This is a genomic window from Acinetobacter sp. YH12134, from assembly GCF_013418555.1.
GTDB lineage: Bacteria > Pseudomonadota > Gammaproteobacteria > Pseudomonadales > Moraxellaceae > Acinetobacter > Acinetobacter indicus.
In genome coordinates this window covers 1-41,036 of sequence record NZ_VPBT01000025.1, presented here as the reverse complement: position 1 = coordinate 41,036, position 41,036 = coordinate 1, and the positions used below count along the sequence as shown (strand labels likewise).

Below are 41,036 nucleotides of genomic sequence, written 5' to 3'. Positions count from 1 at the left end.
TTGTTCCATTTTAGAGATTTGTTTAAGATAAGATATAACTCATTGAGATGTGTCATAGTATTCGTCGTTAGAAAACAATTATTGTGACATTATTTCAATGAGTTATCTATTTTTGTCGTGTACAGAGATTTAATCGAGTATTTTTTACCCAAAAAAAATCCCTGATGGGATCAGGGATTGAAAACGTTTAAACGTTTGAATATGGTGGCGAGACCCAGGATCGAACTGGGGACACACGGATTTTCAATCCGTTGCTCTACCAACTGAGCTATCACGCCGATGACGCGTATTAAACAATCTCCGCCCGGTGCCGTCAAGCAGCTTTTGCATAAATTCAAGTATTTGTTTACTTTTACAGCATTTTGTACGCTGTCTGCTTATTTTTTAAGTGAAACGCCCGCGATTCCAGCCATTTGCAGGCCAGCAGATAAAAAAAGAGAGGCGATTAGCCTCTCTTGAATTTCATTTTAACTCGCTTAGAGCTTGTCCAGATGTGCCAGACAACGGTGAATTGCGCCACAGCCCGGTTCAAACTGATTCACGCCTTTGGCTTCTTCCATGCGGCAGACTTCACTGACCAGACGCTCGGCCACACCACGACCACGATTGGCCGGATGCACCACAATATATTCCAGGGTCCTGCTTTCGCCCTGCCCGGTACACCAAATTGCACCAATTAATTTTGTATTAAATTCTGCGGTATAAAGTAGGGTATACTGGTTCAGATGTTGCTCGAGTTGCTCTACCGCATCCTGGCCATCACCAAACTCCGGACTGGTGTCATACAGTCGCTCAAGCTGGCTGCGCACTTCATCATTTTCCAGTGAAGTATAAGCATGTACGGTAATAGGCATTGATTAACCCTCCTGAGCAATCTAATATGCTGGGACTTCGTCGCAGCGAAACATTTTTACATCCATCATTTTTAACGTTTTTTGAGGAACGTGTCCATGACAGAGCGTATCAGTGAAGTGGTAAGAAACACTAACGAAACCAAAATTCGAGTTCGTTTAAACCTCGACGGTACCGGTCAAGGCACACTCAACACTGGTATTCCATTTTTAGACCATATGATTGATCAAATCAAGCGACACGGTTTGTTTGACATTGATATTCATTGTGATGGCGATCTGGAAATTGATGACCACCATACCGTAGAAGACTGTGGTATTACCCTGGGTCAGGCCTTTGCACAGGCACTGGGCGATAAAAAAGGCTTAAAGCGTTATGGTCACTTCTATGCCCCACTCGATGAATCTTTAAGCCGTGCCGTGGTCGATTTATCTGGTCGCCCGGGCCTGTTTATGGATGTGCCATTTACCCGCGCCACCATTGGCCGTTTTGATGTCGATTTATTCTCTGAATTCTTCCAGGGCTTTGTGAACCACTCGCTAATGACCGTACACATCGACAACCTGAAAGGCAAAAACAGCCACCACCAGATTGAAAGCGTGTTTAAAGCATTTGCGCGCGCACTGCGTATGGCCTGTGAAATTGATCCACGTGCTGCCAATACTGTGGCATCGACCAAAGGTACCCTGTAATGACCCGGATTGCCCTTCTTGATTATGGCATGGGGAATTTGCACTCTGCCGCCAAAGCTTTGGAACACGTCGGTGCTACGGTGGATGTCACCAATGACCCGAAACTGATTGCCCAGGCCGATAAAATCGTGTTTCCGGGTGTCGGCGCCATGCGCGACTGTATGCAAGGCATGCATGAAGCCGGGATTGATGACGTGGTGCGTCAGGCGGTGTTTAATAAACCGGTACTGGCCATTTGTGTGGGTATGCAGGCGCTGATGCAACATTCCGAAGAAAATGGCGGTGCCGATGCACTGGGTATTTTTGAAGGGGTGGTAAAACGCTTCCCGGAGGTTGAAGGTCTAAAAGTGCCACACATGGGCTGGAACCAGGTGCATCAGGTTGACCCGAGCCATCCAATGTGGAACAACATTGAACAGGATGCACGTTTCTATTTCGTGCACAGCTTCTATGTCGAGCCGAAAGACAGCACAATTGTGGCAGCGACCTGTGACTATGGGCTGCAATTCTGTACCGCCCTGCACAAAGACAACCTGTTCGCGACCCAGTTCCACCCGGAAAAAAGCCATACTGCTGGTCTGCAACTGTTAAAGAACTTTGTCGACTGGAAGATTTAACACCCTTCCTCTGTTGCGCAAGATGTATAAAGCCGGGTTCGTCCCGGCTTTGTTTTCACCTATTTTTTATTTCTTTCTTTTTTAAGCAATTTTTAGTAATATTTGACTTCTTTTTATACAACTCAATAAAAATAAAACAGGTAATTCAAAAATGCATAGCACCACTCATACCCAACACATCACGACACAAGATTCGGCACTCAGCGCGGCGGGGCGTTTTGGACGTTTCTCCTATCTGGCCTGGAACTGCCTGATTGCACTGTTAATGATTCCAGTTTTTCTGGTTTTGACCCTACTCTTTCCCGGGCTGATGAATATTGACCCTGCTGGCGGTATTCCGCTCACCCCACTGGTGCTGGGCGCACTGATTTATCTGGGGGTGTTATATCTGATGTTTATTTTCACCATCCGCCGTCTGCATGACCGTAACCATACCGGCTGGCTATCGTTACTGATGCTGGTTCCAGTGGCCAACCTGTTGCTGATGCTGTATCTGTTTTTCGCCCCGGGTGATCAACGTGTTAACAGCTATGGTCCACCACGTGCTACGGCTGGCTGGGAAGCGGCGCTGGCCTGGATTTATATTATTCTGTTGGTACTGCTATTTGCTTTTGCCATTTTTGGTGCAGTACTGGCCTAAAAGGTCCCGCTTGCTTAAAATAAGGCCTGACAATTCAGGCCTTATTTTTATCGCCAGCCCAAGGAAAAGATGGCATGAGCTTATCTTCAACATCACCCCATATGCCCTCTTCCAGCCAGCTGGAACAGCTGCCGCGCTTTCAAAGTCTGCCACCCTCTAAAATTCATCTGATTCAAACGCTGGCCGAATGTCAGCACTATGCGCATGAACTGAATATTGCAGCGGTACTCGGCTTTGATTCGGAATCCAAACCGATTTTTAAAAGTGGCGAAGTGTCGGATGGCCCGCACCTGATTCAGCTGGCCACACTAGATCGGGCCTATCTATTTCAGATGAATGAGGAAATCTGGAACTTTCTTAAGCCAATCTTCGCCAACCGTGACCAGATTAAAGTCGGCTTTGGCCTGAAAAATGATGCCCATCTGTTTCGCAAAAAAGGCGTAGAACTGAACAGTGTGCTGGAACTGTCCAAATGCTTTCACAGCTTTGGCTTTAAAAACCCGGTCGGATTAAAACATGCCATGGCGCTGCTGTTTCAGGTCTATTTTCCCAAAAGCAAACGGCTCAGCACCTCGAACTGGGCCAATCCGGTATTAAGCACAGCACAAATGGAATATGCCGCCGCCGATGCTTATGCCCCGGTACTGGTTTTTGAAGAATTGTTGCGTTTGGGCCTGTTGCCGAAACAGATTCCCAATACCTCGCTCAAACTCAGAATCCGGCCATCTAAAACCCCGCCCTAAACCGCTTTGAAGATCAAGCTGCACAGACAGCCGGATTTTCTTCATCGAACCTTTGTTGACCGCCTGACACAGCACAGGCTGTTTTTATTTTTGCATGCAAATATAGCATTTAGAAAATTTTCGTTTATTGCTAAGATGGGCGGCAAGAAATTTAACCGATGAAGCAAGGAGCGAAAGCATGCTGATCATCCCTGCAATTGACCTGAAAGATGGAAAATGTGTCCGTTTAAAACAAGGTCGTATGGAAGACGATACCGTATTTTCTGATGATCCGGTGGCCACTGCACAGCATTGGGTCAATGAAGGTGCGCGTCGCTTGCATCTGGTCGACTTAAATGGCGCTTTTGCAGGTACCCCAATCCATAAACCGGTGGTCGAGGCCATTGCCAAGGCACAGCCAGACCTGCCGATTCAGATTGGTGGCGGTATTCGCTCGTTTGAAACCATTGAACATTACCTCGATGCAGGCGTGTCTTTTGTGATTATTGGCACCAAAGCCGTTCAAGAGCCAGAATTTGTCGAAGAAGCCTGCAAAAAATTCGCCGGTCATATCATTGTGGGCATTGATGCCATGAACGGCATGGTCGCGACCGATGGCTGGGCCAACGTGACTGAAGTAAAAGCCACCGATCTGGCCAAACGTTTTGCCGATGCCGGTGTTTCCAGCATTGTGTATACCGACATTGCCCGTGACGGCATGATGCAAGGCGTAAACGTCGAGCAGACTGTGAATCTGGCGCAATATTCCAGTTTACCAGTGATTGCTTCTGGTGGCGTGACCAATCTGGATGATGTCCGTAACTTAAAAGGCCAGCCAGGCATTTTAGGCGCGATTACCGGTCGTGCCATTTATGAAGGCAGCCTGAATTTGCGTGAAGCGCAATTGCTGCTGGATGAGCAAGCCCTCTAAGTGCTGCTGTCAGAAAGAGGTCTTCGGGCCTCTTTTTTTATGCCCTCACCGGGTTGATGTCTTTTTTGAATACTCGCTGATCTGCCATGTCTGATGCCCCTGTGAACCTTAAAACCACACTTAACAGCAAAGCGCCGCAACTGGCCCTGATCATGATTACCATGCTATGGGGCGGTACTTTTGTGGCAGTCAAGCTGGCGCTGAATTATGCCAGCCCGATGTTTTTTGTCGGCTGCCGCTTTGCCGCCGCTGCACTGGCGGTCGCGCTGATTTCACTGCCGCATTTACGCGGTATGCAAGTTGAAGAGCTGTGGGCTGGCGCATTGATTGGGGTCAGCCTGACTGTCGGTTATGGTACGCAAACCGTGGGGCTGCAGACCATCAGCAGTAGCGAATCAGCATTTTTAACCGCGTTATATGTGCCGCTGGTGCCGATCTTGCTGTGGCTGCTGTTCCGGAAACGGCTGCACATCATGATCTGGCTGGGCGCAAGCTGTGCCTTTATCGGGCTGGTTTTACTGACCGGCAATGGTTTGGGGCAGCTACAGCTGAGTTTTGGTCAGCTGATTACCCTGCTCGGCGCCATTGCGATTGCACTGGAAATTATCCTGATCAGCCATTTTGCCGGACGGGTTAATCTGCAACGGGTCACGGTGATTCAACTGCTGTTCGCCTCCCTGTTTGCCTTTCTTGCCATGCCACTGGTCGGTGAGCAGCAACTGCCGCAATTTTCCTGGATGTTGCTACTCTTGGCTGGCGGTTTGGGGCTGGCCAGTGCCTTGGTTCAGCTGGTGATGAACTGGGCGCAGCGCGCAGTCAGCCCGGCACAGGCGGCAATTATTTATGCCGGAGAACCCGTATGGGCTTCGCTGTTTGGCCGTCTGGCCGGCGAGCGCTTGCCATTTATGGCTTTGGTCGGTGGTTTTCTGGTGGTGCTGGGCGTGATTATCAGTGAATGGAAACCGAAATTTCTGCGTCAGAAACAGCAGCACACCCCATCAGCGAGCGATCTTCCGGACTAAATTTTGTGAAGATCGATCTGAGGATTCAGATATTTAAGAGTACATCGGCTCATTGTCATTCAGGCGCATAATGCCGCGAATGGCCCGATAGACAATCCACAGCCAGGACAGGCCAATCACTGCCAGACAGAAGGCTGAAGCACCAAAAATGACCTGGGCAAAGCGGGTCGGGTCTTCATCAATAAAGAAAATAAAAAAGAACGGCGCAAAGGCCACAATATTCCAGAACAGATACCACCAGAAGCTGCGAATTTGCCAAGTAAAGTGGCTTTCAAAAATCGAACCGCGTACCGCACCGCGTTTTACATAATTGATGATTAGCGCGACGATTGCCAGCAAGCCGGCACTAAAAATCGCCACGATATACAGAAGGTACAGAATAAAAGTCAGACTACGATTCGGGTCACGGTCAATGGAAGTATTCATATTGTTGTCCTGCACTCCCCGCCCCGCTATGCTCAGAGCGTCAACAGATTAAAAGGAGAAATAAACCATAAAATCAAAAGAATATTTAAGCCAATTGTACAAAAATAAATTTTACGAAAAGGTTGTTTTTGTGTTTTATGTCGCATTTTTTCCTGTGCCAGCCAGGCCGCCGGCCAGCCCCCCAGAGCCGAAACCAGATGCAGGCTCTGTTCCGGAATCCGGCGGTGACCGAGTTGGGCCGCTTCCTTGTCTTGTGCATACAGCCAATAGCTGAGTGCATTCATCAGGCTGATCAATAACAGCAGCAGGCCGTGCAATAAACCGGTCAGGGTCAGTACCGCCAGCACGAGAATATAGGCCACACACAGGATTTGCATGGCCGGACGTTTGGCCGCAGGACGCTGCCGCGGCTTGCTCACCACATCAGCACGCGGCTTGACCTGCGAGGCTTTTAAATACACCACCTGCTGGGCCCGATAGCGGCCGCGTTCATCTAAAATGACCTGATAATCCAGTGCACAACCGACAATCGGGCGCGGCCCCGGACGGGCAAAATCATTGATATGCAAAAATACGCGGTCTTTGTCCGGATCATTGGGCTGAATAAAGCCATAGCCCTTGTCATCAAACCATTCAATTAACCGGCCCTGATCGCGCATTTCCCTACCCTTTATGTTTAAGCTGTGACGAACTTTAAGCGTTCAATCAACATATTACGCATCTCGAGCGGATTTTTCTGCAAAATTGCGTCACCGCTGCGTCCTTGCAAAGCATTTTTTTGTGCCACCTGTAAACGCATCATCCAGAAACGGCCAGCAGCCATTGCCAGATACAGCTCCAGACAGGCTTTTTCATCTTCGGTTAAAGGACGAATGCGGTCATAGGCTTTTAAAAAGGCCATGGCTTTGTCTTCATTCAGGCTGACCTGCGGATACTCGGTACAGAAGTCATTTAAGGTAATGGCAATATCAAACAGCCATTCATCCTGATTCAGCTCATAAAAATCCAGAATGCCCTGCAGCTGATCGCCTTCAAACAGGGTATTGTCGCGGAATAAATCGGAATGGATAAACCCTTTTGGACGGTCCGGATAAATCGCGGTAAGCGCTTCATACAGCCCCAGCAATTTGCTGAGCAGGACTTTATCGGCCTCGCTCAAGCTGGGTTTAATTTCCTGGGATACCGCCAGCCAGTACGCATGATCGCGGACAAAAGCGCGTTTTAAAGGAAAATCTTTTAAGGCCACATGCATTTTGGCCTGTGCCACGGCAATGGCTTCCACCTGAGCGATGCTGGCTGGCATTGGATGCTCGCCGATTAAACGCGGCGCAATCTGGGCCGGTTTCTGTTTAATCGAGTGGATGGCCTTGCCAGCATAACTGAGCGGCACCGCCACAGCTAAACCTGCCTCACCCAAATGTTCCAGTACCGGCACCAGTTCACCGGCTGCCTGTTCATCCATGTCTTCAAACACGGTCAACACATAGTGTGTACCGTCCTGAGCCACCAAAAAGTAATTGGTATTTTGAATACCGCCTTGAATCGGAATCAGATCGACCACCTCAAGTCCATAAGGGGCTGCAAAATCCTGAACTTCCTTTAAAGTCAAAGGCGTATAAACCGACATAGAAAACCTGCGAAAAATCTTACATAAGTTTGATAGAATAGCGTGTCCATCTGCCAAGGTGTAGCGCTTGTGTGGGTGAGTTTCATAATCAGCTGAAATGACTGGAAAAAATTATGCTTGCTAAACGTATTATTCCTTGCCTAGACGTAGATAACGGCCGCGTGGTGAAAGGTGTGCAATTTCTGGATATTCGTGATGCAGGTGATCCGGTTGAAGTGGCGCGTCGTTATAACGAACAGGGCGCTGATGAAATCACCTTTTTAGATATTACCGCTACCCATCATGGCCGTGACACCACCTACCGTACCGTTGAGCGTATGGCAGAAACCGTGTTTGTTCCACTGACTGTGGGCGGCGGCGTGCGTAAGGTCGAAGATATCCGTTTATTACTGAATGCCGGTGCCGACAAGGTCAGCATTAACTCGGCTGCGGTGTTTAATCCGGAATTTGTGCAGGAAGCCTCACAACGTTTTGGCGCACAATGTATTGTGGTGGCGATTGATGCCAAAAAAACCGGCGACAACAAATGGGAAATTTTCACCCACGGTGGCCGCAAACCGACCGGGATTGATGCAATTGAATGGGCCGTGAAAATGGCTGATTACGGCGCGGGTGAACTGCTAATTACCTCTATGGATGCCGATGGTACCAAAGCCGGTTATGACCTGGCACTAATGCGAACCATTAATGACCACGTCAATATTCCAACCATTGCTTCTGGCGGTGTTGGCAATTTACAGCATCTGGCAGACGGAATTTTACAAGGCGGCGCCGATGCAGTTCTGGCGGCCTCAATTTTCCACTTTGGTCAGCACACCATTCCGGAAGCCAAGCAATACTTGGCGGCACAAGGTATTGAAATGCGCCTTTAAGCCCGCTGGCTCAAAAATTTCAGAACTGAAAAAGAGTGTAGTCATACACTCTTTTTTTATGCGGCAAAGCAAAACAAATAAAAAATGAAGATAAAAAAAAGGAGTCCTGAAGACTCCCTATAAACCAAGAATTGCTACAGCGCTTGGCATTAAAACGTACATATTTCAACAGAATCACCTTCGATGTAGGCAGAAGTTCTGCCGCTATCTTCAGCTTCTTTACTATAGAAAACTTCCCTGAACAGATATTGACCATCAACGCCAATTTTATTGACAATTCACGACAACAGCTTACAAAGCAGTTGTTTTCAATCAGTTTTATTTGATCTCTATCACATAATTGATCCAGTATTATTGTTCCGCGAATATACTGACTTTGGGCCAATCAACGATGAATTTGCTCAGCAGATAAACAACCCTCTCATTAACTGGCTTTAGGTAGTGGCTCAAGATCTGGGGATGGCTTTTCATTCCGGTCGACCCATTTGGCCGGGAAGAATTTTTCCGCGCCGCGGTTTAACAGTGCTGACAGCGGCTGTGGCAAGGCAATCCCGAGCGGATTCTGCTCCTGCAAATCGGGTGAAGATATAACCCGGGTGCCCAGAATATAGTCAAACCAGGGCTTGGTCACACACCAATTGGCATCCTGATTGCTGTTCATATGGTGGTCATAGTGCCAGGGAATTTTTGTTCTGGCCCACTCTGGCTCCAAATGGGCACGGCGGTGAATATAGTAATAATTCAGGGCGCTATACATGCTGCCGGCCATCATGCCTTTGGAAATCGGGAAAAAGACCAGCCCAAACACACCCACGGCGGCGGCCAGCGAAATAATCTCGTTTTTATTGCGCCAGTGCGACCAGCCAATCACATAGCTTTCATCATTAAACTGATTTTTCCGCACCTCACGATGATGCTCCCAATGCGAACGCATACTGCGTGGCACCGGACTGTGACGCGGCTGCCCCGGCCGATGGGTACCATGTAATACATATTTATGTGCCACCCATTCAAAGGCATTGGCCACCAATAAACCTGCTATAAATCCTTTTAACATGCTCCAGTCCTCCTGTGCTTTTCCTTCACTATAAGCGTCGGCACAGGCTAGATATTGACGGAAAAATTGAATATGATTGACAAATCACGACAAGAATAAAATGACAAGCTATGCAACGGATAAAGGATTATACCGGCTCGATTTATGGCGGCTTGGCCCAGTTGCTGTACGACTTTTATCAAGCACAACAGCTGCCGGTTCCAGAAAAATTACAGCAGGTTCAACATCAGGAACGTTTTGATTATATTCTCTGGCGCGACTTGCTGACCGAACTGGAACAGCAGCTACAGCGTCCGGCGTTGGGACTAGAAATTGCCGCGCTGGTGCAGCCCAAACATCTGGGCATTATTGCCTATATTGCCCTGTCCTGTGACAATCTGGGTGAAGCGTTGCAACGCTATCATGACTTTCACCGGCTGGTGTATGACGGCAGTCCGTTACAGGTGGAAGTGCAAGGCAATTATCTCTCCATTCGCTGGGCTGACCTGCCGCCGACCATGACCACGCAACTGACCAATGAAATTGCCATTGCGCTGATGGTGGAATTCCTGAAACATTTTATGGAATTTCAGGATATTTGCCTGCATGAGGTGCATTTCCAGAATCCGGCGCCACGACATGTGGCACTGTATGAGCAGTATTTTCATTGCAAGGTACGTTTTTCCCAGGAAAAAACCCAGGTGCTAATGCCGTTGCAGGAGCTGTCCAAACCCTTTTATCAGGGGGATCAGACCTTACAGCATTTATTGCTCCAACAGGCCAAGGCTCTGCTGGAAAAACTGCCAAATTCCACCCAGATTGACCACCGTTTACAGCAGGCGATTCTGACCGGTTTACAACGCAATATGTACCAGATTGAACATATTGCCCAGCAGCTGAATTTGTCAGTACGGCAGTTACAACGGCATTTACAGCAGCAAGGCACCACCTATCAACAACGGATTCAGGAAGTACGCTGCTTACTGGCCGAACAATATTTAAAAGATCCACATTTAAGCCTACAGGAAATTGCCCTGCTGCTCGGCTATTCGGAACAGAGTGCCTTTCAGCGTGCCTTTAAACAATGGACCCAACACACTCCACAGCAATGGCGTCAGAACAACTTAATCAATCTTTCATCTTTTTAGTTTAATTTGAAGCGTTTGACATCCTCTCCGACCTAAAGGACGGAGATTCCTCCTGCGAGACGCCCATGTCCGAGCGCAAGAATATTCAGTGCTGAGTTTATATCTCTATCGTGGAATGTACCGCACTCCACACACTGCCATTCTCTTATTCCAAGTCCTGCTCTACCTTTCAGACTACTGGAGCGTGAGCCGCAGCACGAGCAAGTTTGGGTGGTATAGGCTTCATTGACTTCTTCATACCATACCCCTGCGTTCTCGCATTTATACTTGAGCATGGTTCTTAAGGTCGTCCAACCTGCATCGAGTACAGACTTAGCTAATTTTGTCTGTGCCAATGCTTTGGCATTCACATTACCAACGAAGATGGCTGCATGTTCATTCACCAGTTTATGACTGAATTGATGCAGCATATTTTGACGTAGATTTTTGATCTTGGCATGAATCGCTTTGACACGTTTTTTATTTCTTGCTCTTTGAGCAATACCAAGTTTTTGTTCATATTGACGATAGATTTTAGGGGCTTTGAACTTTACACCATCTGAGCAAGTCGCAAGGTCTTTGAGTCCTAGATCAATGCCAATTGAGGTTTTAGCGGTGGTTTTCTCTGTTTTAATTGAATCAACCACAAGACATACATACCAACGCCCTCGGCTATCCTCGACAAACGAGCCTGTTTTAACATTGTATTTACTTAGTCCGTAACTGTCCCATAGCTTGAATTGATGCTTGCCGTATTGGACATACCCATCGGCATATTTCACCGCCACTTTTTTAAATGGAATCCAACCGAGAGAACGTCTAGCATTTTTTTTGTTACTGACACGCCATTTTAGCTTGGCTTTTTTAAATTGCTTTCTTCGAGTAACTAATTCTTCCGCAACTGCCTGTATGGTTTGGCTGTGCAAATTGCACTCTTTTGATGTACCTTTCGTGTATTTAGCAATATCGTAAGCTGAAAAGAATTGTTGTTTTCTTTGCAAGTGTTTAAAACACAAATCATTGACATAGTTCCAGACAAAATTAACTTCAGATGCCAATTGGTCTAGCACCTTGCAATGTTTGTCTTTTATGCGTAATTTAAGTGTCTTCATCACTAAAATATATTTGGTCTATGGATAATAGTCAAGAGATTAGAACAGGTCGTCACTGTGTTTTTAATATGCACGTTCATTTAGTCTTTGTGGCTAAATATCGTAGAGATGTTTTTACCAAAGCTATGCTCGAAACTATGAATGAAGTATTCAAGCGCATTTGCTTAGACTTTGAAGCTAAGTTGGTAGAATTTGAGGGTGAGCATGATCATGTTCATTTACTTGTGAACTATCCACCAAAAGTAGCTATTTCTAGCTTGGTTAACAGCCTAAAAGGTGCATCTAGTCGTATTTTAAGAACTAAACACCCTGAAATTAAAAACAAATTATGGGGGAATGCTTTGTGGTCGCCTAGTTATTTCGCTGCATCGTGTGGAGGTGCTCCCATTGGGATTATTAAACAATATATCCAACAACAGCAAACACCGCATTAGCAATCCTAGCTAATCCCCACAAGGGGGACTAGCGGATTGCAGCCTTATATCCCCGCCCTGAAGGGCGAGGTTTTACGGCTAAAGGGAATAAAGTGGTTGGCAAGAAAGACTAATCTTGCTGCACGCCCGACAAGCTCACTTCGGTGGGCTTTTTTATATTTTAAATGAACAGTTTATTAGTTAGAGCGTAAAAACCCTGTCCTCTAAGACAGGAAGAATGTCAAAGAAAAGGATTTTCGATTTCCCGTACTTCGGTACGCTGGACTTTTTCAGGCAGATTTGGCTCTTTTTCCAGAGCCGCAACCACCTCATTCAGCAGTGCCTGCAAGGCTTTAGCCGCAGCCAGACCCGCCTGGTCCTTGGTGAGCTGTAAATTGCCATAGACATTCACGCAGTCCAGATCATTCTCGACAGTCAGATCATGAATGGCATGAGATTCTGTCCCATGTTGAAACGGTTTAAACATACCCACCTCGGCCGTAATGCTGGTTGTTGTGGCAGGATCAATTGCTCATCCTGCCGTTTATATGTGCTGATCAGCTTTTATTCATTAACTGTAAGATATAGTGCAACAAGGCCTCAATCAACTGCTTAATGATGGCATCCTGGGTTTCGGCATCCAAGGTTGTACCACTGGCAGTGGCCGTGCTACCGCCAGATTTAAACTGACGCTGTAAGGCCTGTAGCTGCTCCGGGACAACATCTTCAGCACACTGACTTTCTGCATCCCAATGCGAATATTCCAGTGGTTTATTGGCTTTTACTGCGTTGGCGGTCAGCGGCAATTTATAGGTATTGCGTTTTTGCTCTTCGGTCAGCTGCGGAAACAGGTTAATGCCTAACTGTTCTTCTAAATAACAGACGCTGACCACCTTGACCTGCAGGGAGTTGTCATTCGGTGCGTAGTAGGCGCCAATTGCGCCGGTTTTAGGTAAGTAAATGGCTTTATACACCGAGGTTGGAACAATCACCCCATTACCAATCGCTTTCAGTTTTTTGCCACTAAAAGTCGGCCCGGTGATGACATACACATCCTGTTTATGCTTGGTCACCAGCGCACGGGTGGCTTCTTCCAGTTCACGCCAGACCTGCTGATTATTCTTCGGCGCTTGCGGCACCATATTGGCCAGCGAGAAACTGTCGTATTGCGCCGCTTTATTGGACATATCCGCATTTGGGGCCATATGTCCGCGGTCATAACCTGAACCACGATAATCCGCCAAGGTCGCGCGGTGCTGCTCTTTCACCCGCTCTTCTTCATGGAAACTGTCTTCACGGGGAATTTTCTGGCTTAAACGCGCCGGGGTCAGACTTTCAGCCACCCACAGCGGGGTTTTGGACACGCCGGAATACATCACATTAAAACCATTAAAGCACAGCGGATAACTGTCTTTGCGCAGGCTGTCTTTAATTAAATACGGCGGCACATCACGGTAAAATTGTTCCAGACAGGCACTATTCGAAGTGCTTGGTGTCAAGGACATCCACTGGCTGATTTTTTCCTGTCCAAAGGCAATCGCGAAACTGCCAGCGGCCACCACACCTAAAACAACTTTTAAACTTCCTTGATGAAAAAAGGGAAAGAGAGGCGGATTTGTACTGCGCTTTTTTCTGGCCATTACACTGCTAAAAACTATAAGAATCACATATTGGCCGAGCTTAACAAGGGGTCTGCAGCTTGTATATGTTCTGGCTGTTGTTCGCTTAACAATTAGACAATAAACCGCTGTACAGGCGGTGACTGTGTAACAGTCTGTCAGAGTTTTAACACAGTTTATGATAAGTCTGGATGGCTTTCAGTGTGCTGCGTTGCGTCAGGCCAGTGTTATATGCCAAGGTAGTTCACGAAAAAATCGTGTGATAAAAATTTGATGGAGGAATCTATGTATTCCAAATTACTGGGTGCCGGCCTGATTACCGGTTTAATGAGTGCAACTGCCTTTGCCGAACCTCCCATTCAACCGGGTGATACCCTGGAAAGCTTGTCGAAAGCCAAAGTGGTAACCACGGTCAATGGTCAGCCGGGTTCATTGCAGGATATCGTGGCCAGCGGTCAGGTGCGCATTGTCTCTGAAGCCAATCCGCAAGTGGTTCAGCCGATGCCGACCAATCCGCAGCTGGATGTGATTCCGGCAGATGCACCCGCCCAGGCGCCAGGCCATGATGCCCCGGCACAAGCGGTTGCACCCAATGCATCAGCGCTGACCTCACAACCGGTACCGGCCGGCCAGTCAACTGATCCGCTGGCACAGGGCGCGCAGCCTATTACTGAACCACCCGTAGCAGAGTTAACTGCACCTACCGCGGAAGCCGCCCAGAATGCAGCGCCCATGATGGACTCCTCAGCTGAAGCGCCGGTGAATGGTATAGAAGCCGAAACCGATGTTACCCAGGAAGCCTTAGCCGCTGCACCAGAAGCAGCACCAATGGCAGACCCTGCTATTCAGGCCGCACCTGAAGCTGGCGCCGAGCAAATGCAAGCGCCTGTTCAAGCCTTACCTGAACCCCCAAGCCTGAATGAAGCCAATTAAAGACCTGTTTTAGGCTTTTATCCTCCAAAAAAACCAGAGCTATGCTCTGGTTTTTTTATTGCAGTTGCGTTGAGACCACGCCGTTGCATCAGATCTGGATTTGACTGCCCAGCTCCACAACCCGGTTGGTCGGAATCTGGTAGAAGTCACTGACCGGACTGGTATTGCGCTGCATCGAAATAAACAGCTTTTCCCGCCACGGTGCCATGCCTTCGCCGACTGTGCTGATAATGCGTTCACGTGAAATAAAGAAGCTCATTTGCATCATGTCGAATTCAAAGCCCAATTCATCATAGGCCTGCTTTAACGCGCGCGGAATATTCGGCTGATCTTTAAAACCATAATAGATAAAAATCCGGTAAAAACGTTCATCTAGCCGTTCAATCTGCACCCGCTCTTCTTGCGGCACATACGGAATATCGCGCGTCACCACCGTCACCATAATATTGCGCTCATGCAACACCTTATTGTGCTTGATGTTATGCAGCATCGCATGTGGCACGATATTCGGCGTACCAGTCAAGAATACCGCTTCGCCCGGCACAAATTTGGTGTCATTGCCCATGCTGATACTTTTAATAAACAGCTCAATCGGCAAGGCATCTTTTTCCAGATGATGAATCAGCAAGGCACGGCCATCTTTCCAGGTCATCAGGAGGGTAAATACAATGGCACCAATTAAAATTGGTACCCAGCCACCGGCGACAATTTTCAGTGAGGTTGAACCGACAAAAATCAGATCCAGAATTAAAAAAGGCAGTGCAAACAGCAGCACTTTCCACACCGGCCAGCGCCAGAAACCATAGGCCAGAATGGAAATTAAAATGGTGCCGCAGAGCATGGTCATGGTCACCGCTACGCCATAGGCACTGGCCAGATTGGCACTGTTTTCAAACAGCAGAATCAGAATCACCACCGATACAAACAGTACCCAGTTAATGAACGGCAGATAAATCTGGCCCTGTTCCACTTCTGAGGTATGTTTGACCGATAAACGCGGCAAATAACGCAGCTGAATAGCCTGATTGACCATCGAAAATACGCCAGTAATCACCGCCTGTGAGGCAATCACCGCCGCAGCCGTGGCCAGCGCAATCATCGGATACAGACCCCAGTCCGGCACCAGCAGATAGAAAGGATTGGTAATCGCGTCCGGATCACGCAGCAACAAGGCGCCCTGTCCGGCGTAATTCAATAACAGACATGGCAGCACAATCACAAACCAGGCCATCCGGATCGGCAAGCGGCCAAAATGCCCCATATCGGCATAAATCGCTTCACCACCGGTCATAGTCAAAATGACTGCGCCCATGGTTAAAAAGGCCACATAAGGCTGTTCCAGCACAAAGTTAATGGCCCAGTGCGGACTAACCATCGCCAGCACATACGGCGTCTGGATAATACTCCACAGCCCCACCCCACCAATCGACAGGAACCAGAGCAGGGTCAACGGCCCAAAGAAGGTGCCCATGATACCGGTACCATGACGCTGCACCAGAAACAGTCCGGCTAGAATCCCGATAGATAAGGGAATCAGCCACTGGTTAAACATCGGGGTGGCAATACTCAGACCCTCAATCGCGGATAGCACCGAAATGGCCGGGGTAATAATCCCATCACCAAAAAACAGCGATGCACCAATAAAGCCCAGTGCAATCAGGTAGATTTTCTTCTGTTCGGAAATACGGGTGGTACGCAGGTTTAAGGCCAGCAGCGACATAATCCCGCCTTCGCCGTTGTTGTCTGCGCGCATGATGATGGTGACGTATTTAAAGCTGATGGTCAGCATCATGCACCAGAAGATCAGCGATAAAATCCCCAGAACACTGCCTTCAGAAATGGCCAGATGTGCGGTCAGGAAACATTGACGCAAGGCATAGAGTGGACTCGTTCCAATGTCACCAAAAACTACGCCCAGTGCCGCGAGGGTAATCACAGGCAGGGCGGCTTTTTTTGCAGTACTTTGCATAGAATGTCTTCATGGATAGACCGTATTTTTGCGCATAATAGCACCAGCCCAAAAGTTTTTCCGCAAATCAATTGTTTCAGCTTGGCAGAGTGACTTTTTTTGGGTATTATCCACGGCCTATGGTGAGGTGTCCGAGTGGCTGAAGGAGCACGCCTGGAAAGTGTGTATACGTTGACGCGTATCGAGGGTTCGAATCCCTCTCTCACCGCCAGAATGTTTAAAAAGACTCAAATTGTAAAATTTGGGTCTTTTTTTATGCTTCGACTTTTCTGCTTTTTCAAAATTATTCAGTTCCAGACAGTGAAATTATCTGATTGTTTCTGGATTAGATTTTAAAATAACAACAGTACTTTTATTTTTTTGAATTTAAAAACTTGAGCCTGAATACATCCGCTAAGTTTTAAATTCATCGGCTTTTGAATTTAAATTTACAATTGAAAAAGCAGAGCATCTATCGCATCTGCTTCCCTAAAATTTAAATGGATGGTCAAGTTTTTAACACAGATAAAATAGGAAACCTGAGATAGACTTTTTCTATCAAATTCAAAACTATATTGATAAATTCATTAACTTGAAGCGCTTATTTTTCCAGCACCATCTCGAGCTTTGCTGAAAATAGCATCAATTTTTCTGACTCCCCGTTCATCTCTTGGGTTGTTAAGCATGATCTTCGGGTTATGCCATCCTGCCCGCATATATGTGAAAGTTACAGCCTGCCACAGTTCCAACCTGTTTTTAAACCACAGATGTCAACAAAAAGTCATCATCTCATGCTACAACAATAAAAAGTGGCATAGAATTCGCAAGCTTTACAGCAGCAAGCATTGTGCTATGTTAAACACAGACCTAAACAGAACAAGGAGAACAATAGGCAAAATAAACAACTGTTTAAAACTATTAACTTAAAAAATATTCTTCATTTAATCGTGCCAAAAAAGATGTTTAAAGCCAATCAGTCAAAAAACTGCTATTCGGGAGCGAGCATGAATAACAGCGCAAATTATGTCAAACAAATTAAAAATGCCAAACGTGGTGGTTATACCCCCACCATCGCCAAAGACCTCAATCGACATAAAATTCAAAAAGCCCTTAAACTTATTGAGCAGTGGAGATCTCTCGCCAACGAACTCAAACCACAAATGCAACTCGATATGGCTTTTACCCTTGAAGAATGTGCACAAGATTTAGACCGTATTTTAAGGAGCAAGTAGCACGCCTCTGCGGCACTTAACCCCCCTTTATTTTAAATTCAAAACAATAGCTCGCCCTGAACGTGAGCTATTGTTGTCTTGAGCAGAAACTTGCCTCTTCCACGATGTTTAAGCGCGAAAACAAGAGCTGGATAAAAATAAAACAGCGCCTGTCGCCTACTTTTAATTGCTTATTTTTTCGCTTGCGCCCGAATTAAAAATCTGTAAAATGCAACTCCACAATGCCGGCATAGCTCAGTTGGTAGAGCAACTGACTTGTAATCAGTAGGTCCACAGTTCGAATCCGTGTGCCGGCACCATTTTCTTAGGCTCGCTATTTTAGTGGGCCTTTGTTGTTTTTATGGCGCTATTTTTTCTGCTTTATTGCGTGTGTGCGGTCACTTGCACATATCTCACCAAGCCATCTTTATATAAACGTCGGCACAGCTTTGCGGTCATGGCAATCTTGATCCGGTCCAGACCTGGACTGTGCTGCGGCCAGTGCAGCTGCTGGATATATTCGGCAAATCTGTTTAACACTGGTGCAGATAAATCTTCAATCTGAATCTGGGTAAAACCGCGTTCCTGTAAACACTGCTCCAGTTGTACTGCGGTTTTCAGTTCCGGCAACGACACATCCGCCGCCTTTAATAAAGCGCGATAAGAATGCTGTTGTAATGTATTTGATTTTAAAAACTGCGGTGATAATATCAGGGTGTGAAAACCCAGACGGCCTTTTGAATTTAAAACCGGTTGCACGGCATCCAGAAATGAATTCAAAGCATGATGATAGGCCGCATCAATACACAGCACCACATCAAATGGCGCCAGAGGTATGAGATTTTTTAAATTTAAAAAAGACTGCGCATAGATGGGCAGCTCTGGCCAGCGCGCTTGAATCTGCTCGACACAGGTCGTTTGCAGTTCAACGGCGGTAATATTTGAGAGTTGATAATGCTGTTGCCAGTGCAACAGGCTGGCGCCCTGTCCACAGCCTAAATCGAGCAGCCGATCTGTGGATTGCAACTGAACGGCTTCGGCCAAATGATCGGCCAGCTGCTGGCACGCCGCCGGATAGTCCTGTGCAGATGAGTGCCAGTAGCCCAGATTGCTCCAGGGCAACTCGGCAGGATCTCCCAAAAGCGCTGCATTGATTGCATATTTATGGGAAGGAGCCTGTCGAAAAATTGCCTGAAGCCAGCGCATAGATTAATAGCCGAGTTGGGGAGCAACCTCTACTTTAGGTTTTAAGCCCACAAACGGCAACGGTGCACCAAAAATTTCTGCAATATGCATGGCTGAAGTCACGGCTGATTCTAAAATTGGCAAGCCGTCACATGACCATGAACCACAGAAGAACACCTTGCGATCAGCGACTTTATGACGCTGTTGCAATTCTTTGTTCAGTGCCACGGTTTTTGAATCCACCACCGCACGGGTCAGGGTGACAGAAGAAATGACTTTCTTCGGATCAATAGGCGTGACCGGACGCCAGGTCTGGAACACCGGCGTTTTACCGACCAGCGATGGCTCAATCGAGTTTAGCCAGACAGTAAATTGCTGACGGGTAAACTTGCGGTCCATCATATAGCTCAGTACCGACCAGTCTTTGCGTTTTGGCGGCATCACTGTGCTATCGGTATGAATCACCAGTTCGCCCTGTTCAAACTTGAACTGCTTTAACAAGGCAATATCTTCGGCAAACTGTTCACGATCGAGGAAGTTCTCGATATTGGTAGTTGGGGTGGCCACCACCACACGGTCAAATACCGCAGTTTCGCCTTCGGCATTTTTGACATAGACCTGATCATCTTGCTGGCTAATATGGGTGATGGGTGAACCACTCTTGATATGAATACCTTCAATCAGCTTATTCACCAGCGCCGGAGTGCCACCCTGAATACGCAACAGCGCATCACCATCGGTCAATTGACGCAAGAAGGTCAACAGCGGCTTCGCTGGCCATTCGCCAATGGTTTTCGGGTTACAGGTACAGATGGTGTACAACACCGGCATTACCGCGCCATGCCAGAACACTTCTTCAATTTCATTCTGGTTGATGAACTCAGCCAGGGTAATGTCCTGATTCTTCGACCGGAAGAATTTGGCAATTGCCGTTTTTAACTGCAACATGCCTTTAACCAGACGCCAGCCGTATTGCTGCAAGCCTTTACGGTTATTGATAATCGGGAAATTCCCGATACGCGTACGCGAGGTGGTTAACCAGGTTTCGGTCCGGTCTTCAAATAACCAGCTACAGGCCATATAGGTCCGTACCGGGAAGGTCGGAATACCCAGATAGGTGGCTAAACTGAGCGTGTTTTTCCACAAATGCGGATTCATGACCCGCAGCGGTGCGTCAATTAAACCGCCTTCAAACTCAGTACTGTGGCTGTCCATTCCACGTCCAGGCAGAGCTTCAAAAATTGTAATGTTATGCCCTGCATCTTTAAGAATTCTTGCGGTAGCTAGCCCAGCCATGCCACTACCGATGACTGCAATATCCAAAACGTCTTATCCGTTAATGAAAACATTGACCGAAATTATGAACCATGCCTTGCCAAAATGAGCTATTAAAAACTACCAGATTCACCCTTTTTACAAAGTGTAATAAAGTTCTAAAATGCCACTTCTGTTACATTTTTTAACGTATTTTCAAGCCCCGTGTAAATACAAGAAATACCTGAAATTTTATTTATTAATTTTTAAAAATCATTTAAAAACAATAGGTATAAATTAACCAGTTTTAGAATAGTTGTTTTACAAAGTGCGTGCTTTCCGCTAGTATACGCTCCACACAAGAATGACAACCACATCACATAAAATCATTACAGATAATGATACAAATGAGATAAAACAAGAAACTTAACAGCGCAATAACAAGAAAGCCTCTGATTTTTATCAGAGGCTTTTTTCTTTTAGCAGCAGAATCACGGAATCCTTAGCTTTGCAGCGGAATTTGGCCAAACTTACCAGAATGAAAGTCCTCAAAGGCCTGAATAATTTCCTGTTTGCTGTTCATCACAAAAGGACCATAGCCTTGAATTGGCTCATTTAATGGTTCACCGGTCAGAATTAAAAACTGTGTTTCCTGCTGCGCCTGCAACTGAATGGTCGGCTCGGCATCGCGGGCAAACATAACGATGGAACTGTCCTGCACCTGTTGAGTGCCATTCACCAGCAGCTCACCTTTTAGCACCACCAGCAGGACATTGTGAGTCACCGGGACATGCACAAAGGTTTGCGCATCTTTGTGCAAGCTACCATCCCAGACATTGACCGGGCTAAAGGTCTGTGCCGGTCCGGTGTGACCTAAATAGTTCCCGGCAATCACCCGGAGGTGCCCGGCGGCATCGTCCAGTTCAATTCGGGGAATACCGGCAGCGGCAATGGCCTGATAACGCGGCGCAGTCATTTTGTCTTTGGCCGGCAAATTGACCCAGAGCTGGACCATTTCAAACAGCCCACCCGCTTCGGCAAAATCGGCAGAATGAAACTCTTCATGTACCACGCCGGCACCGGCTGTCATCCACTGCACATCACCAGTCTGAATAGTGCCCCCGCCACCGGCCGAATCTTGATGGGTGACGGCACCCTGATAGGCCAGAGTCACAGTTTCAAAGCCACGATGCGGATGTGAACCCACACCACGCTGTGCTGCCGTTGCCTCAAACGGATAAGGCGCAGCATAGTCGAGCATTAAAAACGGGCTAATGGCCTGACCTAAACGGTCATAAGCAAACAGGTTCTGCACCGGAAAACCATCACCGACCCAGTGCATATTTTTGTTTCGATATAAACCAATTATTTTTTTCATACTGACCTGCGCCTGCAAGGAGAATTGATCGTTTCATGTTAAGCCTTTGCGGTGCAGCTACCTAGTGCAAATCTGGCATACTGCATTGCAAGAATAGAATCATCCGGGCGTATCCGGATTCTGCTGCTTTCTCTTTCAACAGACATAAAAAAATCCAGAACCGGAGTTCTGGATTTTCATCAGAAGATAAATGCAACTGGATTAGATTTTACCGACCAGGTCGATTGACGGTGCAAGCGTTGCTTCCCCTTCTTTCCATTTTGCCGGGCAAACTTCACCTGGGTGTGCATGGACATATTGCGCTGCTTTGACTTTACGTAGCAGTTCCTGGGCATCACGGCCGATACCGCCAGCGTTAATTTCAACGATCTGGATGGTACCTTCCGGATCAATCACGAAAGTACCACGGTCAGCCAGACCTTCAGCTTCAATTAACACCTCAAAGTTTTTTGCCAGAGTCCAGGTTGGATCGCCGATCAGTGGATACTGGATTTTGCCAATCACGTCTGAAGTATCGTGCCAAGCTTTATGGGTGAAGTGGGTATCGGTTGATACGCCGTAAATTTCAACGCCCATTTTCTGGAATTCAGCATAATGATCAGCCAGATCGCCTAATTCGGTTGGACAGACAAAGGTAAAGTCTGCAGGATAGAAAAATACCACCGACCATTTACCGATCATGTCCTGCTCAGACACTTCAATGAACTGACCATTCTGGTAAGCAGTAGCGTTAAAGGCTTTCACTTGGGTATTGATTAAACTCATTCTGTATTCCTCAGTGCGTTGTGGAGATTGCTTATCTTGTGAAGGTAGAATACAAAACTGAGATAAATCGGTAAAACAGTACTTTTTTATAAAAATAATCGGAAATATAGATTTAAATATTCTATCTCAATTGAAGTTTTTATCGTTTTCTTCAATTGATCGATCCTACTTTTCTAACCGGCAATAAAAAACCCTTTGCTAAAACAAAGGGTTTTTATCAATTATTGTACAATTTAAAACGGATATACACATCAAATTATAATTAACATATATATTTCAAAAACTTAATATACTATGTATTGTATTTTGTAAAAATACAATGAAAAAATACTTAAAAATTTACACTTTTTTATTACACTGAAATTTAGTGTTAATTCGCAAGCTATGAAAAAACAAATATACTAAACTGGAACATAAGCCTGAGCTAAACGCTTTTCTGTGGAAGCCTGTGTTGTGTAGAAACGCTCTTGGATGGCATATACAAAATTCTTCAAGGACTCTTCGTCTGTAATCGTGTATTTACCATTTGCATCTGTAGGTAAGCCCAAGGTTTGAATATAGCTATGTAAGCTATTTTGAACTTGAGGGCTATATGAATTGTAAGTATCTAATGCTTTAGCGATATTCTTACGATTTGGAATGGCTTTGTTGCACAAAGATTTGAAATGCAAAGCGCCCCTAATTGAGCCAAATTTAAGGCGTAACTTGGGTAAGTGGGCGACCTAATTCCGTAAATCTGTTAAGGACTGCTACACGTGCATGGATCTCATTCACTTGGCTATCAAAACTCCTTGCACTGAGTTTATCTCCTAATAATTTGATGCAATGCATCTTAGTTTCAACCAAACTTCGCCGATGATAGCCTGACCATTTTTTCCATAGTGTCCTGCCTAAACGTTTAATTGCTCGAAGTAATTCATTTCGCTCTAGCGAGCTACTCTTTGTATCTTTCCATGGTTTCGCATTTTTTCTAGGTGGAATCACCGCATGCGCTTGCCGATCTGCAATGACCTGACGGCATTGCTTGGTGTCATAAGCTCCATCGGTATAAACAGAGTTAATCTGCTCATCTTGTGGAATCTGATTAAGTAAATCACCAAGCACCTGTGAATCACTGACATTATTGGTTGTAAGCTGAACTGCTCGTATTTGTAGGGTTTTAGCATCTATACCAATATGAAGTTTACGCCATTGGTGACGATATTCAGGTCCATGTTTCTTGCGTTTCCATTCGCCCTCACCTAGAAACTTCATGCCTGTAGAGTCCATGAGTAGATGCAGCCCATCGCTACTTTTTTGGTAGCTGATTACAATATCAATATGCTTTTGTCTTCTACAAAGCGTGGTGTAATCTGGAGCTATCCAATTTAATCCGCAAAGTTTAATCAGACTTTGCACAAAGCCTGTGACCATACGTAAAGACAGACGGAATAAGGATTTAATCATTAAGCAGCATTGGATAGCTGCGTCGGAGTAGGTTTGATTTCGCCCTTGTTTGCCTTTTGATGGAGCATACCATTGCGTAGCAGGATCAAACCAAATGGCAGTATTTCCGCGACTCATGAGTGCTCGGTTATATGCGGGCCAATTGGTTGTGCGGTAGATTTTGTGTGCAGGCTTCTTCATTTGAAAATTATATGGCTGAAGAAGCCCTTAAGAATAGCTTTGTGCAACAAAGCCATTTGGAATATAAATAAGATTTAGTTAAAATTAACATTATTCATATAAATTAACATTATGTATTACATTTACTAATAATTTAAAATAATTAGTAGAAAAAAATTATGTTTTAATTATTTCTTTGATTATATAAATTGAGAGTAAAAAATGATTAATACGGAATTTTCAGAGTGTATTTCTGCATGTACAAACTGTTCACTTATTTGTACTGAATGTGCAACTTCTTGTTTAAAAGAAAAAGATTTAGAGATGATGCGTGAATGTATTCAACGTTGTCTAGAATGTGCAGATATTTGTCAGTTATGTGTGCGTATGCAACAACATAACTCACCTTTCCTCAAAGAGATTTGTGAGCTTTGTGCTAAGATCTGTGAATATTGTGCGGAAGAGTGTGAAAAACATTCACATGATCATTGTAAAAAATGTGCTGAGGCTTGCCGTCAGTGTGCAGAAGAATGTCGAAAAATTGCCATGTAAAATACTTCAATAATGTTAATTATATGGCTCTGGACTAACATAATCATTCTGCTAGTCTAGAGCCTTTCCTAAAATTAACATAATACACGTTATACGAAGGCAAAAATGGGAGCTATAAGCTCCCATTTTTAGTCTTTAATTCGCTTTTTCGCTTCGTCATAAACTATGCTATCAGCTCGTTTTCCGACGGTAATGAGCAGGATAACTACCTGATCATCTTTAACTTGATAGAAAAGTCGGACACCAGCTTTTAATAATTTGATTTTATAGCAACCTGCAAGATCGCCTCTAAGCATATTCTTTGGAATATGTGGCTGCTCTATGACTTTGGCTAGTTTCTTTTTAAATTGATCTCGTATAGCAACAGGGAGTTTTTCCCATTCTGCTGTAAAGTCCTTGTGACGTAAAAGCTTATAAGTCATCTAATGTGACTTCCTCAAACATCTCTTTAGGATCATTAATGCGCTTACGGACAAGAGCTACTAATTCTTCATCTTCTTCTGAAAGCAAAGCTTTTTTGACGGGTAGTTTCCCAGTCGTAGCAACATACTCAAGAATACTAGTGAAGAAATCCGTAGGTGCAATACCTTGCTCTTTAAGGATTGAATAAGATTTTTCTTTAAGGGCTTCATCGATCCTGAAGTTAACAGTAGCCATCATATTTCCCAAGTATTTAATGTACTAGGAATAGTGTAATGCAAATTGCATTACAAGTCGACTTCGCATAACAGCCATTATGTTAAATGGGAGGGAGGAGATTAAGCTAAAATTAGGGTTTTAATTTAGAGAAAGTAATGTCTCAGATAAAAATTTATGCTTTAGATGAAACTATAGAATTACATCGTGATAATTTAAGTAAAGCTATCCATCAGGCTTTAGTTAAAGAATTAAAGTATCCTGAAGAAAAAAGGTTTCAACGTTTTATTCCACTAGAATCCAAAAATTTTATATATCCAGCAGACCGCAGTACATCTTATATAATTATTGAAATTTCCATGTTCGATGGACGAACAAAAGAGACTAAAAAAGCATTTATTAAGACTCTATTCGAAAATATAAACAATCTATGCGGTATTGATTCAAATGATGTTGAGATAACTATATTTGAAACTCCTAAAGAAAACTGGGGCATTAGAGGGGAAAATGCGGATGAACTACAGTTAAATTATAAGGTAAATGTTTAAATTTCCTAAAATTAACATAATACACGTTATACGAATTCCCAAGGCATGGCTTTTAGTCATGCTTTTTTTATCAAAAGAGTATAGTTGAATGATAACGAGCCTAATAGCATTCAATATCTATCATTAGACTTACTTTAATAATCAAAGGATAGTATTATCATTGATCTAATTAAATTAAGACTAAATGATAGTAATGAACACACGTATTTATCTACGAGCTTCAACTAAAGATCAAGATGCAAAAAGGGCTTTGCAGATTCTGCAGGATCTAAACCAAAACCTGAATTTGGGCGAAACCATTGTGTACATAGAAAACTATAGTGGTACGAAGTTAGACCGACCTGAATTGAATAAGCTACTGTCAGAAGCAAATCAGGGTGACACCTTGTTGGTTGAAAGTATTGACCGCTTATCACGTTTGACTCAAAGGGATTTTCAAGAGCTGAAGCGCAGGATCCAGGAGAAGGGACTTCGTTTAGTCGTGGCAGATCTTCCTACTACCTACCAAATGATTCAAACCAGTGACAGCATTACTCATTCAATCTTGGAACTCATCAACAATATGTTGTTTGATCTCCTGGCAACAATGGCCCGCCTGGACAATGAAAAACGTATAGAACGTATTAAGCAGGGCCTGGAACGTTCGGGTTACAAGCCAACAGGTAAGAAAGCCAATGAGGCTAAGCACAAACGAATAAAGGAATTGCTAGTAGCTGGCAATATGACTAAGGAAGAAATTGCCAAAGCAGTGAATTGTGGAGTTGCAACTGTCTATCGAGTTGCTAAAGTTATTTAAAAAAAACTTATAATGCCCTGAAGAGGATACTTATACCCTTCCGCAGTAGGGTTACTTTATATAAGAAATTTTTAGGGTAAATATGGAAATAACTCTGATATTTTAAATTTGAAAGTTATGATTTAGATGTTTTATATGGAGCTCTTATACCTTATATTATTGCAAGTAAAGAAAGTAAGATATTGAAGGAAAGGTTATGAGAAAAATGAAATACTTTTTAAGTTTCATTATCTTATTTTCTACAATTGCTTATACCCAAAAAAATGAAAATTCATCTGAATTTGTTGTCCAACTTACCGTAACAGAACATTGTGAGATCCAGAGTACTCAGACTCAATCTATTGATTTTGGATCTATTCAACGATCAACAAATCACGTAACTAGCTCAGGAAGTTTGAATGTTAGTTGTAGTCAAAATACTCCATACTCGATTGCTTTAAACAGCGATAAGACTTTAAAGAATACACAAGACAATTCTATCCAGGTTCCGTATCAGCTCTATCAGGATGCTGGATTTAAAACTGTTTGGGGAAGCTCTTCTCAAGAAAATTTTGCAAGTACGGGAACTGGTACGGATCAGAACTTCAAAATCTGGGCAAAAATTAATGAAGGCGCCACGAATGTTCCTGCGGGTGTATATAATGATATTGTGGTTGCTACGATTACATATTAATACGTTAAAGTGACCGTCACAGTATCACTATAGTTTCCTGCACTTTTGAGAGGCTGTTGGGGGACATGTCCGTAAACAGAGATTGATTGCTGCCCATTTGTTCCTACACCTTGCGACCTGTTATTAGAACTATCCCATTTTTGAGTTAAGTTACTGTTTAAGTATAAATCATAATTTATATAATCCTTGCCATTAAACATTCTTCTCTGATTATTCAGAGCATATTTGCCATTATTTAATCCTACTCGCCAAGTAGTGCGTGAAGGGCATTGCAGAGAAATTTGACCACTTGTGTGTAAGTCTCTGTTCAAATTATCAATTTGACCAAAATCCAAATCTGTTGTTGAGAGTAATGCACAAACATTCTCATATTCTGCAAAAACACTCATATTGGCCGTATCCGAATATCTTAAATTACTAGCGTTATAGCCGTTAGGATAGTTCTCATTTCTTTCAAAATCATAAAGGATTTCAAGCGATAAAGTAGAGGATCTGTAATTACCAGCAGCCCCTGTCTGTCCTGGATAAAAAAGACCATAAACTGGGATCACTTCAGTCAATTGCTTACCACCCGTAATTGTATAGTCTCTACAACCCATAGCAGTTAATTGATCACGCGATTGGATTAAATGAGTAAAACCGGGGTCATAAAAAAGATTATATTTCAAAGATTGAAGTAGGTTCGGTATGCCTAAAATATTAGTATAAATATAACGGGTTGTATCATTATAAAGCCAACTTGTAGCGGTCAAACACACACGTATATTTGTTTTCATTATGGAACGTGGATCACAACGAAGAGTAATATTGGTAGAAGTCGTACTTAATGCAGGACTCACCTCACCAAAATCAAGCGAGGTAGAAGAAATACTGCATTTAGCAGCCTGACTTTCACCTGTAATCATCAAACCTAAAAATAGACCTGACATTAAAGTTAAATTTTTGCTTGATAAAAAAGGAGATTTTTTTTTGCTCATTATTCGCATAGCAAGTCTCCTAAATCAATTAAACCTTTCTGGGTATCTAAACCATTTATCTCAAAGCTACACATTTTGTCTTTTTGCTCTACAAAGAATTTAGTTACTTTAGGGTTTTCCATATAAATCATACCATCATGTGCAACCACAGTAAGAGGCTCTGGTATTGAGGACTTTAAATCTGGACTTGCCCAGACATTCGACCCGGCTTCAATTACGCTTCCATCTTTTTGTTTAATAACTGCTTGAATCGCCTGAATCTGGTAAACAGGAAAATCTATGAAGACTCCACTACCAAACCTTGGTACAGCATTCTTTTCTGTTGTTTCAATATAATAGTCAGCAGGTAATTCTAATGCATCGATTGTGATCTTGTTATTTTGGTAAGGATTCAGTGAGGTGACGACCAGTTCTCCGTTTCTATTGGTCCTTCCTACTGATCTATTTTCTAATTTCACTGGTACTTCAGGGATATTAGAGGTTGAAATCAAAGCAAATGAATCAAAAGATCTACGCATTGGGAATAAACTTCGATTCATCATTAACAGGCTTCCACTTAATGTACCGTTGGCTATTCGAGAAGAGCTGTTATCGGTTTTAAATTCCTGTACGCCTAAACTCCACTCCCCATAGTTGTGAATCCGGGCAAGTTGAGTCTGGATATTTCGATTATCCTGAGCCGTATCTACCTGTACTTGCCATCCCCACCCACCAACATCACGAGAGACGGACTGACGCGCATTAAAAGACAGCTTCTCTTGTTCCTGATCTTGCTGATAGGATAAGTTGACGGTTCGTCTCTTTTCTAATGGAACATTCAAGCTCAAATAATATCTGGTATCTGATTCATTTAAATCATGATTTGCGCTTAAGTTGAGATAATAATTGTTAGGGAATGAATAAGACCAATTAAATGTTAAAAACTCGTTAGTTGAATCCCAATCTTGTTCTTGATAAATATAACTTGCCCCGAACTGGCCTAACCTATTATTCGTACCTAGAAAAAATTGATCAGATCGCTGAGGAAGTGCTAAACCATTTAGATGCGCGATATCGTAATATTCGCCTGACTGCCGAGCCGTATTATAAGAGATAGTTAAGTACCTAGAATTCCAGTTATATCCTAATTGATAAATAGCTCCGGTTAATCCCTGATAGTCACTAAAAGAATATGCTGCATTTAACAGACCTGCGCGGTTTCCTAGTCTTTGGATAAATCCTGCTCCTCCCAAGTACAGATCAGGCGCTAACTCCAAATGTGTCTCTACAGTTAAATCTTGTGTTAAACCATACCGATAACTGGTATTAGTAACCAGATCCTTATCATATTTGAAGGAACGTTCCCCATATGCTAAACGTGTATAACCTAGGTTAAATGACCAGTCACTCAAATCTTCCTTTAGCAGTTGATTAGTTCCATATAAAGAAAAATTAAGAACTCTTTGTTGGCCATTGATATCAGTCACAACTACTTGAGCTTGTCCAACTCCAGTAATAATAGGGATCGCTTCAATTTCAAATTGACCAGGTATGATTTGCTGAGTTGTTTGCTTTAGCCCATTAATAAACAAATCTACTGTGGATGGTAAACTTACTTCACCTTTAAATGATTCCAAGGGAGTCGTGATTTGATAGGGTTGAAGAGCAAAATTTTTAGAAAGACTTACTCCGCTAATGCGGGTAGACCTACTCCAGCTCAATGGTTTGGACTGATCATCACCCACTCTGATAGTAAGCATTTTTTCAGGTAAATCACGCTGCCAATAAGTATCTAGAATTAAAGCATTTAATTCGGAATCTTCATCTGTTTTGATATAGCTATAATTTGAGGATAAATTTAAGATTCCTCCCTCTCCTAAGCCAAATACACGAAACTCATGGGTTCCACTTAAATTGAAATAATCTTCGGAATACTGGCTATAGAAATCGTAATTAAACAAAGCGCCTGGTCGCTCTTGAGCTGGGTCAAGTTTGACAGGTTCAATAATAGTATATGCAGGATAATAGGAAGTTCGTTTAAGTGCTTTAATATCTACATCAAGGTAAATTTTCTGGTTGGAATTATCGTATTTATATTTGACTGAAGGTATGTCTTCTAAAAGATAGTAGCCTGCAGGATTAGTTTGCAGATCAGCAGGTAAAGTTAATTTAAGGTCTTGTAAAGTTTCTGTAGATATATAAAGCTGATCATCTTGTTGGAGAAAATGGCCTAAAATATTTGAGTTAGATTGATTTAAAATAACATCTAAAAAAAGTTCCTGTTGAATGGTCGAATCTACTTCTTGAGAAGTCACTTCATTTGCTATTCCCTCTTGTACATAAAGAAGTCCAAGCAAAATTACACTCAAGTAATTAGCCCTAATCATATCAAGTATTTATTTATTTACAGGAATAACCTGTTGATTAATATCAGAATTAATAACTAATCGAAACTTTCCTGCACCATTATCTGGAAGACTGATCGGTAAGTTCCAAGACATCGTTTGTCCTGCCAAAACATAACCCATCAATCCAGATATCAAAGGTACGATATTTCCTGTCGTGGATACATAACTCAACTGACTTAAGCGTAAATAGGAACTAGAACGGTTCGACACTGAAATCTGGCCGTTCGTATATTTAAACTGAATATTATCAAGCGAGGTTAGACCTTGAGTAATTTTATGAGGTTGCGAAGACTTATAAAAAACAGGAATTGAGTATTGCAATAAAATATTTAAACCCGAGTTATTTTGCTCGGAACTACTTCCTGGCAACTCATCTACCAGTACTCGAAATGCCTGCTCCTGAGTACTATTAGTATTGGCTGGCTTAATCAAGCGTACTAATTGTCTTTGACCAGGTTTAATTTCAGTAATAAGTGGACTTGCAATAAGCTTCTTAGTCGGTTCCAGAATTTCCTGGTTATTAAGCTGAGTCCACTCTTGCATACGTACTTGAGCACGAATATTTGTTTTCCCCGTGTTTGTAAGCCAAAGCTCTTTTGCTTTTTCCTGGGAAGAAAACTCTACAAGGATGGGAGATACTTGTAGACTAGCTGCTTGTGCTAAAGAACAAAAGGAAGAAGCTAAGAGAGTCACCATATAGATATGCTGACGATTTAATATTTTTTCAAATATACCTTGCAATAGCCTCTCCTTGTTTACTTATAACTTAATTAGTAAGTAATTTTAGCAGTCACAACATCAGTATATACACCTGCCTTAACATTTGTGTTGCCTTTTAATTTCGCATAGACAGGCAACTCTTGTGCTTTACCTGTACCGGTTTGCTCTAGTGCTTGATCAACTGTTTTACCCCAGATCTTTTGTGCACCGGTATCTTGGAATAAATCATAAGCCACGACAGAAGTACTGTCAGATTTATGCTTCATTTGACGTTCGCTATCCAGTACCACTTTATAAGGTGTGCCAATGGTACATGTAGCTGTTAATTTACCTGTTTGGGTACGGTTTACGTCGGTTGAACGATCTAAACTTCCGAAATCAATATCTGTAGCTGAATTAAATTCACACGATTCATTGATTGTTAATTTCACTTCAAAGTTCTGTGTTGGGGCAGTAGCTGCTTGTGCTGCAGAAAAGCCAAGTACAGATGAAATGAGCAAAGAAACATATGTAATTTTTTTCATGAGATTGAATCCAATATTTAAGTTCAGCCTAACCTTAAAAAGTGGATGAACTTTTGATCAAAGTAGGCGAGGAAATATACGCTCATTAAACAAGCAAGTACATAATTTATTTAGAAAAAATTAGATACTTTACTCTAAATTACTCCAATTAAAAAATTGGCTTAATTAAAAATCAGCTTTTATTTTCCCAAAAAAATGTGATAAGTATCTCATTAAAAATGATTTACTTGCTGTACGGATCATATAGTAAATAAAAAACAAATATTATTGAAATCAATAAAAAACATGAAGATAATCTAAAAAAACAATTAATATGAATTTCGAGCTTATAATTTTTAAAGTCATTAATGAAAAATGCTTTGTAGGTAAATTTCTGTTAGCGGGGAAATGTTCATTTACAGCAATTGCCGTTAGAGCGTATTGAAAATAATTTTTATTATTCAATTCTTGATATTTTTAAAACTAAAACAGACGATAAAGTTATATTGAGTCGAGAGGGTTGGTGGAAAAATACGTTATTAACAAGAAGATTTGGCTATAACTCCAATTAACTATTTATTTAATATTTCTAAAATTAACATAATACGCGTTATACGAAACGTCCTGTAAAATCCATTTTAAAACAATGTCTTATAGATGTAAAAACAGCCTAAGCAGTCACTCTTAGGCTGTTTTAGTGATTTTTCATGTTCCACGATCAATAAATAAACAATGTTCCACGGTTTTGATTAGTCTGATTAAATAGTCCTATCATCCATAGGGCTTGAAAAAACGGCTCCAGAAGCCCCTTTTTTCTGGTTCTGGCTCAATATGTTCAGGGACTGGAATACGCTTATTCTCGATAACCTCTGATTCCTTAGGAGGCATAGCTATGACGTCCTCTTTTTCTTCTACTGTGGATTCTGCCTGTGTTGATCCAGGATCATCAGATTGTGTTGTATTGGTTTTTGGAGCTTCCAATAGGCGTTGCATAGTTTCAATTTGATTTTGATAGAAGCTTTCTCTATTTTTTGCATCATCTAGCTGATTTTTTAGCAGGTCTATCTGCTGTCTAAGGAGTAAAACTTCTGCCGAATTTGGACTGTCTACTTTTACAGTTTCTTTTACATTCTGTTTTTGTACTGGCTCACCAAATACCCGGATCGCTTCTGCAAGATCAATCTTATTATCAGAATTTTTACTTAAAATACCTTTCTTTATATTGTTGTAAATGGTTTGTCGATTAATATTGTAAAGCTTAGAAAGCTCAAGAACTGTAAGGCTTTTCATGTGTAAATCTCTGCCTAATCTTGTAAAAAATTAGTGTCTATTAGACTGTCTAATAGACAAATCAGCAAGTCTATCTTCTATGCAGCTTTGAAGCCTACTTTTTGGAGATAAGGATAGAGTTCTTTAAACTTTTCTGGGTTTTGAAGCATTTCTGCAATGCGTACAGCGAATTGCGGATAGCTTTCTGTACCATGAGAATATTTTCCCATTTCAGGAAGTTCTGACAGTTTGTGGGAAAACAGATGGCGTTGAGCATCTGTCATTTTTGAGAAAATATCTATAGTGTCTGGGTCACGCTTATTTTTTATTGGCAGATTACTCATTTTTTTCTGTTTGAAAGTGAATGAAAAACCTGAAATAGAACGCCCTTTTTTATGTTGCTCATATTTAGCTGTTATATCGGTTAACTCATTTACCTGCTTAAGAGCAAAATCTAAAACATATGTTTTAAAGTTACTCATTGTTTTGTATTGATGAGGTTTGACACCAAGTTGTTGTCTAAAGATAGATAGATCAAAAAGTGGCGTTTTTCCGGCAGATCTCCATTGAATTAATAGCTCGTATAGCCGAATAGCATATGAGCTACTTAACCTAGAAACCTGCTGCAATTCATATTTAGTGAAGTTTTCTTCAAGTCGAGTTATGAGTGGAACGATATCTTGGGTGAATCGTAGGAAAATAATTCCTGATTGAGATTCATACCCAATTTTGTCGACCCAACGACAATGAAAGCTACGATCCTTACCTGTCTTAGGATTAATGTCATGGTATGTGACATAGCGATCAAATAAGCTTTTAGATGCCTCTCTGAGTACGGTATAAGCGGTATGTTTCTCGACATTAAAAGTATTTATATAACTACTTGCATGTACTTCTAAAAGACTATTTTCAGTTATCCCATGTCCAGTTTCTCGAGCTTCAGCAATGGCTAATAGGATCAGTCTTTGTTCAACTGTATCTAAGGTATAACTTGCTTGAATTAGAGCATTATCCTTTACGATTAATTCACTCATTTCTAATAATAAATTTATAATTAAACTAGGTTGTACAATAGACTATTTTAATTGAGTTGTAAATTAACTTAATTATGGGTCGATAAACCTAGCTTTAAGGTCGATAAACCTAGTTTTATGGGTCGATAAACCTAGTTTTATGGGTCGATAAACCTAGTTTTATGGGTCGATAAACCTAGTTTTATTAACTATGAAACTATTATAAATAAAGGTTTACAGCTTATTTAAAAGCATTTAAAAGATTAAAAATAATTAAAAGCCCACGGAATGAAAAATTGCCCTTGGTTTTCGCTTCGCTCAAACTCTATTGAACTTCGCTTTCGCTCAGTTCGTTGGGGCAATTTTTTGGTTAATACTTGCGTGACTTTAAGAAAAAGCAAAAGCAACTCGGAATTCGCTTCGCTCATAAAACTTTTTTACTCGCTACGCTCGATCCAGGAGCAAATTTCTGCATGAAACTTACGCTTTCTTAGGCTAAAGAGGACAAAAAAATGTTTTTCAGAGGGTCTAGGCGCAAATTTTGATAGTTCGCTCGTAGACACTCGCTCTATGCATCTATCTAAAGTCAAAATACCTCTTTATTTCGCTTTCATTTGCGTTTTTTGAGCTGTTTTCTGTTTTTCACTATGAGATTATGTCTTTTAGGTAAAGGCTCTTAAATCGCATTTGAACGCGTTCTATGAAGCTTTTCATAATTAAAGTTTTGGGTTGAAATTTTTAACCTGGATGAATGGACAAAAAATTGATTTTTTACGTTTTTCTAAACAAGGAAATAAATACTTTTTTCCATGCAAAACCAAGCACCGGCCCTACGTCACTTTAGCCAATTTTCTAATCCAGGATCCGGCACACGCCGGGATTTTTTGTCACACACCACGCATCTAACGATGACATCCCTAAAAACCTTATAATATAAGGCTTTTAAGTGCTTTTCTTTATAGTAAAAAGCTGAGTCACGAAAAGACAGTTTTTTAATATAAGTATTTGATATTTTAAATTAAAATTTGACTCAGGTATTTGGGCTCAAAAAATAAGAAAATTTAATACAAGATATTGATATTTGTAATTAAATGGGGTGAGTCATTACTAAAATAAGAGGGTGAGTCACGGAAACTCAATAATTGATCTTAAGTGTTTGAAAAATAATATAAATAAACTGAGTCATAAAACAATCATAAGGAGTTTAATAAAAAACGTCAATTTGGTCAGTTTAATGAATTAGATAGGGCATGCTCGTGTGGCTTCCTCAGCCTTTTAAAAATTTTCAATGAAAGATTTTTAACCAAGTTTTTAAAGCCTAGAATTGAGTTCTTAATTTTAATATCAATAATTTATATTTCTATTTTCTACAAAAGTTTTCAAAATGGATCTTCTTCAATATTCAAGCTACGAAGTTTAAGAGAAGATAGTGAGAACTCTTATTCTAGGAATTGTGATGAATACTAATATTGCCACTACAAAAAATACAATTATGTTTCCGAAGACCTGTACCCTTTGTCTATTAAGAAAAAATGTACAGCTTTTTGCAGGACTGTTGGTATGCGATCAGTGCCAGGAAAACATCAGGCTCACGAATCCAAGTATTTTTTCGGCCAATGATGAGACTGAACAAAAAAGCCAGAGTTAATCTGGTTTTTTATGCAGTACTTTATTTTTATGTACGAAAAACTGTATTGCTATTGAAGTTGTTGAGCCGATTAATCCTATAGTAATTAAACCACTTACAGCAAGTTGATGAAGTTGGTCATATTCTTTGATAGTTGGAAATTTATGTAGAAAATGGAATAGCCCAACCATACAGCCTAAAATGGTCGAAAACATAAGATAGTAAAAATCTGTGACAGCACTAATTAGTCTATTTAAGATCGGTTGTATGTTAAGTTTTGAGTGTGTAGTCAGATGATTTACAAAGCATAAAATCCCCATCACGATAAATAAGCCAATGCTGGTGTCTATAAGATTTTCTATCGTAAAAAATTCAAAAACTAAGTTAAATGATTTACTGAAAGATTCTTCTGTTGCAAACTTTTGACTAGAAATAAATATGGAAAAATAAGAACCAAAGGTTATGCATAGAAAAACGAAAAATTCTTGGAATATGAATGTCGGGAAGTAAATTTTTTTCTCAACATGAAATAGGTCTTCATCGTTTGATAAATATTTAATTTCAAGGTCTTTTACTTCATTCATAAGCTGATAATAGAAATGTGCGAATACATATTAATAGGGACGGGTTAAACAAAAATCTGAAATTCAAAAAAGTAAAAAGCTAACCTATTTTAGACTAGCCTCTTAAGCTTGAAATTATCTTTCCTTATTGGATTGGGCGAGTACCGAAGCCGCTAGAGTTTTAGTGGTATCGTTATATTTCTCACTCTGTAGGATATTCGATGCTTTTGTTTCCATTGTGCTTCCTGTTTGCTTATCAGAATTTGCTTGAGATAAGGCCGAACCAGCTAACTGTCTCTGAATTGCTGAAGATGATGGATCGCGTAATACGGCAGATGCTAATGAACTAACATCTTTTGAAGTTTGTTTGCCATTTTTAGACATGACTATTTCCATGAAATTAAAAGTAATTTCATGATCATAATAAATATTTTCTTATGATCAATATTTGCCCCATAAGCGAGCGTCTTAAGTTGTCGTATATTTTTTGTGTTGAGAAACGAATGAATTGTGTATAAGAGATTTTATGTTAAATATGAATTTTATTTATAGACATTAATAAGATTCATATAATTGTTTTAGCTTTGAAAACTAAAGATTTTCATCTTTAGTTTATGGGATTGATAATTGTGCATAATTAAGGAAATAATCGAGTAGAATAGTTCGTTTTTATGGTTGAGATAGTAAATGATTAGGGAGGAAAAAGATCAAGAAAGTTGGAAGAACTTTAATCTTGATGACATTAAAAATACTCCTCTAGAAAAATTTCATCCATTTGAAGAATCAATGATTTTAAAGGCTGGTGATACTGAAGAAGAAGCTTTAGAGATTGTTTCTAAAGAATTTGAACTAGTTGATGGGATCGATTCAAGAAAAATTCTTCTTAATGCTATTCAAAGTTGGGCGATTGTTTCGATAGATAACTTGAGGCACGTAGTCGAGAAAAGAAGAGATGCTAGAGAACGATTTTCGAAATTAGCTCACCTTACATTATTGAATCCATTTGAAGTATGGAAAATTAAATATTCTGATGGAGGATTTAGACTTGCTTTTATTGGAATATTTGCTGGTTCCAAAAACCATATTCTACTGATTTTAAAAATAGATGTGAATAATAATGTTCTTTGGAATTTTATGCAGTGTGAGTTAAAAAAGCTCAACAAGCATAGGCTAGGTGAATTACTTTATAAGAAATAAAAAAAGGCGAGCTAACTGTTAGTTGCCCGCCTTCCGTCTCTCTTAAGGTCTCACACGACACTAATATCCAAGTATTAATGGTGTTCCTACGCAAATTATAGCTCTTGGAAGCAATTTGTTTCGCGCTTAAAAGAGACATCTAAATCGATTAGGTAATGATAACATATTATCATAGAGTGCAGCAATAACATCAATTTTTGACCAAACAAAGATGCGTGAAATATTATTCTTCACTTTTGATAAATCAATTGCTTAAAGATAGTGATGATTGATTTTTGCTAAGTTGAAACCAAGCAAATACAAAGAAATTGAATAAAGTTTAGATAATAAAAAACCCCGGCAGGATGCCGGGGTTTTTCGTATGGGTTCGCTCGGTATAACTCCTGTCGTACCTTACAGTCCTTGTGCGTATCTATGTTCTTATTATTGTGTGGAACTTCCTGTTCCTGATGAATCCATCATAGGAAATTGCAGCCAGGTCGTACAGGCGCAAAGGGCCGTAATTGACGTAAGCAAATGCGTACAAGACCGGCTAAAAACTCTCCCAGGTTTATCCGCAGGAAATGGGGATAATTTTAGATCCTGGGACGTTGAGAACATTGGAAAAACCGAAAAATTGACTACTTTTTAAACAAAATTATTGGCAAGAACTATCAAAAACGCTCATAAAAAAGCCGACTTGTTTCAAAATCGGCTTTTTGGGCATTTTTGGATTTTTATCATTTAAATAAGTATCTGATATTTATATTAATATACAAATGTACTTCGTATAATATCCATTATGTTAAATGGGTGGATTATTTTCATTAATGATCCCAAAAGCTTTTCTCCATGCCTGAGGGCTGGTGCCATATTTTTCACGAAAATTTTTTCTAAATGACACGGTATTATTAAAACCTGAAAGCTCGGTTATCTTTTCGATAGACAAGTTTGTCGTTTCTAAAAGTTCACAACTTAATCTGATTCTTTCAGTATGCAGCCAATCGACTAGGGTCATGCCTGTCGCTTTCTTAAAATGCCGTGTGAACGTCCTGCGTGTCATATGTGTCCGTTCAGCGAGGCTTTCAATATTATGTTGTAAAGCTAAATTCTTTCTTAAAAAATCAAGTAATACATTAATTTGTGCATCTTGGCTCGATTCTGCGACTGGCTGTTCAATAAACTGAGCTTGCCCACCTTCACGGTGAGGCGGGATCACCATTACTCTAGAGACTTTATTCGCAATTCGTGCATTATAGATTTCTCGTACCAAATATAGGCAGCAGTCTAATGCTGCACCTGTTCCAGCAGAGGTTACAATCCTTTGGTCTTCTACATACAGGGCATCATGATCAAGTTGAACCTGTGGAAACCGCTCACTGAAATCTTGTTCAGCCATCCAGTGCGTAGCTGCTTTTTTATGGTCAAGTAAACCAGCATATGCCAGTGCATAAGTTCCATAGCATAACCCTACAATTCTAATTCCAGTCTGATATGCACAATTTAGGGCATCGATAAGTACTTGTTCAGGCTCGTGATTAAAATCATCCCACCCAGGAATAATAATAAGATCCGACTCTTTAATGAGCTCGACCCCACCATCAGGGATAATCATCATAGACTGTTCTGTTGTTACGGGCTGGCCATCTATAGAAAAAATTTTCAGATCAAATAAGCGTTTATCTTCAATCTTGATATTGAAAATGATATGGGGGATAGAGAAGTGAAATGGATTTATATTGGGATATACGAACAATCCAATCACTGGTATAGCCATTCAATCTACCTCTCTAAAATAATAAATATAGCATGTTGTCCCAATAGTTTCGATGATTGTCCTTAAGGACAATTTTATTGCTTAATTTTTCCTATCATGATTCGAGTATGACTAAATGATTGGATCTGGAACATGAATAAAATTTTAAGTAGCTCTGTTATTGCACTCTCTCTGGCAATGGCTTCAGTCCATTTATATGCGAATGATAAGGTGGTTCAGCGAGATACTTCTAAAGTTACGCATATACAAGAAATTCGCAATGCAACGATTAAAGTAACCTATGCTGATACGACTTTTTTAATTGACCCAATGTTTGCTAAAAAAGGATTCTATGAAGGTTTTCCTGATACTCATCGTAGCTATTTACGGAACCCATTAGTCGATTTGCCTATCAAGCCCGAAACGATTTTAGAAGGTGTAGATGCGGTAATCGTGACCCATACCCATTTAGATCATTGGGATGATGCAGCACAAGCGACTATTCCGAAAAACATGCCGTTGTTTGTACAGAATAAAGAAGACCAGAAAATCATTCAGTCACAAGGCTTCAAAGATGTTCGTGTATTAACTCAAGCGACCTTTGAAGGGATTAAGCTCACTAAAACTGGTGGTCAACACGGTACTGATGCCATGTACCGTATTCCTAAGCTTAAAGCTGGATTAGGTGAAGCAATGGGTGTGGTATTTGAAGCTGCTGGCCATGAAACTGTTTATGTGGCAGGAGATACCATCTGGCGTTCTGAAGTTGATCAAGCGATTCAAACATTTAAACCTGATGTGATTGTCTTGAATACAGGTAACGCCTTGGTTGATGGCTTTAAAGAATCCATTATTATGGGCAAAGAAGATACTTATCATGCAACTCAGAAAGCACCAAATGCTAAAGTGGTTGCTGTTCACATGGATGCAATTAACCACATGTCGGTAACACGTGCTGAGCTTGCAGATTACGTAAAGGACAAAGGAATCCAAGATAAGGTTTTAATTCCTATCGATGGTGAAACGCTTTCTTTCTAAAGTGACTTAAAGAAGTGGAAGCATTCCACTTCTTTAAAACATAAGTAGAACAAAACAAATATTAGTTAAGTAAAGGAATAGGTATGTCAAAATCAGCTTTATTAGTTATCGACTTACAAAATGAATATCTACCTACAGGTAAATTACCATTGGTAAATATTGAACAAGCTGCTGCTAATGCAGTGAAAGTAATTGCGAAAGCCCGTCAACAGGGTACTCAAGTGATTCATGTCCAACATATTGCTGATGCTGAATCTCCTATATTTGAACCTAGCTCAAATGGTATTGAATTTCAGGACACAGTTAAGCCGCAAGAAGATGAATCTGTGATCATTAAAAATCACATCAATGCGTTCTTAAACACGAATCTCAAAGAAATTTTAGATAGCAATCAAGTGACTGAGTTAGTCGTGATTGGTGCTATGACGCATATGTGTGTTGATGCTGCTGTTCGTGCTGCTTCTGATTTTGGTTATAAGGTAAAAGTGATACATGATGCTTGTGCAACACTAGACTTGGAATTTAATGGCGTTAAAGTACCTGCTGGTCATGTCCATGCAACATTAATGGCCGCTTTTGAATTTGCATATGCTCAAGTAATATCAACTGAAGATTATGTTAGCTAAAGACTAAGATTTCCTAAAATTAACATAATACACGTTATACGAAGGCAAAAATGGGAGCTATAAGCTCCCATTTTTAGTCTTTAATTCGCTTTTTCGCTTCGTCATAAACTATGCTATCAGCTCGTTTTCCGACGGTAATGAGCAGGATAACTACCTGATCATCTTTAACTTGATAGACAAGTCGGACTC

The 41,036-nt window shown here is 41.6% G+C and carries 45 protein-coding genes, 3 tRNA genes and 2 pseudogenes; 22 read left to right on the top strand and 28 right to left on the bottom strand.

The features are described 5' to 3' along the window. Positions 1 to 202: 202 nt before the first annotated feature. Together FTU69_RS12855 and FTU69_RS12850 are read right to left on the bottom strand one after the other, a co-directional pair. Positions 203 to 278, bottom strand: a tRNA-Phe gene (locus FTU69_RS12855). Between the two features lie 198 nt (positions 279 to 476). After that, positions 477 to 854 (bottom strand): GNAT family N-acetyltransferase, encoded by a 378-nt coding sequence (locus FTU69_RS12850; RefSeq protein ID WP_016658426.1) that lies wholly within the window; start codon positions 852 to 854, stop codon positions 477 to 479. Between the two features lie 96 nt (positions 855 to 950). Here FTU69_RS12850 and hisB point away from each other — a divergent pair, with 96 nt between their 5' ends. From hisB to FTU69_RS12820, 6 genes are all read left to right on the top strand, one after another. Continuing rightward, complete coding sequence (gene hisB, locus FTU69_RS12845) at positions 951 to 1,544, top strand: imidazoleglycerol-phosphate dehydratase HisB (RefSeq protein WP_005180581.1); 594 nt, start codon at positions 951 to 953, stop codon at positions 1,542 to 1,544. Continuing rightward, entirely contained in the window at positions 1,544 to 2,161 is a 618-nt protein-coding gene (gene hisH / locus FTU69_RS12840; RefSeq protein ID WP_104491710.1) for an imidazole glycerol phosphate synthase subunit HisH, read from the top strand. Before hisB ends, hisH begins: the two co-directional genes overlap by 1 nt. Before the next feature lie 151 nt (positions 2,162 to 2,312). Further along, positions 2,313 to 2,801: a DUF805 domain-containing protein gene (locus tag FTU69_RS12835; RefSeq protein WP_016658424.1), complete on the top strand. Its 489-nt coding sequence runs from the start codon at positions 2,313 to 2,315 to the stop codon at positions 2,799 to 2,801. 74 nt (positions 2,802 to 2,875) lie between these two features. Next, the gene (locus FTU69_RS12830; protein ID WP_016658423.1) at positions 2,876 to 3,544 is read left to right on the top strand and encodes a 3'-5' exonuclease; all 669 of its coding nucleotides are present in this window, start codon (positions 2,876 to 2,878) and stop codon (positions 3,542 to 3,544) included. 178 nt (positions 3,545 to 3,722) lie between these two features. Next, positions 3,723 to 4,454 carry a 1-(5-phosphoribosyl)-5-[(5-phosphoribosylamino)methylideneamino]imidazole-4-carboxamide isomerase gene (gene hisA / locus FTU69_RS12825; protein WP_180103994.1) on the top strand — a complete coding sequence of 244 codons (732 nt, stop codon included), beginning with the start codon at positions 3,723 to 3,725 and terminating at the stop codon, positions 4,452 to 4,454. Between the two features lie 86 nt (positions 4,455 to 4,540). After that, complete coding sequence (locus tag FTU69_RS12820; protein WP_180103993.1) at positions 4,541 to 5,476, top strand: DMT family transporter; 936 nt, start codon at positions 4,541 to 4,543, stop codon at positions 5,474 to 5,476. Between the two features lie 33 nt (positions 5,477 to 5,509). Here the strand turns inward: FTU69_RS12820 and FTU69_RS12815 are convergent, their stop codons facing one another. Genes FTU69_RS12815 through FTU69_RS12805 form a run of 3 tightly spaced genes read right to left on the bottom strand, consistent with a single transcriptional unit; the run spans position 5,510 to position 7,529 of the window. Further along, complete coding sequence (locus tag FTU69_RS12815) at positions 5,510 to 5,902, bottom strand: hypothetical protein (protein WP_180088805.1); 393 nt, start codon at positions 5,900 to 5,902, stop codon at positions 5,510 to 5,512. Between the two features lie 32 nt (positions 5,903 to 5,934). Continuing rightward, the gene (locus tag FTU69_RS12810) at positions 5,935 to 6,561 is read right to left on the bottom strand and encodes a DUF1294 domain-containing protein (protein ID WP_180103992.1); all 627 of its coding nucleotides are present in this window, start codon (positions 6,559 to 6,561) and stop codon (positions 5,935 to 5,937) included. 17 nt (positions 6,562 to 6,578) lie between these two features. Beyond that, positions 6,579 to 7,529, bottom strand: coding sequence for a homoserine kinase (locus FTU69_RS12805; RefSeq protein ID WP_016658421.1), 951 nt, complete (start codon positions 7,527 to 7,529; stop codon positions 6,579 to 6,581). A gap of 110 nt (positions 7,530 to 7,639) precedes the next feature. On the opposite strand from FTU69_RS12805, the gene hisF reads away from it, so the two are divergent. Further along, positions 7,640 to 8,401: an imidazole glycerol phosphate synthase subunit HisF gene (gene hisF / locus FTU69_RS12800; protein WP_303113667.1), complete on the top strand. Its 762-nt coding sequence runs from the start codon at positions 7,640 to 7,642 to the stop codon at positions 8,399 to 8,401. Positions 8,402 to 8,825: 424 nt separating this feature from the next. Here hisF and FTU69_RS12795 read toward each other — a convergent pair whose 3' ends face one another. Continuing rightward, on the bottom strand, positions 8,826 to 9,458 hold the full coding sequence (locus FTU69_RS12795) for a sterol desaturase family protein (protein WP_168381572.1): 633 nt from the start codon (positions 9,456 to 9,458) through the stop codon (positions 8,826 to 8,828). A 110-nt stretch (positions 9,459 to 9,568) separates the two neighbouring features. Here FTU69_RS12795 and FTU69_RS12790 point away from each other — a divergent pair, with 110 nt between their 5' ends. After that, the gene (locus FTU69_RS12790; RefSeq protein ID WP_005180609.1) at positions 9,569 to 10,585 is read left to right on the top strand and encodes an AraC family transcriptional regulator; all 1,017 of its coding nucleotides are present in this window, start codon (positions 9,569 to 9,571) and stop codon (positions 10,583 to 10,585) included. 32 nt (positions 10,586 to 10,617) lie between these two features. Here the strand turns inward: FTU69_RS12790 and FTU69_RS12785 are convergent, their stop codons facing one another. Next, a complete protein-coding gene (locus FTU69_RS12785) occupies positions 10,618 to 11,676 on the bottom strand; it encodes an RNA-guided endonuclease TnpB family protein (protein WP_034586922.1) in 1,059 nt (352 codons plus the stop codon). Between the two features lie 20 nt (positions 11,677 to 11,696). On the opposite strand from FTU69_RS12785, the gene tnpA reads away from it, so the two are divergent. Continuing rightward, positions 11,697 to 12,110 carry an IS200/IS605 family transposase gene (gene tnpA, locus FTU69_RS12780; protein WP_104490858.1) on the top strand — a complete coding sequence of 138 codons (414 nt, stop codon included), beginning with the start codon at positions 11,697 to 11,699 and terminating at the stop codon, positions 12,108 to 12,110. Between the two features lie 220 nt (positions 12,111 to 12,330). Here the strand turns inward: tnpA and FTU69_RS12775 are convergent, their stop codons facing one another. After that, positions 12,331 to 12,576: a hypothetical protein gene (locus FTU69_RS12775; protein WP_005180612.1), complete on the bottom strand. Its 246-nt coding sequence runs from the start codon at positions 12,574 to 12,576 to the stop codon at positions 12,331 to 12,333. A gap of 70 nt (positions 12,577 to 12,646) precedes the next feature. Beyond that, complete coding sequence (locus FTU69_RS12770; RefSeq protein WP_163170455.1) at positions 12,647 to 13,729, bottom strand: DNA/RNA non-specific endonuclease; 1,083 nt, start codon at positions 13,727 to 13,729, stop codon at positions 12,647 to 12,649. A 264-nt stretch (positions 13,730 to 13,993) separates the two neighbouring features. On the opposite strand from FTU69_RS12770, the gene FTU69_RS12765 reads away from it, so the two are divergent. After that, a complete protein-coding gene (locus FTU69_RS12765; protein ID WP_180103991.1) occupies positions 13,994 to 14,641 on the top strand; it encodes a hypothetical protein in 648 nt (215 codons plus the stop codon). 88 nt (positions 14,642 to 14,729) lie between these two features. On the opposite strand, the gene FTU69_RS12760 is transcribed toward FTU69_RS12765, so the two are convergent. After that, the gene (locus FTU69_RS12760; RefSeq protein WP_104490119.1) at positions 14,730 to 16,610 is read right to left on the bottom strand and encodes a potassium transporter Kup; all 1,881 of its coding nucleotides are present in this window, start codon (positions 16,608 to 16,610) and stop codon (positions 14,730 to 14,732) included. Between the two features lie 121 nt (positions 16,611 to 16,731). On the opposite strand from FTU69_RS12760, the gene FTU69_RS12755 reads away from it, so the two are divergent. From FTU69_RS12755 to FTU69_RS12745, 3 genes are all read left to right on the top strand, one after another. Further along, positions 16,732 to 16,821, top strand: a tRNA-Ser gene (locus tag FTU69_RS12755). Between the two features lie 772 nt (positions 16,822 to 17,593). Next, positions 17,594 to 17,821 (top strand): hypothetical protein, encoded by a 228-nt coding sequence (locus FTU69_RS12750; protein WP_005180651.1) that lies wholly within the window; start codon positions 17,594 to 17,596, stop codon positions 17,819 to 17,821. A gap of 223 nt (positions 17,822 to 18,044) precedes the next feature. Continuing rightward, a tRNA-Thr gene (locus FTU69_RS12745) sits at positions 18,045 to 18,120 on the top strand. A gap of 61 nt (positions 18,121 to 18,181) precedes the next feature. On the opposite strand, the gene FTU69_RS12740 is transcribed toward FTU69_RS12745, so the two are convergent. From FTU69_RS12740 to FTU69_RS12715, 6 genes are all read right to left on the bottom strand, one after another. Beyond that, positions 18,182 to 19,006 carry a cyclopropane-fatty-acyl-phospholipid synthase family protein gene (locus tag FTU69_RS12740; RefSeq protein WP_005180656.1) on the bottom strand — a complete coding sequence of 275 codons (825 nt, stop codon included), beginning with the start codon at positions 19,004 to 19,006 and terminating at the stop codon, positions 18,182 to 18,184. 3 nt (positions 19,007 to 19,009) lie between these two features. Next, the gene (locus FTU69_RS12735; RefSeq protein ID WP_034598019.1) at positions 19,010 to 20,308 is read right to left on the bottom strand and encodes an FAD-dependent oxidoreductase; all 1,299 of its coding nucleotides are present in this window, start codon (positions 20,306 to 20,308) and stop codon (positions 19,010 to 19,012) included. Between the two features lie 433 nt (positions 20,309 to 20,741). Further along, complete coding sequence (locus FTU69_RS12730) at positions 20,742 to 21,617, bottom strand: pirin family protein (protein WP_180103990.1); 876 nt, start codon at positions 21,615 to 21,617, stop codon at positions 20,742 to 20,744. Between the two features lie 201 nt (positions 21,618 to 21,818). Further along, positions 21,819 to 22,382 (bottom strand): alkyl hydroperoxide reductase subunit C, encoded by a 564-nt coding sequence (gene ahpC / locus FTU69_RS12725; protein ID WP_005180661.1) that lies wholly within the window; start codon positions 22,380 to 22,382, stop codon positions 21,819 to 21,821. Between the two features lie 401 nt (positions 22,383 to 22,783). Next, positions 22,784 to 23,053, bottom strand: coding sequence for a hypothetical protein (locus tag FTU69_RS12720; RefSeq protein ID WP_180103989.1), 270 nt, complete (start codon positions 23,051 to 23,053; stop codon positions 22,784 to 22,786). A gap of 22 nt (positions 23,054 to 23,075) precedes the next feature. Then, positions 23,076 to 24,008: an IS5-like element ISAba12 family transposase gene (locus FTU69_RS12715; protein WP_180103988.1), complete on the bottom strand. Its 933-nt coding sequence runs from the start codon at positions 24,006 to 24,008 to the stop codon at positions 23,076 to 23,078. Positions 24,009 to 24,209: 201 nt separating this feature from the next. Here FTU69_RS12715 and FTU69_RS12710 point away from each other — a divergent pair, with 201 nt between their 5' ends. Continuing rightward, positions 24,210 to 24,539: a four-helix bundle copper-binding protein gene (locus FTU69_RS12710; protein WP_004641881.1), complete on the top strand. Its 330-nt coding sequence runs from the start codon at positions 24,210 to 24,212 to the stop codon at positions 24,537 to 24,539. A gap of 128 nt (positions 24,540 to 24,667) precedes the next feature. On the opposite strand, the gene FTU69_RS12705 is transcribed toward FTU69_RS12710, so the two are convergent. Further along, a complete protein-coding gene (locus FTU69_RS12705) occupies positions 24,668 to 24,961 on the bottom strand; it encodes a type II toxin-antitoxin system RelE/ParE family toxin (RefSeq protein WP_180103987.1) in 294 nt (97 codons plus the stop codon). Further along, positions 24,951 to 25,196 carry a type II toxin-antitoxin system RelB/DinJ family antitoxin gene (locus FTU69_RS12700; protein WP_180103986.1) on the bottom strand — a complete coding sequence of 82 codons (246 nt, stop codon included), beginning with the start codon at positions 25,194 to 25,196 and terminating at the stop codon, positions 24,951 to 24,953. The genes FTU69_RS12705 and FTU69_RS12700 overlap by 11 nt, the downstream gene beginning before the upstream one ends. 137 nt (positions 25,197 to 25,333) lie before the next feature. On the opposite strand from FTU69_RS12700, the gene FTU69_RS12695 reads away from it, so the two are divergent. The 3 genes from FTU69_RS12695 (at position 25,334) to FTU69_RS12685 (ending at position 27,192) form a co-directional block, all read left to right on the top strand. Beyond that, entirely contained in the window at positions 25,334 to 25,723 is a 390-nt protein-coding gene (locus tag FTU69_RS12695; RefSeq protein ID WP_032040164.1) for a tautomerase family protein, read from the top strand. A gap of 184 nt (positions 25,724 to 25,907) precedes the next feature. Then, complete coding sequence (locus FTU69_RS12690; protein ID WP_180103985.1) at positions 25,908 to 26,519, top strand: recombinase family protein; 612 nt, start codon at positions 25,908 to 25,910, stop codon at positions 26,517 to 26,519. A 196-nt stretch (positions 26,520 to 26,715) separates the two neighbouring features. Further along, positions 26,716 to 27,192, top strand: a complete 477-nt coding sequence (locus FTU69_RS12685) for a spore coat U domain-containing protein (protein WP_168406833.1) — start codon at positions 26,716 to 26,718, stop codon at positions 27,190 to 27,192. Here FTU69_RS12685 and FTU69_RS12680 read toward each other — a convergent pair. From FTU69_RS12680 to FTU69_RS12665, 4 genes are read right to left on the bottom strand one after another with little or no spacing between them, the layout of a single operon-like run. After that, the gene (locus FTU69_RS12680; protein WP_180103984.1) at positions 27,189 to 28,178 is read right to left on the bottom strand and encodes a spore coat protein U domain-containing protein; all 990 of its coding nucleotides are present in this window, start codon (positions 28,176 to 28,178) and stop codon (positions 27,189 to 27,191) included. The two genes, FTU69_RS12685 and FTU69_RS12680, sit on opposite strands and share 4 nt — an antisense overlap. Further along, entirely contained in the window at positions 28,169 to 30,517 is a 2,349-nt protein-coding gene (locus FTU69_RS12675; protein ID WP_180103983.1) for a fimbria/pilus outer membrane usher protein, read from the bottom strand. The genes FTU69_RS12680 and FTU69_RS12675 overlap by 10 nt, the downstream gene beginning before the upstream one ends. A 27-nt stretch (positions 30,518 to 30,544) precedes the next feature. Then, on the bottom strand, positions 30,545 to 31,297 hold the full coding sequence (locus FTU69_RS12670) for a molecular chaperone (RefSeq protein WP_179991649.1): 753 nt from the start codon (positions 31,295 to 31,297) through the stop codon (positions 30,545 to 30,547). Between the two features lie 29 nt (positions 31,298 to 31,326). After that, the gene (locus FTU69_RS12665) at positions 31,327 to 31,800 is read right to left on the bottom strand and encodes a spore coat U domain-containing protein (protein WP_218945736.1); all 474 of its coding nucleotides are present in this window, start codon (positions 31,798 to 31,800) and stop codon (positions 31,327 to 31,329) included. 383 nt (positions 31,801 to 32,183) lie between these two features. Between FTU69_RS12665 and FTU69_RS14830 the strand changes: the two are divergent. Further along, positions 32,184 to 32,351, top strand: a pseudogene (locus tag FTU69_RS14830) (GIY-YIG nuclease family protein); the annotation flags it as partial. A gap of 199 nt (positions 32,352 to 32,550) precedes the next feature. On the opposite strand, the gene FTU69_RS12660 reads toward FTU69_RS14830, so the two are convergent. Together FTU69_RS12660 and repM are read right to left on the bottom strand one after the other, a co-directional pair. Next, positions 32,551 to 33,069 carry a plasmid replication DNA-binding protein gene (locus tag FTU69_RS12660; RefSeq protein WP_180103982.1) on the bottom strand — a complete coding sequence of 173 codons (519 nt, stop codon included), beginning with the start codon at positions 33,067 to 33,069 and terminating at the stop codon, positions 32,551 to 32,553. Positions 33,070 to 33,146: 77 nt separating this feature from the next. Further along, the gene (repM, locus tag FTU69_RS12655) at positions 33,147 to 34,082 is read right to left on the bottom strand and encodes a replication initiation protein RepM (protein WP_001292329.1); all 936 of its coding nucleotides are present in this window, start codon (positions 34,080 to 34,082) and stop codon (positions 33,147 to 33,149) included. A gap of 1,435 nt (positions 34,083 to 35,517) precedes the next feature. On the opposite strand from repM, the gene FTU69_RS14825 reads away from it, so the two are divergent. Continuing rightward, a complete protein-coding gene (locus FTU69_RS14825; RefSeq protein ID WP_257223649.1) occupies positions 35,518 to 35,709 on the top strand; it encodes a hypothetical protein in 192 nt (63 codons plus the stop codon). Here FTU69_RS14825 and FTU69_RS12650 read toward each other — a convergent pair. After that, positions 35,706 to 36,272: a hypothetical protein gene (locus FTU69_RS12650; protein ID WP_180027413.1), complete on the bottom strand. Its 567-nt coding sequence runs from the start codon at positions 36,270 to 36,272 to the stop codon at positions 35,706 to 35,708. The two genes, FTU69_RS14825 and FTU69_RS12650, sit on opposite strands and share 4 nt — an antisense overlap. A gap of 114 nt (positions 36,273 to 36,386) precedes the next feature. After that, a complete protein-coding gene (locus FTU69_RS12645; protein WP_179991671.1) occupies positions 36,387 to 36,635 on the bottom strand; it encodes a hypothetical protein in 249 nt (82 codons plus the stop codon). 303 nt (positions 36,636 to 36,938) lie between these two features. Here FTU69_RS12645 and FTU69_RS12640 point away from each other — a divergent pair, with 303 nt between their 5' ends. Beyond that, positions 36,939 to 37,448: a PBECR2 nuclease fold domain-containing protein gene (locus FTU69_RS12640; protein ID WP_180103981.1), complete on the top strand. Its 510-nt coding sequence runs from the start codon at positions 36,939 to 36,941 to the stop codon at positions 37,446 to 37,448. A gap of 784 nt (positions 37,449 to 38,232) precedes the next feature. Here FTU69_RS12640 and FTU69_RS12635 read toward each other — a convergent pair. After that, positions 38,233 to 39,204 carry a GlxA family transcriptional regulator gene (locus FTU69_RS12635; protein ID WP_180103980.1) on the bottom strand — a complete coding sequence of 324 codons (972 nt, stop codon included), beginning with the start codon at positions 39,202 to 39,204 and terminating at the stop codon, positions 38,233 to 38,235. Positions 39,205 to 39,336: 132 nt separating this feature from the next. Here FTU69_RS12635 and FTU69_RS12630 point away from each other — a divergent pair, with 132 nt between their 5' ends. Then, the gene (locus FTU69_RS12630) at positions 39,337 to 40,221 is read left to right on the top strand and encodes an MBL fold metallo-hydrolase (protein ID WP_005176778.1); all 885 of its coding nucleotides are present in this window, start codon (positions 39,337 to 39,339) and stop codon (positions 40,219 to 40,221) included. Between the two features lie 83 nt (positions 40,222 to 40,304). Continuing rightward, positions 40,305 to 40,847, top strand: coding sequence for a cysteine hydrolase family protein (locus FTU69_RS12625; RefSeq protein ID WP_004637127.1), 543 nt, complete (start codon positions 40,305 to 40,307; stop codon positions 40,845 to 40,847). A gap of 73 nt (positions 40,848 to 40,920) precedes the next feature. On the opposite strand, the pseudogene FTU69_RS12620 reads toward FTU69_RS12625, so the two are convergent. Next, positions 40,921 to 41,036: pseudogene (locus FTU69_RS12620) on the bottom strand (type II toxin-antitoxin system RelE/ParE family toxin); the annotation flags it as partial.

Coding starts and splice junctions, on each gene's coding strand:
- FTU69_RS12700 (WP_180103986.1), bottom strand. CDS start 25,196: ATGGCTACTGTTAACTTCAGGATCGATGAAGCCCTTAAAGAAAAATCT.
- FTU69_RS12660 (WP_180103982.1), bottom strand. CDS start 33,069: ATGAAAAGCCTTACAGTTCTTGAGCTTTCTAAGCTTTACAATATTAAT.
- FTU69_RS12690 (WP_180103985.1), top strand. CDS start 25,908: ATGATAGTAATGAACACACGTATTTATCTACGAGCTTCAACTAAAGAT.
- FTU69_RS12765 (WP_180103991.1), top strand. CDS start 13,994: ATGTATTCCAAATTACTGGGTGCCGGCCTGATTACCGGTTTAATGAGT.
- FTU69_RS12635 (WP_180103980.1), bottom strand. CDS start 39,204: ATGGCTATACCAGTGATTGGATTGTTCGTATATCCCAATATAAATCCA.
- FTU69_RS12815 (WP_180088805.1), bottom strand. CDS start 5,902: ATGAATACTTCCATTGACCGTGACCCGAATCGTAGTCTGACTTTTATT.
- FTU69_RS12770 (WP_163170455.1), bottom strand. CDS start 13,729: ATGGCCAGAAAAAAGCGCAGTACAAATCCGCCTCTCTTTCCCTTTTTT.
- FTU69_RS12665 (WP_218945736.1), bottom strand. CDS start 31,800: ATGAAAAAAATTACATATGTTTCTTTGCTCATTTCATCTGTACTTGGC.
- FTU69_RS12715 (WP_180103988.1), bottom strand. CDS start 24,008: ATGAAGAAGCCTGCACACAAAATCTACCGCACAACCAATTGGCCCGCA.
- hisH (WP_104491710.1), top strand. CDS start 1,544: ATGACCCGGATTGCCCTTCTTGATTATGGCATGGGGAATTTGCACTCT.
- FTU69_RS12830 (WP_016658423.1), top strand. CDS start 2,876: ATGAGCTTATCTTCAACATCACCCCATATGCCCTCTTCCAGCCAGCTG.
- FTU69_RS12790 (WP_005180609.1), top strand. CDS start 9,569: ATGCAACGGATAAAGGATTATACCGGCTCGATTTATGGCGGCTTGGCC.
- FTU69_RS12650 (WP_180027413.1), bottom strand. CDS start 36,272: ATGAATGAAGTAAAAGACCTTGAAATTAAATATTTATCAAACGATGAA.
- ahpC (WP_005180661.1), bottom strand. CDS start 22,382: ATGAGTTTAATCAATACCCAAGTGAAAGCCTTTAACGCTACTGCTTAC.
- FTU69_RS12645 (WP_179991671.1), bottom strand. CDS start 36,635: ATGTCTAAAAATGGCAAACAAACTTCAAAAGATGTTAGTTCATTAGCA.
- hisB (WP_005180581.1), top strand. CDS start 951: ATGACAGAGCGTATCAGTGAAGTGGTAAGAAACACTAACGAAACCAAA.
- FTU69_RS12835 (WP_016658424.1), top strand. CDS start 2,313: ATGCATAGCACCACTCATACCCAACACATCACGACACAAGATTCGGCA.
- FTU69_RS12685 (WP_168406833.1), top strand. CDS start 26,716: ATGAGAAAAATGAAATACTTTTTAAGTTTCATTATCTTATTTTCTACA.
- tnpA (WP_104490858.1), top strand. CDS start 11,697: ATGGATAATAGTCAAGAGATTAGAACAGGTCGTCACTGTGTTTTTAAT.
- FTU69_RS12740 (WP_005180656.1), bottom strand. CDS start 19,006: ATGCGCTGGCTTCAGGCAATTTTTCGACAGGCTCCTTCCCATAAATAT.
- FTU69_RS12750 (WP_005180651.1), top strand. CDS start 17,594: ATGAATAACAGCGCAAATTATGTCAAACAAATTAAAAATGCCAAACGT.
- FTU69_RS12805 (WP_016658421.1), bottom strand. CDS start 7,529: ATGTCGGTTTATACGCCTTTGACTTTAAAGGAAGTTCAGGATTTTGCA.
- FTU69_RS12695 (WP_032040164.1), top strand. CDS start 25,334: ATGTCTCAGATAAAAATTTATGCTTTAGATGAAACTATAGAATTACAT.
- FTU69_RS12810 (WP_180103992.1), bottom strand. CDS start 6,561: ATGCGCGATCAGGGCCGGTTAATTGAATGGTTTGATGACAAGGGCTAT.
- FTU69_RS14825 (WP_257223649.1), top strand. CDS start 35,518: ATGAATACTAATATTGCCACTACAAAAAATACAATTATGTTTCCGAAG.
- repM (WP_001292329.1), bottom strand. CDS start 34,082: ATGAGTGAATTAATCGTAAAGGATAATGCTCTAATTCAAGCAAGTTAT.
- hisA (WP_180103994.1), top strand. CDS start 3,723: ATGCTGATCATCCCTGCAATTGACCTGAAAGATGGAAAATGTGTCCGT.
- FTU69_RS12680 (WP_180103984.1), bottom strand. CDS start 28,178: ATGCGAATAATGAGCAAAAAAAAATCTCCTTTTTTATCAAGCAAAAAT.
- FTU69_RS12785 (WP_034586922.1), bottom strand. CDS start 11,676: ATGAAGACACTTAAATTACGCATAAAAGACAAACATTGCAAGGTGCTA.
- FTU69_RS12850 (WP_016658426.1), bottom strand. CDS start 854: ATGCCTATTACCGTACATGCTTATACTTCACTGGAAAATGATGAAGTG.
- FTU69_RS12625 (WP_004637127.1), top strand. CDS start 40,305: ATGTCAAAATCAGCTTTATTAGTTATCGACTTACAAAATGAATATCTA.
- FTU69_RS12730 (WP_180103990.1), bottom strand. CDS start 21,617: ATGAAAAAAATAATTGGTTTATATCGAAACAAAAATATGCACTGGGTC.
- FTU69_RS12640 (WP_180103981.1), top strand. CDS start 36,939: ATGATTAGGGAGGAAAAAGATCAAGAAAGTTGGAAGAACTTTAATCTT.
- FTU69_RS12630 (WP_005176778.1), top strand. CDS start 39,337: ATGAATAAAATTTTAAGTAGCTCTGTTATTGCACTCTCTCTGGCAATG.
- FTU69_RS12795 (WP_168381572.1), bottom strand. CDS start 9,458: ATGTTAAAAGGATTTATAGCAGGTTTATTGGTGGCCAATGCCTTTGAA.
- FTU69_RS12820 (WP_180103993.1), top strand. CDS start 4,541: ATGTCTGATGCCCCTGTGAACCTTAAAACCACACTTAACAGCAAAGCG.
- FTU69_RS12710 (WP_004641881.1), top strand. CDS start 24,210: ATGATTAATACGGAATTTTCAGAGTGTATTTCTGCATGTACAAACTGT.
- FTU69_RS12775 (WP_005180612.1), bottom strand. CDS start 12,576: ATGTTTAAACCGTTTCAACATGGGACAGAATCTCATGCCATTCATGAT.
- FTU69_RS12760 (WP_104490119.1), bottom strand. CDS start 16,610: ATGCAAAGTACTGCAAAAAAAGCCGCCCTGCCTGTGATTACCCTCGCG.
- FTU69_RS12705 (WP_180103987.1), bottom strand. CDS start 24,961: ATGACTTATAAGCTTTTACGTCACAAGGACTTTACAGCAGAATGGGAA.